Source organism: Nguyenibacter vanlangensis (assembly GCF_038719015.1).
In the GTDB taxonomy this organism is placed as follows: Bacteria; Pseudomonadota; Alphaproteobacteria; order Acetobacterales; family Acetobacteraceae; genus Gluconacetobacter; species Gluconacetobacter vanlangensis.
The window spans coordinates 1,578,435-1,633,240 of record NZ_CP152276.1; the positions used below are offsets into that span (position 1 = coordinate 1,578,435).

Sequence of the window (54,806 nt, forward strand, 5' to 3'; positions counted from 1 at the left end):
AGACCTGCATGTCGGATACCCTGTCGTTCAGTAGCGGTCGGAGAGGCGGCCCGGGCCGGACGCCTCGATCCTGCCGGGAAGCGGGGAGACGCCATAGGGCGCCATGATCCGCGCGAGCGTGCCGTCGTCCTTCATCGCGTTCAGGACCGCGGCGACCCGGTCGGCCAGCGCGGCGTCGCGCAGGGCCAGCGCCACGGGCGTCGGGTAGAGGCCGCGCAGGTCCTGGCGCACGCCGCCCTGCGCCGCGCCGCGCCTCGCCACGGCGTCGATCGAGAAGACGGCGAACACCTGGTGCGCGCGCAATGCCGCGAAGGCGATGCCGACATTCTGGAACGTCTTGATGTCCAGGCCGGGCTTTCCGGCCGCCCGCAGGGTCCGGTCGATGTCGCGGGCATGGCGTTCCTCGATCCCGCCCATCTCGACGCCGACCGACCGGCCGGCCAGGTCGCCGACGCCGCGAACGGCGATGGGCGCGTCGTCCGCCACGCTGACGCTGATGGCCTGGATTTCATAAGGCACCATCTCCATCAGCGTCGCCCGCTGGCGGGTGTAGAACATGCCGGTATCGATGACGTCCCACCGCCGCTCCAGCAGGCCCAGCGTCAACTGGGCGAAGGACGTGGAGAGGAAGGCGGGTTCCAGGCAGAGCCTGCGCGCGATCTCCCGCCCCAGCACGATCCGCATGCCCGACAGCTTTCCGTCCACGCTCATATATTGCAGCGGCGGAAGGGTCGGATTCGTCGCCATCGTCAGGCGGCCCGGCGCGATGAGGCCCGGCGCGATAAGGCCGGGCACCGCGGGACACGATGCCGCGCAGCAGGGGGCCGCGCGGCAGGGGGCGATCGCCGCCAGCAGCGGCACCGCCATCCAGGCGCGGGCACGGGCGGATCGCGCCGCCTTCATGCCCCGGTGAAACGCAAGTCGAGATCGCGCACGATCTCAAGCGCCTGCGCATCCTGTGCGGGCGGCAGCGGCAGGCGCGGCGGACGGGGCATCCCCACATCGAGCCCCATATGCTTCAGCAGCGCCTTCGTGCCCGCGACATAGCCGCCGCCGCCCACGAAGCGGATCAGCGGCACGTGGCGCCGATAGATCTCGCGCGCCGCGCCGATATCGCGAAAACCGTCGCACAGTTCGAAGATCCGGCTCATGGCGCCGGGCGCGACGTTCGAGGCCACGGCGACCCACCCCACGGCGCCCTCCAGGAAGCTTTCGAAACCCATGATGCCGCCGAACACGGCCATCCGGTCGCCGCACAGGCGGATGATGTCCCGCACCCGCGTGACATCCATGGTGGATTCCTTGATCAGGCGGCAATTCTCGATCGCGCTCAGCCGCGCCACCAGCTCGGGCAGCAGGTCCACGTTGGCGGTCGCCGGATTGTTGTAGAGCATGATCGGCAGGCCGATCGCATCCGAAACGCGGCGATAATGGACGAACAATTCGTCATCGGTCGGCGTCGAATAGAAAGGCGGGATGATCATCACGCCGTCCGCGCCCAGCGCCTCGGCCTGGCGGCTGTAGCGGATGACGTCATCCGTATTCTCGGCGCCCGTTCCGATGAAAACCGGAACCCGCCCCCCGGCCTGCCCGATCACCGTTTCGGCCACCAGCGCGCGCTCGTCGTCGGTCAGGGACAGGAACTCGCCCGTCGAGCCCAGGGGGATCAGCCCGCGGATGCCCTGCGCGATCTGCCAGTCGGTGAAGCGCCGCAGCGCCGCCACGTCGACGCGCCCCCGCCCGTCGAAGGGCGTGATCATGACGGTGTACGTTCCTCGGAATTCCACGATATTTTCCTTTGCTAGGCTGGCGGCGCGGCGGCCTAGAGTCGTATCCATTCACACTGGTTCACGGATACGGCTCTAGATCATTGTTTTGGCGAGCATCTTTATCCGATCAGATGATTCCATCTGATCGGATGATGCTCTAGCCATGGGCGTTCATGAAAGCGGCGATCAGGGGCTCGGCCGCGGCCTGCGGCCCGGCGCCGACGGCGCGGACCTGTCCCTCTTCCAGCAGCACGATGCGGTCGGACAGGGCGGCGACGGCGTCCATCCCGTGCGAGACCTGGATGATCGTCATGCCGCCACGCGCCAGGTCCCGCAGCAGGGCCGTCACCTCAGACACCAGGCGGGGATCGAGGGCCGACGTCGGCTCGTCCAGCAGCAGCAGGCGGGGCCGGGTCATAAGCGCGCGCGCGATCGCCACGCGCTGTTTCTGGCCGCCCGAAAGCCGCGACGGCAGGGTATCGGCCTTGTCCGCCAGACCCAGCGTCCGCAGCAGCCGGCGCGCCGCCTCCCCGGCCTCGGCGCGGGAGCGCCCGGCGACGACGGTCGGCGCCAGCGTCAGGTTGCGCAGGACCGACATATGGTCGAACAGGCCGAATTGCTGGAACACGATCGCCGCATGGGCGCGCAAGGCGCAGCCGGCCGAAGCGGCGGTCATATCGATCACCGCGCCATCCAGCGTCAGCGACCCGCCGACGACCGGCTGCAACCCGATCAGCGCCCGCAGCAGCGTGCTTTTCCCCGAACCGGACGGCCCGATCAGGCTGACGATCTCGCCCCGCCCGACCTGCAGCCCGACATCGCGCAGGATGTCGTGCGCGCCATGGCGAACCGTCACGCCCCGCAGGTCAAGATATGGCAAGGCGTTTCTCCAGCATGCGGCTGAGGCGGGTCAGCGGATAGGAAATGGCGAAATACAGGCCCAGCACGGCCAGAAAGACCTGCACCGTCGGCAGCCCGCGGTTCGAGAGAATGACCCCCGCCTGATTCAGTTCCAGGACGCCGACCTGCGACGCCAGGGCCGTATCCTTGATGAACAGCACCAGATAGCCGACGGCCGGCGGCACGATCACCGGCAACGCCCGCGGCACGATCACGTAGCGCCAGCGCGCCAGCAGGGGCAGGTTGAGCGTGACGGCGGCCTCGATCTGGTCGGCCGGAACGGAATTGAGACCGCCATGGACGATCTCGGCGATATATCCCGCCGCGATCAGCCCGATGGCCCAGAGCGCCACGGTCGTTCCCGACACGTCCAGCCCGGCCATGCCCGTCAGGAAGAACACGATATACAGCGTCACGATGAACGGGACGCGCCGCACCACCTGCACATAGCCCGCGGCCAGCCAGCGCAGGGGGGCGAGAAGCCGTCCGCGCGCCATCCGCAGGCAGGCCAGCGCGACCCCGCCGGCCAGGCCGGCCACGCCGCCCGCGACGGACAGGACCAGCGTCATCCACAGGGCGCGCGACAGCAGCGCGACGTCATAGTGGGAAAAGGCGATCATGCCGCGCCCTCGAACATCCTGCGCCCCAGCGCGAACGCTCCCGTCAGGGCGACGGACAGCAGGGCGTACAGCGCCCCGGCCACCAGCATCACCTCGAGGATACGGAAGGTGGTCGCGCCGACGTCGTAGGCGCGGCCGGTCAGGTCCTCGACCCCGAAGATGGACGCCATCGAACTGCCCAGGATCATGATCTGGAAATGATTGGCCAATGCCGGCGCCATCGTCTGCAGCGCATGGGGAAAGAGGACGCGCAGATAGGCCTGCCGGCGCGTCAGCCCCAGCGCCGCCGCCGCGTCGTGATAGAGCGGCGGAACCCGCCCCAGCCCCGCAGCCAGGATATCGGCGAGATAGGCCGCCGCATTCAGCGCCATGCCGATGAAGACCGATGCGAACGGCGAGACCATGACCCCCAGCAGCGGCAGGCAGTAGAAGATCGCGAAGATCTGCGAAAGCTGCGGCGTATTGGTCATGATCGTGCTGTAGGCCATGCCGAGCCGCCGTCCCGCCCCCCGCCCTTCCGCGCGCAGGACCGCCAGGCCGGCGGCCAGGACCAGGCCGGCGGCGAAGGACGCGACGGACAGCAGGACGGTCGTCGCGGCGCCCCCCAGCAGGAACGGCAGGCGCTGCAGGACCGGCTGGAAATGCAGCGCCGTCATGGCGCCGTCTCCGTCGTCTCCGCCGTTCCCGTTGGGGCCGCCGGGGGCACGCCGAACCAGCGGCGATAGATGCGCCCGATCGTCCCGTCCCGCCTCATGGCGGCCAGCGTGGCGTCGACCTGGCGCAGCAGGTCCGCGTCGGACTGGGCCACCCCCACGCAATCCGCGCCGGCGGCGGGGGCGAAGCCGCGCAGGATCGTCCAGTCGGCCTGGGGCTCGGCGGCCAGGAAGCGCCCGACATATTCGATGACGTCCACCATCGCGTCGCCCCGCCCCTGCGCCAGGGCACGCACCGCGTCCGGATAGCTGCCCAGCAGCAGGACCGGCGCCCGCGGCGCGTGCGCGCGCAGGAACGCCACCGCCGTGGAGCCCCGGACCTCGACCATCCGGACACGGCCGGACACCAGGTCGTCGAACCCGCGCACCCGCGCCGCCGCCGGCGCGACGATGGCGAACGTTTCGGCATAGAGCGGCGTGGAAAACGCGATGGCGGCCGCGCGCTCGGGCGTGCGGGTCAGGCCGCCCAGCACCACGTCCACCTTGCCGGCCATCAGATAGGGAATCCGCCCGCTCGACGAAACCGGGACGAAACGCGGCGCCACCCCCAGGCGCGCCGCGAGCACGGTCCCGACATCGACGTCGAATCCTTCGAGCGCATTACGGGAATCGTAGTCCGCCAGCGGCGGAAGGGCCGGATTGACGCCGATATTCAGATGGCCGCCGGCGCGGATGTCGGCAAGCGCGCGCGCCCGGGCCGCCGGGCCGGCGAACACGGCCGGGGCCGGCAGGACGGTCGCGGCCAGGACCATGCAAATCGCGCGCCGTTTCAAGTCTCGGGCTTTCCTCATCTTGGATATTGCGATCCCCGCGGCACTGCTCTAATGAACATATACGCTCTGTATACGATCAAAAACCCTTTCAAGGAAGAGTTTCTTGCCCGAACCGATCCCGTGCGAAAACGAAGGCCGTTCCGTCCGCTTCGTCTTCGAAGGCCGCGCGGTGCAGGGGGCCGAGGGCGAGCCTCTTGCCGCCGTGCTGCGGCGTGCGGGAATCGTGGCCCTGGGCACCTCCCCGCGCGACGGCGCGCCGCGCGGCGCCTTCTGCTTCATGGGCAGTTGCCAGGAATGCCGCGTGCTGATCGACGGCATCCTGTCCTATGCCTGCAGCACCCCGGTGCGGCCGGACATGACGGTCACGCCCTATGTCGCGTCCTGAGCGCGGCGGCGTGGTCGTGGTCGGCGGCGGCGTGGCCGGCGCGACCGCGGCCCTGGCCATCAGCCGCCACGGCCTGCCCGTCACCCTGGTCGACGAGCAGCCGCAGGCCGGGGGGCAGATCTATCGCGCGCCGACGCCGTACGCGCGGCGGCATGTGCCGCCCAATCACGAATTTTCCGGCGGCGACCGCCTGCGCGCCCTGCTGGCGGCCTCCAGCGTCCGGACACGCTTTTCCACCCGCGTCTGGGGCGCCTGGGGCGCGTCGCCCGGAATGGAACTGGACCTGCTCGGCCCGGACGGGATCGACCGGATCGGCGCCCGGGCCCTGGTCGTGGCGAATGGCGCGACGGAACGCTTCCTGCCCTTCCCGGGCTGGACCGATCCGCGCGTCATCGGGCTGGCGGGCGCCAGCATCCTGATGCGCAACGGCGGGACGCTGCCCGGCCGGCGCGTCGTCGTCGCGGGCGCCGGGCCGCTGCTCTTTTCCGTCGCCCATCAGGTGATGGAACTGGGCGGCCGGGTCGTGGCCGTCATCGATTCGGGGCGGCGCGGCGACTGGCTGCGGCTGGCCGCCACCCTGGCATGGGACCCGGCACGCCTGCGCCTGGCCGCGCAGTGGATGACCCGCCTGCGCCTGGCCGGAATCCCGATCCATCATCAGGCCCGCATCGCCGCCGTCCATCCGGAGGAAGACGGACTGTCCATCACGATTTCGGGCACGATTGCGGGCACGGTCGCGGGGACCGGACGGCAGGGAACGCCGGTCCGCCACTACGGCGCGGATTCCGTGGCCTGCGGTCACGGCCTGAAGCCCGCAACCCTGCTGACCCGCACCCTGGGCGCGCGTCACCGCTTCGATGCGGCCGGCGGCTATTGGGAGCCGGAAACGGACCCGTCGGGCCGCACCAGCCGGACGGGCCTCTATGCGACCGGAGACGCCGCGGGCATTCGCGGGGCGGCAGTCGCCCGGCTGCGGGGCCTGATCACCGGCCACGCCGTCGCGCTGGACCAGGGGGCCATCGCCGAGCGGGATTTCGCGTCCCTGACGCGCCGGCCGCGCATGCTGCTGCGCCGGCAGGAGCATGTGTCGCGCAGGATGCTGCCGCTTCTCAACGCCTCCGCATCGCTGTCCCGCGCCATCGCGGACGACGCCATCGTCTGCCGCTGCGAGCGGGTGGAGGCGGCGGCGCTGCGTGCGGCCGTGGCCGCGGGCGCGCGCGACCTCAACCAGCTCAAGGCCTGGACCCGCTGCGGCATGGGCCCGTGCCAGGGCCGCATGTGCGAGGACGGCGCGCGTGGCCTGCTGGCCGCGTCGTGCGGCCTGCCGCCCGAAGAGGCCGGCAGCTTTACGCCCCGGATGCCCTTCTTTCCCCTGCCCCTCGCGGCGCTGACCGGCACGTTCGCCTATTCGGACATACCGCTGCCGAAGGCTGCCCCGCTGTGACCGCGCTTCAGGACTGGCCCGACGGCTCCGTGGACGTCGCGGTCATCGGCGGCGGCGTCATGGGCGCGACCACCGCGCTGTTCCTGGCGCGCGGGGGCATGCGCGTCGCCCTTCTGGACCGGCAGGACCTGTTCCGGGCCGCGTCCGGCGTCAATGCCGGCACGCTGACCCTGCATATGACGCGCGCGCAACTGATCCCCCATGCCATGCGCGGCCGCGAAATGTGGCTGGCCAGCCGGGACTGGCTGGGGGCGGATGTCGGCGCGCTGGCCGCCCCGGGCCTGTCCCTGGCCTTCACGGAAGCCGAGGAGGATTTGCTGCGCGCCCGCGCGCGGATCCGGCGGCAGGCGGGCGCGCCGATCGACATCGTCCCGCCGTCTCGCGCCGCGGCGATCGAACCCGGCCTCAACCCCTCGGTCCGGGCCGCGGCCTATTGCGCGCTGGACGGGCACATCCCCGCCTACCGCGTCGGGCGGGCCTATGCGCAGGCGCTGGCCCAGGCGGGCGTGATGCTGTTCGCGCACCGCGCGGTCGAGGCGATCGTCCCGGACGGCGCGGCCGGCGGATATGCCGTCCACTGCGCGGGACATGCGCGCCCGCTGGCTGCCAGGCGCATCGTGCTGGCGGGCGGCGTGTGGCTGGAGAAGATGCTGGGCTGGTTCGGCCACGCCATCCCCATCCGGTGCCTGGTCAACCAGCTCGCCGTGACCGAAACGATGCCGCGCGTCATGGGCAGCGTCGTCAGCATCGCCAACGGCCTGCTGTCGCTCAAGCAATTCGCGAACGGCAGCGTCCTGATCGGCGGCGGATGGCAGGGCGAGGGCAATATCCATGAAGGCGGCACCCGCGTCATTCCCGAGAACCTGCGCGGCAATCTGCGCCTGGCGCAGCATGTCGTTCCGCGCCTGGCCCAGGCGCAGATCCTGCGGGTGTGGCTCGGCCTCGAATCCGAAACGCCCGATGCCATGCCGCTGATCGGCGCCCTGACCGCCCGCGACGACGCGTTCGTGATCGGATGCGTCCATTCCGGCTTCACCAGCGGCCCGTATATGGGCCGCCTGCTGGCCGAACGCATCCTTGGCGGCGCGCCCGACCTGGGCGCATTCGATCCCCGCCGGTTTTCCCCCTCGCCCAGCCTTCCGGAACACACGCCATGATCCCTGCTTCCGCGACCCCCTTCCGGGGCGTCTACGCCGCGACGCTGCTCCCCCTGCGCGAGGACGGGACCATCGACGCGCCCGGCCTGGCCCGGCACCTGAAGGACTGCACGTCCACGCCGGACATCGTGGGAATCCTCTGCAACGGCCATGCCGGAGAGAACCACCTGCTGGACCGCGAAGAGAAACGTCTCGTCGTCGAGACCGCCCGGCGCGCGATCGGCGCGGAGAAGATCATCGTCTCGGGGGTGCTGTCCGAGGACGTCGCCGAAGCCTGCCGGCATGCCCGGGACGCGGTCGCGGCGGGGGCGGACGCCCTTCTGGTCTTTCCTCCCTTCTCCTGGGCCGTCTCGCAGGATGCCGAGGCGATCGTCGCCCATCACCGCGCCATCTGCGATGCCGTGGACGCGCCGGTCATGCTCTACCAGTCCTCGGTCGGCAGCGGCGGCATGGCCTATTCCCTGCCCATCCTGGAACAATTGCTGCGGCTGCCCCGGATCGTGGCGGTCAAGGAAGGAAGCTGGGAGACCAACGCCTATGACCGCCACCGCACGCTGGCGGCGCGCGTGGCGCCCCATGTCGAGGTCATGGCCTCGGGCGACGAGCATCTGCTGCCCTGCTTCGCCATCGGGACGACCGGCAGCCTCGTCAGCCTCGCGGCCATCCTGCCCGGCAGCATCGGCAGATTGTGGGCCGCCGTCCAGGCCGGGGACCTCGGCACCGCCCGCCGGATTCATGCCGCCATCCAGCCCCTGGCGAACCTGATTTACGGCCGCCCGCCCGCCGGCCGGGCCACGCTGCGCCTGAAGGCCTGCCTGGTCATGCGCAAGAAATGGTCCTCCTGCCGCACGAAGAAGGCCGCGGACGTCCTGTCCGAACAGGAATGGCGGGAATTGTCGCAGGCACTAGAATGCGCGCTGGCAATGGAACTGGAATGTGACTGACAGCATGGTAGCCGAACGCGAACTCAATCTGGCCGAACTGGCCTACGGGCAGATACGGCGCATGATCCTGGAACGGGAACTGCCCGGCGGCATGTCGGTCGTCGAGGGGCGGCTGGCCGACCATCTCGAAATTTCCCGCACCCCGGTCCGCGAAGCCCTGATGCGCCTGGCCGCCGAGGGGCTTCTGACCAAGCAGGGATCACGCTCGTTCGCCGTCCGCCGCGTCTCGGCCGCCGAGTTCTTCCAGAGCATGCATATCCGCGAGGTCCTGGAAAGCGAGGCGATCCACCTGGCCTTCGGGAAGATCGACCGCAGCCGTATCGTCGATCTGCGCGGCAAGGTCATCGCCCTGGGGGAATGCCCCGACCAGACGGCCGCGCATTGGCAACTGGATGACCAGATCCATCTGATGTTCGCCCGCGCCTCGGGCAACATCGTCCTGACCAAGACCATAGACGAGCTGCGGACGCTGACGCGCCTGTGCGAGGTCACCTATCCGCTGGGGCGCGTACCGGCCTCGACCGTCGAGCATCTGGCCATCCTCGACATGCTGCTGGAAGGCGATGCCGAAGCCACCAGGACCGCCATGCTGACCCATCTGCGCAACGTCGCGACGGACTGCATGGACATTCTTCGCGGCGGCTAGAGCATCATCCGACCGGATGGGCGCATCCGGTCGGATAAAGATGCTCGCCCAAAACAATAAGCTAGAGCCATATCCGTGAACCGGTGTGAACGGATATGGCTCTAGTGTCCTGATCCTGATCCAGTGTCCTGCCCCGACTTTCCAATGCCAGGAGCCTTCTCATGACTTTCGACGTGGTCATCCGCAACGGCACCATCGTGACGGCCGGCGATGTCTTCACCGCCGATATCGGCATCACCGGCGAGACGATCAGCACGATCGGGCAAGGCCTGTCCGGGCGCCAGGTCATTGACGCCACCGGTCTGCTGGTCATGCCCGGCGGCATCGACGGCCATTGCCATATCGAGCAGGAAGAGGCCGACGGTACCGTTCACGAGGACGATTTCGCGTCCGCCAGCGCGTCCGCCCTGCTGGGCGGGACGACAAGCGTGGTATGTTTCGCCTCGCATGTGCCCGGACGCGGCATGGTCGAGCAATTCGAGGCCTACCGCCGGCGCGGAGGCCGTTCGCGCGTCGATTTCGCCATCCACCAGATCGTCACCCGCACCGATGCCGGCACGATCGAACAGGATATTCCCGAAATCGCCCGCCAGGGCGCCGCGGGGCTGAAGGTCTTCATGACCTATGACGATTTCCACCTCACGGACGGACAGTTCCTGCGCGTTCTCGACGCGGCGAAGGCCGGCGGCCTGATCGTTTCGGTACATTGCGAGAATTACGACGCGATCCGTCACGTGATCGACGCCCACCTTGCGGCCGGACGGACCGACGCCCATGCCCATGCCACCTCCCGTCCACCCGGACTGGAGCGCGAGGCAACCTATCGCGCCATGGCCCTGGGCGAACTGGTGGACCATCCCATCCAGATCTTTCACGTCTCCTGCCCCGAGGTCGCGGAGGAGATTGCGCGCGCCCGCCACCGCGGCGTCAAGGTTTCCGCCGAAACCTGCCCGCATTACCTTGCATTGACGGAAAACGATCTGAAGCGGGACGGCTTCGAAGGATCGAAATATATCTGCAGCCCGCCGCTCCGGACGCAGGCCGATCAGGACGGCATGTGGAAATATCTGCGCGAGGGCGTGATCGGCATCGTCTCGTCCGACCATTGCGGCTACACGTTCGAAGGATCGAACGGCAAGGCGCGCCATGGCCGCGACGCGGATTTTTCCCTGATCCCGAATGGAATGCCGGGGCTTGGAACACGTATGCCGGTTCTGTTCCATACCGGTGTCAATAGCGGCCGAATCAGCTTGACCGATTTCGTACGCCTGACCGCGACGGCGCCTGCCCGGCGCTACGGCCTCTATCCCCGCAAGGGCACGATCGCCCCGGGCAGCGACGCGGACCTGGTGCTGTGGGACCCGGCACGACAGGTCAGGATCACCAACGATTTGTTCCAGGGCAATATCGACTATACGCCCTATGAAGGCCTTCACGTCACGGGCTGGCCCGTCATGGTCATGGCGCGCGGCGCAGTCGCGGTCCAGCACGGCCAGTTGCTCCGCGCGCCAACGGCAGGCCGTTTTCTTCGCCCCGAACACCCCACAGCGCATCCTGCCAACGATTGACGCAATAAAACGAGATCCCTCTTTCTTGTTGATACCATCTGATCATAATCGAGGATTGTTTCGACGAGAAAAAGAAACATTATTGTTTTTGATATCGATGCCACGTTGACGGACAGCGTAAGCGCACATCAGCTTGCATTCGAATCCGCTTTGCGGAACTTCCAGTTTCCTGATCTTCGAACCGAATGGAGCAGCTATAGGCATCATTCCGATAGTGCGTGAGCCTGTGGCCGCCGCCGAGAACGCAAGCGCCGGCCGCGCGAGATGGTCGCATGCATCCAGCGCGGCGACGTCCGTCATAAGATGCGTCAGGATATCAAAGGCTTCCTGATGCGCCTCCCATTGCTGGAGAGCGAGCCCGTCCGACCCGAGCCGTTCGAAGATGGCCTGGATTCGGTCCGCATGATCGGGGTGGTTGGACAGGCTGGTGATCCAGGCCCGGATGCACCAGAGCACGGTCCGTTCCAGCTCGGGCAGATCGGCCTTATGGGCAGTTGTGCCGGATCCCGTCATGACGGCACGCCGCACCGGGCATCCCCCGCCCATCTGACACCCCTATTGTCCGAAACCGGCCAGGCGACCGTCAGACCGGCCGGATCGGCGCCGCGCAGACGCATGAGGCGCAAGGCCGGGGCCGGCAGCGGCGGCGCCGACAGCCAGTGTCCGCACCCCGCAAGACTGCTCGCCAGCGTCGTGACGGCTTGCGCCAGGACCGTGCGCACGCGCGGATGAGGGGCAAGCTTGCACAGGAAATTATCCACCAGCCCGTCCTCTTCATCCTGCGCCGCGCCCGTCGCCTGCAGCAGGCGACGCTCATGGCGCGTGGTTTCGACTGCGCCAGGTTGCGCCACGACCAGCCCCGCGCCCTGCCATTCCAGCATTGCCGCATGAGCGCTGCGGAAGCGCGCGCCGATCACTGCCAGCTCGCTCTCCCAGACGGTGATTTTCCGCTCCGACAGGAGGCAGGTCCGCGACCCATGGAAAGCATGCCGGACCGCACCGACGGTTTTGGCGGCAGCCTCGTTGGCGAACGGATCATATGCGAGCGTGATGGTCATCGGCCTGCTCCTTTGCGGGTGCCTTGCTTCTCGACCTCAATATTAAGAATGACTCTCAATTGCAATAAGGAACATGATCATGCCATCGTGATGGTGCGGTGCGGGAGGCCGATGATCGCCGGTTCCTGCAGCGCCCTGTCCCATACCGAGGTGGTTGATGACCTAATCTGTTTCGTGTTCCCGGCCGCGTATGGCGAACTGCAAACCCGCGCTGCTCACGACGACGACGACCACCTTTGGTGGATCGTGCATTGGTCGTATGCGGTAGATATCGCCATCACCGAAACAGGGCCCCGCCGGAAACGGACGGGACTTTTTTTGTGATTCCCCGTTTGTCTCCGGCCTTAAGAATTATTGGCGGGCGATTACATCTCTGGCATCTGCAAGAAGATGCGCCCGGAATGGTCTTTTGGCACGAACGCGGTTATGTAATCTACCGCGTTCTGGAGGACTATATTCGTCGGGAAATGCGTCGTTTAGGATATAAAGAAGTCTAAATCTGCCTTTCGAAAGCTGCCATACTCACACGCAACCACGCGGCAAAATGGATGCGAATGAATATTTCAGATGGCACTTTATTTGTCCGCATTTAACCGCATGCGCGCGTGCTGGAGCAGCCCAAGATCTTTTCATCATCATGCGATGATGATTTTGCGGTGCTGTGAAATGCTCCGACCGCCTTCACCACACCATAAAGGAGCAGTGCGATGCCCAGAACTTCAAACGGCTCCGGCCATCTTAAATGGACCAGCAAGCCGAAGCAGGTAGCGAACACCATCTCGGTTGTCAGTAGTTGGCCCGCAAGCGCCATGGGTAGCCGCTGTGAAGCAACAGTCCAAGCCCAAGCGCCTCCGATTGATGCAATAATTGCCAACATGAACGCAGGTAGATATAGATGAGCAATTGCCACTGAGCCGAAGCCAAGATTTTGAGCATTGAAGAGGCCGAGACCATGGCCGATTGGCAGGAAGAGCAGGGTTTCAATGCTCCCACCAATCATCATCATTGCCGTCCAAACCCACGCATTCATACTTGGTCGCTTGCTCAATGCTCGTTGATTGGCGATGCCAAACCATGTCCATAGTGCGACCGCTCCTATAGCGGAGCACGTTCCTATGACGTGCGACGCATTCCACTCACCGTTGAATTGGATCAGACTACTTGCGTTGACGAGCAACAGACCTATTACAGCCAGCGTGAAGGGAAGCCGCAACGCGGTCCATGAAATGCTTGAACTATAGGCATTCCCGGCGATAGCGAGGACTATCGGGACCAGCCCCAGGAACGCTGGTGGAATGATCGGTCCAGCATACACTGCCGCAACCATCACCGTAATGAAATAGCCGACATATCCGATAAAACCTAAACCGGCCGTTGCGATCCAGTCTCCTTTTGTCAGCCCGCGACACAGGTCACGATGCAGAAAAAGAACTATGGCGCCTATCATTCCAGAGAATACGAATCGCGTAGCTGCCAAATCTCCAAGCGAGTAATCTCCGATAAAAAATGGTGCGACGAAGTTGAGCGACCAAGTGAAAGCTGCCGCTACAGCGGCTATCACTCCAACCTTTAAGTACTTATTCATTTTTTTCCTTCGGCCGAGTTCACCATGCTATGGAGGAGCTGAACACCAGGCGGCAATTCATAGTGCGGCATATCCGTATGAAGGGAAGATAGAACGAGGTATAGGCGTTGCTATTGGGATCTGCCTTCGATTGGACGTCGAAGATGTAGCCGAAGTTACTCGCCCGCACGACGCCGATTCGTTTGTAGTAGAACGCTTCGTCCGAGCCGATCAGTTCATCCCAGGACGCGTCCGGCATAGTGAGATATGCAGGCTGGATTGTCGCGACATTTTCGGCCGAGCTTGGGGGCGCTGGCGTGTACGTATAGCAATGCGCGCGCAGCCACCCCGGATGAAAACGGCTCTGATGGTGCGCGGCCGAATCGGACTTGTCGGCCTCGTCCCACGTAACCAGCAGCGCACCGCTTCCATCGATTGCGATTTCCAACGGCCGGATAGATTCCGGTATCGAGAGCGGTCGGACAATACGTTCCCGGGCTCTGACATGCCGGGAGGAAGGATGGGGGCAATTTTCTCGCAACCATCCGTAGTGGAAGCGGCTGACGTGGCCATCCTCCCAGGTGATGACGACTTCGCTATCGTCAGCCGTCGCCTCAACGATCTGATGCCGATTGCCATAGGGGCGAAGGTCGCTCATGTCGGCCGGCTCGATGGTCGCCGGACAGGAGAGCCTCTCATTGATAGCTTGAATGCCGGTGCAATTCGATTTCGTCACGCTTTGATTGAGCATGATCATCTCCTCGTATGGTTGCATCGGGAAGCTGCTTCGCGATCTTCACTTAGGTTGAAATCAAATGGTATTCGTGATCTTTTTCCAGCTATTGTGAATTCCAGGAACAAGTGGAGATGCACATGGACCACCACTCCGACATGGCAATCTATGTGAAGGTGGTCGCGACCGGCGGCTTCTCCGCTGCCGCACGAGATCTCAAGATGACTCACTCCGCGATCAGCAAGAGAGTAAAGCGCCTGGAAGAGCGTTTAAAAACACAGCTCATAATAAGAACGACACGCGGCATGACTCTTACTGAGGCTGGGGAGCAATATTTTCATGAGGCAAAGCGAATAATTGAAAATATAGAAAGCCTTGAGGATGCTGTTGTTAATTCGTCCGGTACGCCGCGGGGGCAACTCCGCGTCTCGGTTTCGAACGCATTTGGAAGACAGCAAATCGTTCCGGCGGTCGTTGACTTTATGAAACTCTTTCCTGACGTAGCTGTCGATTTGACGCTCACGGACAGAGTTGTCGACCTAAAGGAGGAACGTGTCGACGTCGCTGTCAGAAGCGGCGTTTTGAACGATTCCGGCCTGATCGCCAGAAAATTGGCGTCAAATGACCGCATCATCTGTGCGTCTCCTGCATATCTCATGCAGTATGCTCGTCCGGCGCAGCCACAGGATCTGGCGAACCATGTGTGCCTGAAGTTGAATTTTCCTAGTAAGTTCGACGAATGGGAGTTTCGCGGAACGAAGAATAGAAAAATGAAACCGGGTGGTTCGTTCGTATGTAACAGCGTCGAAGCTTTGCATATGGCATGTCTCGCCGGGATTGGGATTGCCAGACTGCCCGAATTCCTGCTTGGAGCGGATCTCTCCAGTGGGCGGTTGATCTCGTTGCTGGACGATGTGAGGCTTCCAACAGGATCGAACATCTATGCCGTTAGACCAGCCGGAACTATCGTACCGGCAAAGTCCAGAGCATTTATTGATTTCTTGGTTGCACGCTTCATGCCGAGGCCCCCGTGGTATGTTGGCGAGGGGTGAAGCGCTGCGACCACAGATAACTTTAACATCTTTGACAGGATCAGAAATGTCAGCCCAGCGGCCCGGCACCCGGTTGCGTGCCGGAAGAATGCGGCCTTTACCTTGTAGCATTGCCGACCATAGCGCCTGGAGCTGCCGATCGGTCTATTTTGCTGTTCGGCTATCAAAGTCCGGGTCACGCCGGCGGACAGCATTATACATCCTGCCTGTTAATTTCTACTGAGAATTAACCTGGGCTTTTCATCGAGAACTGACCCGGCCTTTGGTTACCCCTGGAGGGTATTATGCACATTGGATCATCTGTGTGGCGTGTTTGGACATGTATCCGACGAGTGCGATGACGTGGAAGCCAGCGAGCGTGGTTGCGTATCTTTCGTCGTCCTTGACCAGTCTGCGGCACGCGTTGGTGGCGTCGGGAATGCTGATCCGCAGTTGCGCGGCGAACAGATAGATCTTTTCCAATGGATTGATGCCGCGCAGATCAGCGGGAAGGCTATCAGGATCGAACTGGCGCATGGCTCTCTCCTGTGATGGCGCGCAGCCGGGGTCGCGCGCCATCCCTGTTGCTTATGATGTGATTCAGGCGCCGCCGGGCAGCGGTGCGAGCGGATTGACCAGACCGGCCTTGCGCAATTCGCGCCAGAAATCCTTGGGCACCTGTTCCGCCAGCGCTGCGGTGTCCTCGGCGATGCGGCCCGGGCGGCTGGCGCCGGGGATCACCGCCGCCACTGCCGGATTGGCCAGCGCGAATTGCAGTCCGGCGGCCTTCATGCTGATGCCATGGACATCGGCCAGCGCCTTGATCGCCGCCACCTTGGCCAGGATTTCGGGCGTGGCGGGCGCATATTCGAAGTTGGGGCCGCCCGCCACGATCCCCAGACCGCGCTCTGCCACCATCGGCATCAGCCGTTGCAGCGCGCGATCATGGTCGAGCAGCGTGTAGCGCCCTGCCAGCAGGAAACCGTCGGGGCGTGGCTCGTCGAGCTCCAGCAGCAGCTCGATGGGCTCCACGCGGTTGACGCCCAGGCCCCAGCCCTTGATGACGCCCTCGTCGCGCAGCCGGTCGAGCACCTTGAAGGCGCCTTTGCGCGCGCTTTCGAACATGCCGAGCCAGGCATCGCCATAGAAATCCTGCGCGACGTCATGGACCCAGACGATGTCGATATGATCGGTGCGCAGGCGCTTCAGACTGTCCTCGATCGAGCGCAGCGTGGCGTCTTCTGAATAGTCGTTGACGATGCGGTTAGGGCGACCGTAGCGGAAGACATCGCCCTTCTCGCCCAGATCGCGCGCACTGACATCCTCGATCTCGTCGAGGATCAGACGGCCCACCTTGGTGCTGATGACATAATCGCCGCGCGGCTTGTCGGCCAGCGCCTCGCCCATGCGGATTTCGGCCAGGCCGGCGCCATAGAAGGGGGCGTTGTCGAAATAGCGGATGCCGTTGTTCCACGCCGCTTCCACCGTGGCTTGCGCCTCGGCCTCAGGAATGTCGCGGAACATGTTGCCGAGGGGCGCGGCGCCGAAACCGAGCTTGCTCGGCAGAATATCCTTGAGAGCCATGGGTGTTGTCCTTTCTTCAGGCCACGAGCAGCGGAGTGAGGGCTACAGCCACGCGATCGGCCAGATCGCCGACGCGTGAGAGATAATGCTGGAAATGCGGCGTTGCGCGATGGGCGTCATTGGCCTTCGCATCGACATAAAGTTCGTCCAGCACGAAGCGGGCCGGGTCATTCTGGTCGATCCACAGGTCGTAGCGCAGATTGCCGCTTTCGGCCCGACTGGGGGTGATGAGCCCTTCGAGCAGGGCGCGCAGCTCAGCCGCCTTGCCCTCGCGGGCGCTAAGAATCGCCATGACTTTGACGTGACTGGACATGATGCCTGCTCCTTTGTTCTGCGGATTATCGCCGGGGCGCTGTCGTAGCGCCCCGCCGGTCATTCTGGTGGTCATGCGGTGGCCAGATGCCGGTTGAGCGCTGCCACGAAGCGAGCGGCGATCTGATGGTCAGAAGCCGGGTTCTGTCCGGTGATCAGCTCGCGGTCCTCGACCACATGGGGTGCGAAATCGGTGCTGTTGGTGATCACCTCGCCGCCTGCTGCCTCAAGCGCCGAGGGCATGTCGAAATGCATCTTGGCATGCAGGATATGGTCCTCGACCACCTTCTCCTCGCTCGCCGAAAAGACGGTCATGCGGTAACCGGCATAGGGCCAGCCCTTGGCGAGGTCCCGTGCCTTCGCCTTGTCCCCGACGATCAGTGAGGCACGGAAGGCCGGGGCCTGGTCCATGGCGGCGGTGATGGCGATCGGGCCGTGGCAGAGCAGGGCTGTGGGCTTGGCTTGCCCATGGGCATGGCGCAGAATCGTGCCCAAGTCGGCGTCCTGCATCAGATCGACCACCGGGGCTTGACCGCCCGGCACGAAGATCCCGGCGTAACTCTCCAGCCCTTCCTCGATCACCGAGCGAAGGCTGCGCACCGCATTCATCGCGGGATGTTCGGCCCAGAAGGCTTTGGCCGCGGCATAAGCAACTTCGTCACCCCCGAAATGCTGGGAGGAATCGGAGGCCGGATCGATGTGCGGCTTGGTGCCCTGCGGTGTGGCCAGTACGATCTCATAGCCCGCAGCCAGAATGGCCATGGCGGGCACCACGGTTTCGTTGAGATACTGGCCGGTGTTGCCCCAGCCGCCCTGGACTTCGATCCGCGTGGCGTTGGACCCGACGACGAGAACTTTACCCTTGGTCATGTCAGCCTCCGATGCTGCGTGTCATTGTTGACGCAGCCAGAATGCTCGCTTCCAACACATTCCAGAACTTTATTTCTGTTATTTCAGATATCATCATGGCATTATAAGTGATGCGCTATGACCTGAACTTGCTGCCGATCTTCGTCGCCCTCTTCGAGGAAAAGAGCGTCACCCGCGCCGCCGAAAGGCTGGGCATGACTCAACCGGCGATCTCCAACGCGCTCGCCCGGCTGCGCGCCATGCTGCAGGACCCGCTGTTTATCCGCGAGCGCTATGGCATCCAGCCCACGCCGATCGCGCTGGAACTGGCCCCGGTGATCGCCGAGGCGCTGGCAAGGCTGGACGATGCCGTGTTGGGCCAGCAGGAGTTCGACCCCGCCACCGCTGAGCGGCATTTCACCATCGCCCCCAACGGCTATGCCGAATTCGTGCTGGTGCCCGCGATCGTGGCGCGTTTGCAGAGCATCGCCCCGGGCATCCGTTTGCGGCTGACACCCTATGGCAGCGATCTGGCCGAGACCGGCGTCACCTCGGGCACCACGGCGATGGTGCTGGGGCGCATCACCGATCCGCCCGACAATCTGGTGGTGCAGCATCTGATGGATGAGGGGCTGGCCTGCGTTGTGCGTACCGGCCACCCAGGCATTGGCGAGACCATGTCGCGGGCCCAGTTCGAGGCGCTGCGTCATGTCAATGTTGTGCCGCCGGGACGCCTGCGCGCAGGGCTGTTTCAGGCCCTGGCGCAGCAGCGACTGAAGCGCGACGTGGCATTGTCTGTCACCAATTTCTTTGCCGTGGCCGAAATGGTGGCCGTCACCGATTACTGCGCCACACTGCCCGCGTTGATCTGCCGCAGGCTGGCACATGATCCAAGGCTGCGGGTGTTGCCCGCGCCGGTCGATCTGGGCAGCTTTCCGGTCGAGATGGCTTGGCATGTGCGTTATCGCCATGATCCGGCCCATCGTTGGCTGCGCGCCACCGTCGCGGGGATCATCGCTGAGATCCAGGCCGGGGCGCGCAAGACCGACGTTTGAAGCCATGGTGGGAAAGCCGGCCGGGCGCCGGGCCCGGCCTGTGCCCTTTACTTCTTCGCCGTGGCGGCGGCTTCGATAAAGGCGGCTACTTCCTATCGCCGCGTAATTTGCCCAAACCGGTCCCCGCCAATCCCGGGGCGGTTCAGTCTGGGGTGCCGGAGGCGTCCGGCACGGCAGTTACCCGGGCCGGGCGGGCGGCGGCGCGGCGGCGCATGTCCCACATGACGCCGCCGGAGAGCGAGAAGAAGAACAGGGCGGCGCCGGCGAGGCCGACGGCGGTGCGCCACAGGCCGGCGATGACGGCGGGGCCGGCCAGTTTGGCCTCGTGTAGCCTGTGCAGCCACATGAAGGTCAGTTCGCCCGTGCGCTGCCGGCCAGGATCGCGGATGAAGCGCACCGTGTCGGCATCGGCATCATAGCGCACGGTGGCCGGGCGGTTGGGGCCGTAGAGGGGCAGGATGATAGTGAAGGATTGCTCGGCCGGGCGGGCGCCCAGGCGGGCCGAGGTCAGTATTGCGTCGGGCATCTGGGCCCGCACGGCGGCCATGGCGGTGTCCAGCCCCTGCTCGCCGGGGGCGGCGGGCGTGTGGTCGGCATGGTGCGTGCGCGTGTGGGCCGGACGGTCGCCGCCCTGGACGCCGAAGAGGGGGCGGGCGAAGGGGAAGGCCAGGATCGTGCCGCTGAGGGCCAGGAACAGCGTCATCCCCAACGTCCAGAAGCCCAGGCTGAGATGAGTTTCGCGCCACAGGCGATACCCCCTGGCCCGGGGGGAGACGGTGATCGTGCGGCGCCATTTGCCCGATGCCCACAAGGCCGGATGCGGCCACCACAGGACCAGCCCGGTAATGGCCATCACGCTCAGCAGCACGCCCATCACGCCGGTCGCCTGCTGGCCGTAGGGCAGCAGCAGCAGGTCGGCGTGCAGATCGTGCAGCACGCGCAGGATATGCGGCACGATGCGGGTGCGCAGGATTGCGGCGTGGGTTGGGTCGACCATCACCTCGAATTCAGGGTGGCGCTCGCCGGCCCGACCGAAGGCGACGACCGCGCTGTCACCCGGCCAGCGTGGCGGGTCGAAACGCAGGGGCAGCGTGCCGGCGGGGGACGCGGTGCGAGCGGCGGCGATCATGGCCTCGGCGCCGACACCCGCCGGCGCGGTCGTCGCCCCGGGGGCCGGAACGGCGGGACGGCCTGCCAGCAACAGCGGCAGGACCACCAGCAGGAACCCGGTCAGACCCTGCAACGCGAACGGCAGGATCAGGGCCAGCCCGATCCAGCGATGAATTTTCCGAAGCATGCACCACCATGATAATGCGAATCATTCGCATATAATCGGACAGACAAGATTCACGCAAGATGTGCGGCCCGCCGGCGTCCATTCGGATATGACGTCGGCAAGCCCATGGCGGTGGATGCGGGTAAAGCCCATGGCGGACCTGATGGCCGCATGGCCTTCAGGTCCGGGCGCCAGGGCCGGGTGATCCGGCGTGGTTCACTGGTGGGTGTGTCTGACCGGACGTCATAAGGGCCGATGGCGGCCGGCGGGTCCCTGCCCTGGTCTGCACCGTTTCGACGGCTTAGCCGCTGGCATAACCGGTATCGGCCAGGATGGTTCATGGCAGGCAAGCGGCGTGACGAGGGCATCGATTCCGTGCTGACCGTTCCGGTCGGGGCCGAGGTGACACGGGCCTTTCAACACGGGCTTGCATACACACCGTCACCGCCGTTCGATATCGGCCCGAGACGGCTCCGGCGGCGATCCTGGTGTGCTGTCGTGCGGGACTTGCGCTACGTCCCGCCAGGCGCGAAACGCAGGCACGCGGCGCCACAGCCTGCCTGTTCGTCAGGTTCTGAACCCGAAGGTCCGCCAATGTCCCGCCCGCCGTTTCCGCCCCTCGAGACTGAAACCGCTGCGCTGAAGGCGCGTCTGGCCGAAGATGCGGTACGCTGCACCTATAATGGTACGACAAGACGGGCCAGTAGTTCCGTTCCCACGGCCTGAAAACTGGGAGCGGCGACGTGCTTGCCGAACCACTCTGCGGGAGTCCAAAGGACTGGTATTTATGAATTATATTGCAGCTTGGAATGAATGGGGAATCGGCGCTCGCAAAATTTCTCAACTATAGTTTAAATATTGATCTCACATATATAGTTTATGTTGAAATAAATAATCCCTTGATGCAACAAAAATTTTGTTTCATTCTACACCCCTTGGTAGTGGGGGGTGTCCTGTGGCAGATTTTTACCGTATGCCGGCGTTTGCTACGTTGGCTGTGAGTGACATCGAGAAGTCGGTTAAGTGGTATCAGACAGCTCTCGGCTTTAGTCTTGTATTCACGATGCCTAGTGCTGATGGAGGAAAACACCTTTGTCATCTTAGGTTATCAAAATATGCCGATATTATGCTAGTTAGTCGTCCGACTTCGGTTTCTGGAAGCGTTCCCAACGGGGTAATATTTCTTACTTTCGCGCTGTTCAATGAAAGTGTTGATGAGGTCGCTGAACGACTGTTGCGCCTAGGTGACACTCGGTTCGAAGGTCCCTTCGATCGACCTTGGAATGCAAGAGAGATTATCATTACAGATCCTGATGGATTCAAGATTGTGATGACGGCTCCGATCGACAGCACTAGCACTATAGATGATGTCGTAGCCTCGGTTCAGGCGCTCACCACCCATCAGTTTTTATGGAGTCTGGATTGACGTGCTGAATCTGGCTGTGATTCAAGGATTCTGCCCTTGTGAGGAGCGGATTTGGCATGACCCCGGCTATTGTGGAAATGGCGGCTGGCATTGCGGCGGATTTGCAGCGTCGGTTGCCTGGACAGCGCAAGACCCAGCGTGACAAACTCGCGCTGCTTGTCGCCACCATGCTGGACGTTCGCAGCGCCAATCTGATGGTGTTGGCGGCTTCGTTGCCGCGCGCGGCAGAACGAGCGGACATGCGTTACCAGTGGATCGCTCGGTTCATCGACAACCCCCTCGTGGTCTGTGATGAAGTCATGGAACCGTTTGCGCGCGAGGTGCTCACCAAGGCCGCCGAAGACGGGCGTGTGGTGCTGATCATGGACCAGACCAAGGCCAATGACCGCCATCAGATCCTGATGCTCTCGCTGCGTTTTGGCGAGCGCGCGTTGCCGCTGGCCTGGCGGGTCGAGGCGACGGAAGGGGCGATCGGGTTCGCTGTTCAGAAGGACCTGCTCCAAGCGGTTGCCGGCTGGCTGCCTTCCCAGGCCGAGATTTGCCTGATGGCGGATCGGTTCTACGGCACGCCGGATCTGATCGCGTTCGCCATCGCCCGAGGCTGGGGTTATCGGCTGCGCGTGAGGTCCAATCTGCGGGTCGCCGCGGGCGGCCACAAAACCTCCCTGGCCGAACATGTCACTGACAAGCGTCCCTATCTGACCGACGTCGCGCTCACCCATCGGCGTATTGTCACCAATATCGGCATCATCAACGCGCCCGGCCATGCCGAGCCGTGGATCATTGCGATGTCCGACACCCCCAGCTACCTGACAACACTGGATTACAGCGCACGATGGGGCATCGAGCCCATGTTCTCCGACTTCAAATCGCGCGGCTTCGGTCTCGAACACAGTCAGTTGCGTTCCCCCGAACGTCTCGGCCGGTTGGTGCTGGTGATGAGTATCGCTTTGTATTTCGCCGTCTCCACCGGCCTGTGCGACGCACAAACCAATCCATCAGCGGACGAAAAAAAGCCCCAGACGTCAACCCGCGAACATGAGCCGCAGCAGGCTCTCCTGGTTCACGCGCGGCGTCCGGCGCATTGTCAGGCTCCTCCAGTTCCGCAAACCAATGCCGCCATTATGGGCATCCGGATGAAACTGATGGGTGGTGAGGTTCAGGCGTCTAATTCAACTGGTTCAACAAGCACGTAGCTAATTCGGAAGGGTGCACGGCAAATCTTACGAACGACGTATATGAGCAAAGGTGGAGAGTTCGGAAAATCCAGTACTTGTGAATGCATTTCTGTAATTTCACGCTTCACTACCTGACTGGGGAGGGTGGAATGAGACAGCCTGGGTTCTTTGAGGTTGATGAATGACTTGCCCGTTTGTGCGGGCCGGGTGAGCAGGCACGAAGCGTTCTCCCGAACAGTGGATTTTGAGGTGTTCCGGCCTGATCACCCTGTCCGATTTTCCGGGGCCACCTCTGTGGGGAGCGGGTCGGTGCCCTCGCTCAGGATAGCGAGATACCTCCGATAACTGAATACGCGGCCCCGTTTGCGGCCGGTGACTTCTTCGACGATGTCGAACCGCTCCAGATCAGCGAGCGCCGCATTGACCGTAGGGGCCGACAGGCCCGTCTGGTGAACGAGCTGGGTGGCCGTTAGATACGTAAGCGTGAGCTGATCCCCACATAGCATTTGTTCGGTTGCTGGGCGGATGATGCTGTCGATTTCCGCAGGGTGGGCGACGGTCATGACACACGATGATTTTGGCAACGACGGTTTCGAGCCAGATATTTCAACTACCACTGGTATTATTGATAGTCATATGACGGGTCGTAATGACGGTCATATGACCAGTTCTTACGGGGCTGGACCGCGCGAGGAAATTGAAATCCGGCGCCGCGTCATCCGTCGTCGTCGCTGGAGCGATCAGGAAAAGGTTCGCATCCTCGAAGAGGCCTTTGCGCCGGGAGCAAGCCGCAGGGCTGTCGCGGAACAGTATGGGATCGCGCAAGCCCAGCTTTATATATGGCGCAAGCAGTTGATGATGTTTCCTGCCGCCGAGGGATTTATGCCGGTTCATGTCGGGGGCTTGGCGATGACGGCACGGCAGCCGGGCGCGTCGTCGCCTGTGGCGGCTGTCGAGATTGTTCTGCCGAACGGCATCAGCATCCGGACGGGCACGACGTTTGATCCCGACGCGGTGTGTCGGCTGGTTCTTGGCCTGGGACGGCCATGATCTGGCCATCGGGAGAGGTCAGGATCTGGCTGGCCTGCGGGGTGACAGACATGAGACGCGGGATCAACTCCCTGGCGTTGCAGGTGCAGACTACATTGGGCCGGGATCCTCACGATGGATCGATCTACATTTTCCGTGGGCGCAAAGGCGACACGATAAAAGTTTTGTTTTGGGATCGGCAGGGCATGTGCCTTGCGATGAAACGCCTTGAATCCGGGAAGTTCGTGTGGCCCCAGGCCAAAGATGGCTCGGTGTCCCTGACGACGGGTCAGATGGCGATGCTCGTTGAAGCCATCGACTGGCGCGCCACGGCCTGGACGGCAAGGCCGCAAGTGGTGGGGTGATGATGCGGTTTTTCTTGTACTGATCCCTTGCCTCCCTTACGATCGGGTCATGTCCGACCCCACGACAGATCCTGCTGAGGAATTGGCTGCGTTACGTGCCGAACTTGCGGCGACCCGTGAGGCTCTGGCCCGCGCGGAGGACAAATGCACGGCCCTGCAGTTACAGATCGAGCGCACACGGGAGCAGCTGGCCCTGATGCGGCGGCAGAAATACGGGCAGAAATCCGAGCGTCACCAGAAGGAGATGGACCAGCTCGAACTGGTGCTCGACGAATTCGAGGAGACGCTGGCCGAGGCCAGTGCCGAACGGGCGGCCCGGGAACGCGAAAAGGGCGAGACATCCACGCCACGCCGCAAGGCCATCCGCCGCCCGCTGCCCGAGCACCTGCCGCGCGAAGTGATCGAACTGGCGCCGGCGGTCGTGTGCGACTGTAGACGATGCGACCCCGAGCGCCTGGTGCGCATCGGCGAGGACGTGACGGAAGTGCTGGAGAAGATCACGGCGCCGCTGAAGGTTTTGCGCTATGTCCGCCCCCGCGTGGCCTGCCGCTCGTGCGAAAAGATTTTCCAGGCGCCTGTGCCGGATTTACCGATCGAGAAAGGGCGCGCCTCCGCCAGCCTGATTGCAAGCGTGATTGTCGCGAAATACTGGGACGGCCTGCCGTTGCATCGTCAGTCGGCGATCCTCGCACGCGACGGCGTGGAGATCGATCGCAGCACGCTCGCCGACTGGATCGGACACGGCGCGTGGTGGCTGGAACCGCTGCGGGATCGCATCCAGGCCTACGTCATGAACCGCGATGTCCTGTGGACGGACGACACCCCCATCAAGGTGCTGGCGCCGGGGCGCGGAAAGACGAAAGAAGCGCGGATCTGGTGCTATGGCCACGATCCCGCCACCTGGGGAAGCAACGAGCCGCCGGCGATGTTGTATTGTTACAGCGCCGACCGCAAAGGTGAGCGGCCTCGAACCCATCTTGAGCATTATGCCGGCTGGCTGCACTCGGACGCCTATGTGGGATACGAAAAACTGTTTGGCAACAAGGGCGGCAAGCCGTCACCGATCCGGCCGGTGGCCTGCATGGCCCATGCGCGCCGCTACTTTTTCGATGTCTACGCCACACAGCCGGCCCCTTGGCCGAAGAGGCTGTGGCCCGGATCGGTCTGCTCTATGACATCGAACGTGAGATCGGAGGACTGCCGCCGGAACAGCGCCTGGCCGTCCGGCAGGCCCGGGCAGTTCCCATCCTGAAGGATTTCCATACCTGGGCAACGGCCCAGAAAGCACGGGTCTCCGGCAAATATGCTCTGGGCAAGGCGTTCCGTTACGCTCTGACGCGCTGGGATCGCCTGTGCGCCTATACGCTCGACGGCCGCCTCTCCATCGACAATAATTTCTCCGAACGTTGTCTCAGAAATATTGCGGTGACACGGAAGAATTTTCTGTTTCTGGGATCGGACCGGGGTGGAGAGCGAGCCGCGATCTTCTATACTCTCCTGACCACGGCAGCCCTCAACGGGCTGAATCCGGAACGCTGGATGGCTGATGTAATCGACCGCCTCGCGCGTGGGCATCCGATCAACCGGATCGACGAACTTTTACCCTGGAACTGGTCGCCACAGGCAAAGCAGAAACCCGCCTGAAAAGGCTTGATCCTGGCTGCCGGGAATGCTGCGCTACTACGCAGCATGCCGCCACAGACAAGACTCCCTCCCTATCTGCGTCAACTCGAACGCGTCCTCGCACGGCTCGAGACAGCCATGCTGTTGAGCGAACTGGACGGGTTCCTCGCCGGCGTCATCGTCTGTCCTGAGATGATCCTGCCCTCCGAATGGCTGCCCGTGGCGCTCGATCCCGACGAGGAGGGGGATCCTGTTCTCGAACACGAGAACGATGCTCGGTTGATCCTGCGCCATTACAACGCCGTGCTAAGGGATCTCGATCGCGGGCGTTATGCGCCTCTGTTCGATATCGACACAAGGCATGACGAAATACTCTGGGAACTGTGGATCGAGGGGTTCGAGCGCGCCATGACGCTGCGGCCTGAAGCGTGGGACAGCTTTTTGCTCGATCCCGACGAGGCGGTGCTCCGGGCCCTTGTCGGTCTACGCAAGCTCGTCGCCATGACCGATGCCCCAGCCGACAGCAGCGATGAACTCGGCGCCCTGCTGACGGAGACCGCGCCGGATCTCATCCCCGACTGGGTGCAGACACTCCATGCCGAGCGCCTGTCAAATTCCATGGACCACTTCTCGAACGCACCAGCCCTGTCGACAAAGGTCGGCAGAAACGAGCCCTGCCCCTGTGGCTCCGGCAAAAAATACAAGAAATGCTGCGGCATGAACTGAGCCAATCCAGCCCATAGAATGATGGAATGCAAGCGTGGGGATCAGCTCACGCTTACTTAGATACGGGTTCTGCTGAAACAGATCGTGGATGCGCAGCGCCGAGCCGGCCCGGTCGCTCTCCACCGTGATGCGCTCGCGGTCTTGCTTGAACAGTTCGACGATCCGGGTGGCCGCGTCGAACGCCCGATTGGCAGTGTCCGCGACGCCCGTCAGGAAGAAGTCGAGCCAAGCTTCCCACGCGCCACGTTCGCGCACTTCCTGTAGCAGGCGATAATAGTCGGTGCGATGGGTTTTGAGATAGAGGCTCAGATAGAGCAGCGGCTTGCGCAGTACGCCGTTGACGCAAAGATACAGCGTGACCAGCAGGCGGCCGTGTGCCGCCGATTCAGCCGGCCAGTGTCGCCAGAACTGGGCCATGCCGAAGATGATCATGGTCGACCAGATCCTCATAACCCAGCGCAATCCCCGCAACGCGCGGTAGCACCAGTGAATGAACATCATGCTCGACAAGGTGGGAGGCGCGGGCATCCGTGAAACACCGGGCGAAACGCTCCGTCAAGCCGAGCGCCCGGTCCGCCGCCCCGAGCAACTGCGCGCCCGCGTCCGAGATGATCGTCCCACCCCCAAAATCCGCAACAACCTTGCGTCCGGAGACCTCTCCATATTTCATACGGCCTGCGCTACACTCGGTTTGCATCGGGTCTCCGATCTCGTTCGAATATTTTCCTTTTCTAACAATAACTTTCTCCGATTTCAGAGCCCGGCGCCTATCCGTGTGAGATATCCGGGTTAGAACGCTTCGTCCTGCACCACGCGCGCAGCGTGCGCCAGAAAACCGGACCATTGGAGCGCGCCAGCGGACTCAGTGATCAGGTCCTGGCGAATTTCCACCAGACAGGCCGGAATGCCGCGCGCATCACCATGCACCGGCACGGCATAGTCTTCGTCCACCTTGATCTGATAGGGATTGTTTTCCGCTACCTCGCTCCCGGAACTGGCGGAAAGCGCACGAATGAACGCCCGCCCATACGCGCCCGCCTGGCCGAAGAGAATACCCGCCGGCCATGGCCTACGCTCACCCTTGAAGACAGGCGTGAAGCTGTGAATCCCCACAAGCAACGTCCGTTGCCCAGTCGCCGCGCGACGATTGAGACATTCGCCGACCAGATCATGGAATGGATGGAACCAGCGCCTTTGCCGCTCCTGCCGCGCGTGGGGCGAGAGCGCCATATTGCCCGGAATCTCCGTCACCTCGCTGGATACGGGGATGGAACTGTCGCTATGCAGGGGCCGATTGAGGTCGATCACCAACCGGGACACCTTGCCCAGCACGAGGGGGGCGTCCAGATGCTCGGCAAGGGACAACGCGACCTCCCGCGCACCGATATCCCAGGCAATATGGCGTAGCCGCTCATCAGGCGGCAGACCCAGCTCACCATATTCCGCCGGAATGAATGACGAGGCATGTTCGCACAGAAGCAGATAGGGTGAGCGTCCCGCGGGATTGACGATCTGTACGGCCTCGGCCGCCGACTGGTCATGCGTTTCCGCCGGGTATTTCTTGCCCATTTTTGTCCTTACGATCTTTTTCAGGTGACCGGATGCACGATGCCACTCGGCGGCATCAGAATATCCCGTACCTGTCGCGCGTCTTCTCGATGTCTTCCAGCCGTTCACGCACTCCGAACTCCGGGTCGGCCATCATGGCGGCCAGCAGCGTTTCGATCTGCACCAGCCCAGGGATCAGTGTGTCGAACGGCGAAACCGTCTCGATCGGCGCACTCAGCGTCACGTCAGCGAAATGCGCGATCGGCGATTGCCACATGTCGGTAAAGAGAACGATCCGCACCTTGCGGTCTCGCGCAGCCTTGGCGAACTCCACCACATCGGTCTGGTAGCGCCGATAATCGAAGACGGCGAGCGTGTCGTTCTCCGTAAAATCAGCCAGCAGGTCGACCAGATCGGCCGGCCCGCCATCTATATGAAAGACACCCGACCGGGCCTGGATCAGGTGGCCACGCAACAGCGCGGCCAGATGTTTGCTCGACCGGCCCCCCAGACAATGGATATAGCGCCGCCGCCGCCCCAGCAGGTCCATCGCCGCGCGAAAGGTCGGCGGCAGATAGCTGTCGCGCATGGCGGTCAGGTTGGCGACAATCCCGTCGATGAACAGATTATGCACATTATCGGAGCGAAACGCCTCCGCATCCTTGCTCCGCAGCATGTGCAACGGGGACAGGCGGCTGGTATCCAACTCGCCCAGCATCGCCTGCTTCATCTCCTGGTAGCTGTCGAAGCCAAGCTTGGCCACCGCGCGCATCACCGTCGGATCGCTGACATGCGCCTGCCGCGCCAGGGCCGACATCGGTCCCATCACCGCCAGCGGATAATTATCGATCAGAATCTGAACGACTTTCAGTTCGGAGCGTGTAAGGTCGGCGCTCCGGGCGATCAACTGGTCCCGAATTGACATGTTCTCGTCCGCTCATTTATCCTGAAGACCACATAGTTCCATGATACTGTAAGCCAGAACTTTAGTCGTCTCAGTAATACTTTCGACAATGACGTGTTCGTCTATGCCATGTGCATTGTCGCCCGAACACCCGTAAATCGCGCAGGGAACACCATGGGCCGCGTAATGGGCCGCATCCGACACCGCGATAAAGCCGGTCACGTCCGTTTCCAGCCCCAGTGCACTTCTTCCCCCGGCCAGCGCACGTACCAGCAGGTGGTCGACTGGCGTATTCATCGGTTCGAAATGCAGGCCACCGAGTTCCCAGATCACCTGCGGGGGATGCGCGCGCAACCAGTCATGGCTCTGGGCGAAACGATGGATGAACGCCTCAAACGCGGCCCGTATATCGGCCGTCCGCTCGTGGGGCAGGAATTTCAGGTCGATATCGATGGCGCAGCAATCGGGCGTGATCGCCGGGTTCTCCATCATCGTCGGCACGCCGTTCGGACCGGGAAAGGCCCCCCCGCGAATGACACCGGCATGCAGCGTATTCATGCCCGGCGGCATCAGCGGATGGCTCTTCGTCATCGCCCAGTCACGTTCCAGTTCTCCCAGTGCCATCAGGAAGCGCGCCGCCAGGTCAACCGCATTGACGCCCGGCGTGCGCAACGCCCGGTCCGCCTGCGGATAGAGCGAGGTATAACGCCAGGCAGAGTGGGCAGCCCGGCCGGGAATGACAACCCGCACCCATTCCAGTCCGCCTTCGGCCGGCATGATGCGGCCGAAGCTCGTCTCGGTGATGATACCGGCACGGCATTTCGGGAAGCGCGCGGCCGCGTCGATGGCACCGAAGCCACCGGCTTCCTCGTCCACCACGCAATGGATATCAACCCGCCCGCGCGGCCGCACGCCCGCCTTGAGCACGGCACGCAATGCGGCGATCATGGCAACGACCCCGCTTTTCATGTCCGTGGCGCCGCGTCCCCATAAGCGTCCGTCGTGAAGATCACCCGAAAACGGGTCCATGGACCAGCGGGCAGCCTCGCCGGCCGGGACCACATCGATATGCCCGTTCAGCATCAGCGAGGTCTCATCCTCGCCCGGCAGGCTGGCGATCAGGTTCGGACGGTCCGGGAAGACATCGTAGCGTTGCGTCCCCAGTCCAATGTCGTCCAGCAGCGCGGCCAGATAGGCCTGCACCTCCGCTTCGCGGTTCAGACCCTCTTGATGCTGGAATTTCGGATTGACCGAAGGAATGCGGACGATCGCCTGCGTATGACGGATCGCCCAATCCCGCTCTGCGTCGATCACAGCGCAGACTGTCTCGAAAACCTCCCGCATCGGACCTCTCCCATCGAAGGCAGCGACCCGAACCGGAATCGGTCCAGTATCCTGCCGCGCCACATAATGTAAGATATCACACATTTTCCAATTTGATGTCTATAACGAAAATATATTGACATCGTACCAATCCCTGCGCCATCGTCCACGGCATGAACAGCCGGCAGCAATCTGTGGCCGATTCCCGTCTTATATGGAAAAGATCCTGATGATTCATCGTGATTCACGGATGCGTTCGGGACGCACGGCACTGCTCCTGGTCGATATGCAGACCGTTTGGATGCACCCCTGCGACAAGAACGATGCCGCGTATTTCACCACTCGCAACGCGACACTGGCGGTCCCGAACCAGCAGCGCCTGCTGCAAGGCGCGCGCAACGCCGGGCTGGACGTCCTGCATACGATCATCCGCAGCCTGCGTTCCGACGGTCGCGACCGGTCTCTCGACCACAAGCTGACGCCGATCCACATCGCACCGGACGATCCCGCCGGCGACATCATCCCGGAACTAACCCCCCGCCAGGACGAAATCGTTCTTCCAAAGACATCATCAGGCGTCTTCAATTCCACGAATATCGACTACATCCTGCGCAATCTCGGCACCGATCATCTCGTCATCGCGGGGCAACTGACCGACCAGTGCGTTGACATGGCGGTCCGCGACGCGGCCGATCGCGGCTATCGGGTCCTTCTCGCCGAAGATGCCTGCGCCACATACAGCCAGGATCGTCACGATGCCGCGTTGCGCGCATTTGGCGGGTACTGCGTCGTGACCAGTACATCGGACATCCTCGCCCGGATCGAGGAGATCGAAACCGATGTCTGAAACCCCGCAAGCCCCCTGGCAATCCGTGGATCCCACCGGACTGTTCGCCCTTCTGACCAACGATCTGGTCGGCATCACACGCGGGCGCTTCTTCCCCCTTCCCCTTCGCGAGCGCGCCGTTCTGAAAGGGTGCGGCTGGGTACCGGCCAATCTGGGGCTGACACCGTTCGACGAGATCGCCGCGGACAATCCCTGGGGATGCGTCGGAGACCTCCGGCTGCGCCCCGATCCCGACACGGCCTACCGGACGACCCGCCTGGGAGAGGGTGCGTTCGCGGGTATGCTGTGCGACATCACGACACTCGATCACCAGCCCTGGTACGGCTGCGGCCGGTCGTTCCTCCGGGCGGCCCTGAAGGATCTGGAAACCGAATTCGGCCTCTCCCTGTTCTGCGCCTTCGAATCGGAATTCCAGGTCACCGGCGCGACATGGGCCCACGCGCCGGCCTTCTCTCTCCAGGCCATGCGCCGCGCCGACGATTTCATGAGGCTTCTCGTGGATGCCCTGGCCGATGTGGGCGTCGATCCCGAAATCATCCTGCCTGAATACGGACAGGATCAGTACGAGGTCCCTTGCGCCCCCAGGGATGCCTTGCAGGCGGCCGACAAGGCCGTCCTGTTCCGGGAAGTCACGCGGGAGGCCGCACGCCTGTCGGGGCTGAGGGCCACCTTCACCCCCAAGATGACACCGCAGGGCGTCGGCAACGGCATGCACATCCATTTCTCCCTAAAAGACAGGAACGGCCGGTTCGTGACGTTCGATCCGCAGCACCCGGCCGGCGTTTCGGAACGCTGCGGCGCATTCGTCGCCGGGATCATGAGGCACATGCCCGCACTCATGGCCTTCTGCGCCCCCACGGCCATTTCCTACATGCGGCTGCAGGCCCATCACTGGAGCTCCGCCTATGCCAGCTTCGGCCTGCACAACCGCGAAGCGGCTCTGAGGATCTGCCCCGTCGCCGCCACCGACCCCGCCACGACGGCTAGGCTCTTCAATATCGAGTTCCGCCCGCCGGACGGCACAGCCAGCCCGTACTGGGCACTCGGCGCCCTGGTCCGCGCGGGGATCGAGGGGCTGCGCCACGGCCTGCCGACACCCGACCTGTGCCCTGGCGACCCGGACAGCATGGACGAAGCCACACGCCGACAAATGGGCATCCGGCGCCTGCCGGGCTCTCTGCGGGAGGCACTGGACGCCTTCATGGCCGATTCCATCGTACGAGGCTGGCTGGACAGCGCACTCGTCGAGGGCATCCGGTCCGCGAAACAATGCGAGATCGATAAAATACAGGACTGGACCGACGACGAGTCGTGCCGGCGCTACGCGACGATTTTCTGAAACAACCCTCCGGTACCCGCAACGAAAACTTCGACAAGAATAAGGAAGTATGCAATGGCCCATATTGTTTTGAAACAGAAATGGAAACGGAGTTCCTGTTTCCTTGGGCTGGCGATCGTCACCCTGGGCCTTTCCGCCGAGACTGCCTGGGCAGAGGATCTCTCGTCGGCGCCCAACGCCGTACCACGCCAGAAGGCGCCCGCCACGCCGGTGCGCGCCAATGGTGCCGGCGCCATGACGGCGAAGCCGAAGGCAGCCGCTCCGGGCGCCACGCCGGCGGAGGATATCAACGTCATGGGGCAGAGTCGGCAACGGCAACTGGTCCATGTCCCGCAATCCGTGTCGAGCTATTCGGGGGCGGAACTGAAACAGCTCAACGTCACGCAAATGACCGACCTGCTCGGCATGACGCCGGGCCTGTACATGACGACCAGCAGCCTCTCCCCCACACCGGAATCCCAGCAGCTGGTCATCCGCGGTGTTGGCACCAATGCCCAGCTCGAAGCCGCGACCGGCACCTATGTCGATGGCGTCTACCTGCCGGCGCTGAATTTCGATGTCGGCTTCATGGACCCGCTGCGCGTCGAGGTCTTCAAGGGACCACAGAACACGATGTTCGCCCGCAATGCCGAGGCAGGCGTCGTCAGCATCACGACCGCCGCCCCTTCGGATCAGGCCGTGCATCGGATCGAGGTCGGCTATGACAGCTTCAATACCGGCAAGGTCCAGGCCTATGTCAGCGGGCGGATCGCCCGCAACCTGTACGGCTCACTGATCGCCGATTACAGTTACTCGGATGGCTACATAAAGAATAACGGCACATCCAAGCAGCCGCTGGTCGATCCCTATTTCCCGGGCCAGGACCTCGTCAGCGAGTACGGCTCGCATGTCAGCCTCAATCGCTATACCGGCGTGGAACAGAAGGGCGGCTTCCGGGGGGTACTGCGCTACGCGCCACTCGAAAACCTGGATCTGCGACTGATCGGCGATTATCATCGCGACAATGGCAATCAGGCCGGCTCGGGCCCGCTCGATAGCTGCAAATGCTACACCCTCAACGGCGACCTGGCCTATCAGGCCGATAGCGAGAATTACGGCGCCGCCTTCGTCGCGTCCTATACCTTTCCCTTCATGAAGATCTCGTCGATCACCTCCTGGCGGGAAGCCTACTCGAACGTTCCGGTCGATTTCGTCGGCAATTCCGCCTTGCAGAACAATCTCCAGGCACTCTATTCCGAGCAGCAATCCAAGATGCAGGAACTCCGGCTGAGTTCGGTCGATTCCGGAAAATTCACCTGGAATGTCGGTTTTTCGGCTTACAAGGACCGTGAATACACTAACCGTTTCTACGTCCTCTCCGATCTGGACTCTCCCGATCACCAGGAGAACTCGCTGTATAGTGGCATATGGAATTCCCAGATCGTCTCCCTCCGCCGAACGGGTTACGCTGGCTATGGCGAGGTCGGCTACGCCATCACCCCACGCCTGCACGTCGACGCCGGCCTGCGCTATGTGTGGGAAGATATTGCGGCCAACGGACTGGAGCGGTACGTGATCCCCGCTAACAACGTCCTCAGCGCGCCGATTTCCAGCCTGGGCTCTTGGTCATCCTTCGACGCGGGCGTCAACAGCCAGCGCGCCTGGCACAAGGCCCTGCCGTCGGCAACGGTGCGCTATGACCTGGCGTCGAGCAGTTCCATCTATTTCCGCTACGCGCAGGGCTACAAATCCGGCAGCTACCAGAAGGCCCCGGTCGTGCCCTCCGACGTCAGCCCGGTCCTTCCCGAAAAGACGCAGACCTTCGAAATGGGCATCAAGTCTCAACTCACGAAGGCCATTCACATCGACCTCGCCGGGTTCGATACCGAGATCCACGACCAGCAGGTCCAGTCCACCGTTGTCCGCAACGGCATCACCTCAAACGCCATCACCAACGCGGGTGCAAGCCGGATCACCGGCTTCGAGGCCAATCTGAACTGGCACGTCACGCCCCGGTTCGAAATCAATGCCAACGCCGCCTACACACCGTCGAAATTCCTGAATTACGTGATCCACCCGGGCGTCGGTCTCGCCCCTGTCGTCCGGACCGGAAGCGCGCTGCCCAGCACGCCGGACTGGACCGCCGATATCCGAGGCGCCTACACCCTGCCGCTGGGCCGGGAGCGGTCGCTGATTTTCCAGGCCAATTTCCGATGGGTCAACAGCACCTACGTCGGCACCCACGCCACATCGGCCGATCCCATCCTGAATATCCCGTCCTGGAATCAGCTCGATCTCAAGGTCATGTATCGCGGAAAGCGCTGGTCCGCGTCTCTCTACGGCAACAACGTCCTCAATCGCTACATCATCCTTTCGAAATTCAATACCTTCTTCGCCCAGCCCGCCGGCAGCTACGTGCATGACGTGGTCGCCGCCCCCGCCAATGTCGGCTTCGACGTCACGGCCGATTTCTGATGACATCGGCGAAGGAAAAAAAACCGGCCACCGGCCTTCTCATGATCGCGGCATGCGCGGGCGTGGCAAATGCCAGTCTGCTGTGCGCCCCGGTGCTCGCAACCCAGCTCATGGCAGAGCTGGGCTACGACGCCCGGCGGGCAGGGCTTTTCTTCTCGCTGGAATTCGCGGGCTACTGCCTCGCGGGGCTGTTCGGGCGCAAGGCGCTGCCCCAGTTCGGCTGGCCCCTTCTCCTGCGCGCGGCCATTTTCACCGCCATTGCCGGCAACCTGTTCGCCCTGGCGAGCCTGCATCACCCCGATATCCTGCTGGCGGCGAGATTGCTGACCGCCACGGGCAACGCACTGATGGGCATCATGGCGATGAGCTACGCCAACATTCATCCGCGCGGGAGGCAGGCTTACGGCGTCTACATCATGGGCCAGTGCGTCGCCGGCACGTTCGGCCTAGTCTTTCTTCCTACCCTCTTCACGCATACAGGCATCGCAGCCTATTTCCTGCTGCTGCCATGCCTTCTCACGCTCCTCCTGTTCGGGGTCTCCCGCCTACCGCCCGGCCGAACGCTCCGCGAAGCCGCTGGCTCCAGCCACCCATCTCCGACATCGGGCCGGCACGTCATCATCCGCCGTCTTGCCGTGCTGCTGTTCTATGTCGGGCTCAGCGGAATCTGGACCTTCTCCGGACAACTCGCACTGGCGGCGGGGTTCAACGCACAGCACAGCGGATATATGCTGGGCCTGGCAGCCGCGTTCGGTATCCTGGGGTCGTCGGCAGCCATCTGGCTCGGCAAGGACGCCTATTCCGATCGCAGCCTGACGCTCACCGGTTATGGTTTGCTGACGGCGAGCCTGCTGTTGCTGCTATGGCCCTGGGTCCCCTCGTTCGTCGTGGGCACCTTGCTGTTCAAGTTTTCATGGACATTCGTCGTGCCGGTCCTGTTCGCCGTCGTCGGGCGACAGGACCGCTCGGGCGAAGTCGTCGCCGAAATCAACTTCATTGCCGGCCTGGGGCTCGCCGTCGCTCCCTGGGCGGGGGGCCAGCTCCTCTATTATGGCGGCCTGAGAAGCCTGACCGTAATTTCCATAGTCTTCGTCCTGATCTCCGCCTGGTGCGCGGCACGGCTTGCTTCGCAGGAGCAACGCTGAACCGATAAAGAACAGGATGGCACCGACTCGTCTGTAGTTTTCTGAGCATGATCCGGCCGGTTATCATCGCTGCCGGACCGAGGACTATGGCTTGACCGAACCGCACGCGGAGTGACACGGCGACAACCGTCACTCGTGACGATTCACTCACGTCCACGGTGCTGGCGATCACAATGGGTGATCGCGATCCGTGGAATACGCAGAGAATACGACGTCCCGCCAACGTGGGCAGTTGCACCAGGTTCTTCGACCGGGCGGGCCGGGACTGGGGCTCGAGCAACACGCCGAAGCGTGCCAGCATGAAGGCATCGACCCGATCGGTCTTTACGAGTTTCCCGGTGGCCTCGGCGGAGCGACGGGCCTGTCGCAGGTTGACCTTGGCGAAGGGAAGGCCAGTCTTCTCAAGGCGCCGCTCCAGATCCCGATGATAGGTGCCGATCGCCTCGAACTCGATCCGTGTCACGACCCGCTTGCCGAGCCAGCGTAACAGGGCGGTGTGGCCGCTGCGGGCGTTGAGGAAACGCCGCGTCTCACGTCTTCAGCCCGATACGAGCAGCCTGTCGTCAACGATCGTTATCTGGCACGCATACAGTTGAGCTATAAAGCCTGACGGCGACCGAGGTATCGAGGCTTCGGCAGTGACGAATGTCCCGAAGAACAAACTGGTGCCGGCCACTGAGACGACATTGAATGGAGAAGCCGGGGTCATTCGTCCCGGTTTTTTTATTCGATGGATATGACCGGCAATCGGTACCGGTAGCATGCCGTTCAGATCGTACTCAGCATAAGGCTGGTTTCAGAATTCAGGATACCGTCCGTCATGCGGACTTCGCGCAGAACGCGGTCAAAATTCCCCAGCGTATCGGTGCGGATTTCGGCAATGAGATCCCATGATCCATTTGTCGTATGCAGGGCGCAGAGTTCAGGAATGGCCCGCAAGGATCGTATGACCGAAGTCGTGGATTTTCCGGCCACTTCGATCAGCATGATCGCTCGGATTTCGTCATGATGTTCGCGCGCGCGAACGGTAAATCCCAGAATGGTGCCATTTTCGACCAGGCGATCCAGACGCGACTGGACAGTTGCACGCGATACACCCGTTATGCTGGCCAGTTTCGCAACCGGAGCGCGTCCATCCTCACGCAGGAGTGAAATGAGCTTCCGATCGAGAGCATCATAAATGTACATACGTCAATATTATCGGAATCGCTTATCCATATGAAAGAATATTCGACCTGAGACTGACAGATTGACAATTCAAACTGACCGATCGTGCAGGCACCATCCTGATCTCTGATCGGGAGGAAGAAAATATCATGGTTCAGTATGTCGGCGTTGAGAATCTTACCGCACTAATCCGCTCCGTCGGTATCGAGACGTTCCTGAGCGAACTTGCCGGATATATTGAGGACGATTTTCGCCGTTGGCCGGCGTTTGACAAGGTGCCGCGCGTGGCCAGTCATAGCAGCGAAGGCGTTATCGAACTGATGCCCACAGCCGATGACATGTTGTATGGGTTTAAATATGTCAATGGCCATCCGAGTAACATCCATAAGGGGCTTCAGACCGTTACGGCGTTCGGTGTCCTGTCCGACGTCCGTTCCGGCTATCCTCTTCTACTCTCTGAAATGACCCTGCTGACCGCCCTGCGAACGGCGGCAACCTCCGCTGTCGCGGCACGTTATCTGGCGCGTCCCGACAGCAGGGTTATGGCGATCATTGGACTTGGCGCGCAATCGGAATTTCAGGCGACAGCGTTCAAGGCCCTTCTCGGCATCACGCATTTGCGCGTTTATGACTTGGCCCCGGCAGCCACCCTAAAATTTTGCCGGAACATGCGAGACAGCGGTCTGGACGTCATAGTGGCCGAGAGCAGCCAGTATGCGGTGCTGGGGGCCGACATCATCACGACCATTACTGCCGACAAACTCAAGGCCACGATCCTGTCCGACAACATGATCGGCGCTGGTGTTCATATCAATGCCGTCGGTGGAGACTGCCCTGGCAAGACCGAGTTGCAGGCCGAAATCCTGCTCCGTGGCCGCGTTTTTGTCGAACTTCCCGAGCAGACGCGCATTGAGGGCGAAATCCAGCAGATGGCGGAAGACTTCCCGGTGACGGAACTCTGGCAGGTCGTCGCCGGCGAAGATCCGGGCCGCCGCTCGGCGTGTGAGGTCACCATTTTTGATTCCGTCGGATTCGCCACAGAGGATTTCTCCGCACTTCGATATTTGCGGGATAAGGTGCAGGATACGAACTTTCATACGGAGATCGACCTGCTGGCCGAATTGCCGGACCCAAGGAATCTTTTCGGTCTTCTGAAAGCATAATTTCTCACGGACCGGCAGATGAGAATATTCCAGAATCCGGTCGATTGAGTGCCCTCGATCTGGGACGAAAGGACCGCTTCCTTGCGCACATACATATTGCGCACATACATATAGAGAAACAGTTCTTGGCGCGGCAGCAGCATTATGATGCCGTCCAGACGCCCCAAGGCGTGTTCCGCCAGACTCAGCCGTTCCAGAAGGCCCAGCACGTCGATCGACGGCTCGGGGGGCAGCGGCGGTGGCACAAAGGCGCGCACTATCTCGCCCGCAACAGGCGTTCCGACGAAGCAGCCCAGCCGGGGATTGCGCATAAGTTCGACCATGAGCCGAATGTGGCGCCCCTCCGTTATTTAAACAATAGCCCTTTGGCTTAAATAGGAAACAAGCCAAGGTAAATGCGCTTAAATTAAGGGGCGATCGCACCAAGGGCCGGTACACGCAGTGCGTTGCCTCGATTATTGACCTGCCGATCGATGCTGGCATTCGGCTGTTCCATTGGCCGCAGGTCATCCATGGTTCGGCCATTCCAGGCCGGTCCACCGTAGCGGTTCCTCGTTTTCCAAGGCCAAAACCGTGGCCTCCGGTAGGAAACAGGTGACGCACGACCTCCACAATGCCCCGACATCCGATCCAACGGCCCTCTCTAGCCCGCCCGCGATCTATGATCCCATTCGATCACGTTATGGCGTGCTGACGCCATATATGGAGGGGTCATGATTGACTATAATCAATAATCCTCGTTAGCGTCCGATTGTCGGTGCCCTCCCGATCGGGCGGCGCCGTCTCAACGCTGTGGGAACCATGCGCAGACATGGGCCACGAGGAGACAACATCGTGAAGAAGCATTCGGCGGTGATCGCGGCGCTGGCGGCGGCGGGGATATCCTGCGCGGCCCCGGCACATGGCCGTGCGGAAACATTCCAGATCGGCTTCGTGCCCAAGGTGATCGGCATTCCCTATTTCAGCGCCATGCAGCAGGGATTCCTCAAGGGGGGCCGCGCGTTCGACGCCAGGATCGTCTATCAGGGGCCGACGACATCGTCGGTCGCGGCGCAGGCGCAGATCGTCCAGAGCCTGATCAACCGCAAGCTGGACGCCGTGGCCGTCGCCGCCAACAGCCCGACCGCCCTTCAGGCCCAGGCCAACCACGCCCGGGAACGCGGCGTCACCTTCGCCTCGACCGACAGCCAGGTGGACGGCGACGCCGTGTCGCTGCGGGTCATGCAGGCCACGGACGAAGCCATCGCCCACACCCTGGTCGACCAGCTCGCCGCGCAGATCGAGGGTGGAGGACAGATTGCGTTCGTGTCCGGAGGGCCGATCGCGACCAACCTGAATCTATGGATTTCCCTGATGAAATCCTACCTGGCTGCCAAATATCCCAAGCTCGAGCTGGTCAGCGTCCAGTATGCCGGCGAGGATATCAGCAAGGCGACCGAGATCACGTCACAGATCCTGTCGGCCTATCCGGGGCTGAAAGGGATCATCGGCGTCAACACCACCGCGACGCCGGGCGCGGCGCAGGCGGTGCTGCAGGCCGGCCTCTCCGGAAAAGTCGCCGTGACCGGCATCGACGACCCGAACACGATCCGGACCTACGTGCTGAACGGCACCGTCAAGAGTGCGGTCCTGTGGAATCCGGTCGATCTCGGATACCTGACGGTCTGGGGCCTGACGCAGCTTCTGCAGCACAAGGCGCTGCATCCGCAGAACGCCGTGCCCGGGCTGGGCACCATCGCGTATGACGCGACGACGAAGACGCTGCTGCTGGGCCAGCCGATGATCTTCACCAAAGAGAACATTTCCCTGGATTTCTGAGGTGCGTCATGAACCGTCTCGAACTGAGAGGGATCGTGAAATCCTTTGGCGGCGTCAGGGCCCTGAAGGGCGTGGACGCCGTGATCGCGGCCGGGCGGACCCTGGTGCTGCTGGGCGAGAACGGGGCCGGCAAATCGACGCTGATCAAGACGTTGACCGGCGCGGTCCGCCCCGAGGAAGGCGAGATCCTGATCGACGGCACCCCGGTCGTGCTGCGGGACCCGATGCATGCGCGAGCGCTCGGCATCACCGCCGTCTACCAGGAGCCGATGATCTTCCCGCATCTGAGCGTGCTGGAAAACGTCTTCGCCGGCTGCGAAATCACCGATCGCTTCGGCCGGGTGCGGACCGAGGCCATGCTCGGGGCGGTCCGGCCGTGGCTGTCCTCGCTCGATCTCGCGGAATCGCTGCTGCATCGGCCCATGGCGGATCTCGGGCTCGGGCACCAGCAACTGGTTCTGATCGCGCAGGCGCTGGTGCAGGACGCCCGCGTCATCGTCTTCGACGAACCGACGGCGATCCTGTCGCGCGCCGAAACCGACAGGCTGGTCGGCATCATCAATCGCCTCCGCGATGACGGGCGCGCCATCGTATACATCACGCATCGGCTGGAGGAGGTGCCGCGCCTGGGCGACCATGTCACCGTGCTGACGGATGGGCGCGTGACCGGGGACTATGCCGCCTCCGACGTGACCGAAGACCTGCTGCTGCGCCTGATGATGGGCCGGCGCCACGATACCCGGCAGGACGACGGCACCCGGCAGGACGGCGGCGAAGCGGCACGGCCGCCCGCAGCGGCGGCATCGTCCACGCCGCCGGTCCTGTCCATCCGGGGCCTCAGCCATCCCCGTCATTTCCACGACGTCGACTGGGACGTGGCGGCCGGACGCATCACCGGCATCTACGGGCTGGTCGGCGCCGGACGGTCGGAGGTCGCGATGACGGTATTCGGCGCGCTGCGGGCCGCCGGCGGCCGGATTGTGCTGGACGGGCGCGAGATCAGCCCCCGCTCCCCGGCGGAGGCGATGGCGCTGGGCATCGGATACCTGCCGGAAGACCGCAAGAAGCAGGGCATCTTCGCCCCGATGGGCCTGGAGAGCAACCTGACCTGCACCGGCCTCGCCCGCTTGTCGCATGGCGGCTGGCTGCTGGATTTCCCCGCCCTGCTGGCCGAGACACGAGCCGTCATGCGCCGTTTCGCGATCAAGGCCGGCACGCCGGAGACCGCGATCGGGACGCTGTCGGGCGGCAACCAGCAGAAGGGACTGTTCGCGCGCTGGGCCGGGCAGGCGCTGCGCGTGCTGATCCTGGACGAGCCCACGCGCGGCATCGACCTGGCGACCAAGGCGGAAATCCACGGCTTCATCCGCCAGCTCGCCGAGGCGGGAACGGCGATCGTGGTGATTACCTCAGACCTCGCGGAACTGATGGCGGTCAGCCAGGACGTGATCGTGATGCGCCAGGGGCGCGTGGTCGATCGCGTCCAGGGGGCCGCGCTGACCGCCGAGCGGGTTCTGGCCTCGGCGATCGGCGCCGCGACGACCGGTCACGAACATACGGGCCGGGAGCGTGCGGCATGAAAACTCCCGCCCTGAATATCGGACGGGCCGCGCCCGCCCTGCACCGCCCCGCGCGCGTCCCGATCGCCTGGCGCGCGCTGCTGGCGCGGCGCGAAACCGCGTTGCTGGGCGTCATCGTGCTGGTGGTGGCGGCCGTCAGCCTCGGCGCGCATGCCGGGTTCTGGACCCGCGTCAACCTGGACGGGCTGATGGTCACCAGCGCCATCACCGCCGTGCCGGCCGCGGGCATGACGCTGGTGATCCTGACCGGCGGAATCGACGCCTCCGTCGGCTCCATGCTCGGGCTGGTCTCGGCGATCGGCGGATTGCTGTTCGTCGCGGGGTGGCCCGTCGCGGTGGTCGTGCCGGTCTTCGTGCTGGCAGGCGCGGTGCTGGGCTGGATCAACGGCCTGATCATCCTGTGCGGCCGCGTGCCGCCGATCGTCTGCACGCTGGGCACGCTCAGCATCTTTCGCATGGGCGTGTTCCTGATCATGGGCAGCGCGTGGATCACGGCGCTGCCGCCGGGGCTGACGCGATTTTTCGTGGCCGACCATCTCGGTCCGCTGCCGGGCGCCGCCGTCATCGCGCTGGCCGTCATGGCGGTGCTGGCGGCCTTCCTGCGGGTGCATCGCACAGGCCGCCGGCTGTTCGCGATCGGCAATAACGAGGAAGCCGCCCGCCTGGTCGGCATTCCCGTGCGGCGGCTGCGCTGGGCGACCTACGCGCTGCTGGGCGCCTGCGTGGGGCTGGGCGCGCTGATGCGGCTCGGGCAGTCCCCCATCGTCCAGACCACGACCGGCGGCGGCTTCGAACTGGGCGTCATCGCGGCGGTGGTGCTGGGCGGCACCGAACTGTCCGGCGGACGCGGCGGCATGGTCGGGACGTTCCTGGGCACGCTGGTCGTGGGCCTGATCGGCGACGCCATCGTGCTGATGCACATCCAGCCATTCTGGAGCGGCGTCGTGCTCGGCGTCGTCATTCTCGCGTCCGTGGGCGTCAACGAGGGCCGCCGCGCCCGGCAGGTGGTGTCATGAGCGGCTTCCGTTCCGGCCGGGTCCTCATCCTGGGTCTCTTCGCGCTCCTGGTGCTGGGCGGTTTCGCCGCCGGCAACCCGACCATCCTGTCGGCCGACAATCTGTCGAGCATGGCGGTGTTCGCGGTCGAGCTCGGCATCATCGCCTTCGGGCAGGGGCTGGTGATTGCGGGGGGCGACGGCGCCATCGACCTCAGCGTCGGCGCCATGTCCGCACTGGCGCAGATCCTGGCCGCCCTGTTCATCATGCGCGGCCTGCCCTGGCCGGCGGGCGTCTGTGCCGGGGTCCTGGCGGGCGCCGCGATGGGGGGATGCAATGCCGCCGCGATCACGCGGTTCCGGATCCCGCCCATCATCGCGACGCTGGGCACGATGTTCGCGTTCACGGGCCTGGCGCTGATCGCATCGGGGGGCAACACCATCGACCTGACCGCCGCCCCCGCCCGCTTCCTGGCCATGGGACAGGGCAGCGTGCTGGGCGTGCCGTTCCAGATCCTGTGCCTCTACCTGCCGCTGCTCGGCCTCCTGGTGCTGATCCAGCATCGCAGCCGGTTCGGCCGCGCACTGTACCTGAACGGCACGAACGCCACCGCGGCGTGGCTGGCCGGCATACACGTCAACAGGCTGCGGGCGACGACCTATGTGCTGTCGGGCGCGCTGTCCGGACTGGCCGGGGTGATCGCGGCGGCGCGGCTGGGCACGGCGACGCCCGACGGCGTGCCGGAAGCGAACCTGATCAGCATCGCGATCGTGGTGCTGGGGGGTGCCAGCATCTTCGGCGGCGACGGCTCGCCCGTCGGGACCGCGATCGCCACCCTCGCCATCGCAGTGGTCAATTACGGCCTGAACTACAACGATTTCAACCCGACCCTGCAGGCCGGCATGATGGGCCTGATCCTCGTGCTGGTCGTGTTGGTCGAAAACCTCGTGCGCGGGCGCCTGCCACGCCTGATCGCCGCCGCGCGCAGCAGAAGGAAGATAGCATGAAGACCATTGCAAACAGGATCGGCATCCACGGCTCGGTCTGGTCCGGCCGCTGGGACACCGACGACGGCGTGCGCGCCATGCATGAAACGGCGGCGGCCGGATACGATTTCCTGGAACTGCCTCTGTCCAGCCCGGACGGGATCGCCGTTGCCGCCCTGCGCCGCGCGGCGCAGGCGGCGGGGATCGGCCTGACGGCATCGCTGGGGCTGTCGGCCGACACCGACATCTCGTCCGACGACCCGCAGGTAGTAAAGCGGGGTGCGGCGCTGCTGGATCACGCCGTGTCGGTCCTGCGCGACCTGGGCGGCACCGACCTGGCGGGGGTCATCTTCTCGGCCATGCGCAAATATGACCGGCCCGCCACCGAACGCGGCATCGCGCATTCGGCCGAGGTGCTGCGCGCCCTGGCCGAACGCGCGGCCCAGGCCGGCATCCGGCTGCATCTGGAGGTCGTCAACCGCTATGAAAGCAACCTCATCAATACCGGCGCGCAGGCGGTCGCCTTCATCGACAAGGTCGGACGGCCGGAGATCGGCGTGCATCTCGACACCTATCACATGAATATCGAGGAAGGCATCCCCTCGAACGCGATCGAGAAATGCGCTGACAGGATCGGCTATTTCCACGTGGGCGAAAGCCATCGCGGCTATCTGGGGACCGGGACCGTCGCATGGGGCCCGGTCTTCCGTTCCCTGCGGCGCATTGCCTATACCGGGCCGATCGCCTTCGAATCGTTCTCCGCGGCCGTCGTGGACCCGCATCTGTCCCACACGCTGGGCGTCTGGCGAAACCTGTGGGAAGACGGCGCGGACCTGGCCCGCCATGCGCGCGCCTTCATCGCCGCGCAGATGGTGGCGGCGGAACATGCCGAGGGCGCGGCCTGACATGCGGGATGCCGCCCACGCTACCAGGCCAGGGCCGGCAGGATATAGTCCGGCCGCGCCGCATGGCGGGCGAACGCCGCTTCAAGCTGCTGCGGGGTGGCGTCGGCCAGGATGCCCGTCCTGACCAGCGCGCTGCGGGCACCGAACCCCAGCGCGCCCGCAATGTCATGTTCCACGCTGTCGCCGACGCACAGCACGCGCTCGGGCGGCACACCGCAGAGCCGGGCGGCATGGGCGTAGATGGCCCGGTGGGGCTTGCCGATCCAGGTCACCATGCCGCCTTCCTCCTCGTACAGTTCCGCGATGCGGCCCGCGCCGAACGCCGTCCCGCCGGGCACCAGCATCCGCCGGTCCGGATTGGTGCAGACCGCGCGGACGCCGCGTCGGGCCAGGGGGGCCAGCATCGCGCGGTACTGCTCCTCGGTCCGCATGCCGCCCTGGCTTCCCGCGATCACGACCAGGTCCGCCCGCGCGGGCGTCGCATCCACCACCAGGCCCAGCGCGTCGCAGAAATGCGTGTCCTGTCCGCCGCTGTCGATCAGCAGGCAGCGCATCCCCGCCTGCACCGGGATATCGCCCGAGCGCGCCAGCGCCAGCGCCGTGTCGCCGGAGGTCACGATCGTCTCGTACAGGCCGGGGTCAAACCCCAGCCGCGCCAGCCGTTCCGCATTATAGGAACCGGGCCGCCCCGAATTGCTCAGCAGCAACACACGCTGGCCCGCCTCGCGCAGGCAGGCCAGCGTGCGGCGTACACCCGGATAGGGCGCCGCGCCATCATGCAGGACGCCATATTGGTCGACGAACAGCGCGTCATATTCGCCGACCAGGGCCGCGATCCCGGTCAGCGCGCGCACGCTCATGCCGCCTGATCCGGCAGGCGGGCGGCCGCGCCGCCGTACAGGCCGAGAAACGCCGCGCCCACGCACGCGTCCTCGGACCGGCTGGGCAGGAACGGCACGCCGATCCGCGCCTGGCGCAAGGCGGTCCAGCCCGCGTTCGCCGCACCGCCGCCGACCGTGCGGACCGAACGGAGCGCCGTCGCCCCCAATTGCTCCAGCCGCGCGTATCCCGTCGCCTCGATCATCGCCATGCCCTCCAGCACGCCCTGGAAGAAGACCCCGTCATCGGCCGGGCGCGGCTCCAGCCGCGGCTGGAACGCCGGGTCGCTGACCGGAAAGCGTTCTCCCGCGCGCAGCAGCGGATAATAGTCCAGTCCGGTCGGCATGTCGGGGCGAAGCCCCGCCGTCAGGGCAGCCAGCCGGTCGACGCCGAACAGGCCCAGCAGGACCGCCCCCCCGCTGTTGGACGCCCCGCCCACCAGATAGCGGCCGCCGATCCGGTGGCTGTAAATCCCATAGGGCGGAGCGTCGATTCTCACATCCGACAGCAGCTTGACGACCAGGGTGGAACCCAGCGCCGTCACCGCGTCCCCTGCCCGGTCCGCCCCCGTCGCCAGGAACGATGCGCACCCGTCGGTGGTGCCCGCATGAACGACCGCGCCGGGCGGCAGGCCGGCCGCCAGCCCTTCGGCCCCCACCGGCCCCAGCGCCGCGCCGGGCAGATGAATGGCCGGCAGCAGCGCCGGCGCCAATCCGGCCTCGGCCACCCAGTCCGGCCAGGCCAGCGTATCCGGGTCCCCGCCGGTCTTGAGCGCGTTGTTGGCGTCGGTCGCATCGAAACGCCCGCGCAGGCGGCCGGCGATCCAGTCGGCCTGATGCAGGATGGCGCGCACGCCGGGACGGCGCGCCAATTCCACGGCGCGCGCCAGCGGCGAGCCCACGCCGCGCGCCGCGCTGCCGGGCGGCGCGATCGCCGCGATCCGCGCCGGCACGGCGTCATCGGCGGCCCGCGCGTGATACATCGACGCGGGCCCGATCGCGGCCCCGGCGGCATCGATGGCGACCAGCGTGCCGGACGTGCCGTCCAGGGTGACGGACCGTACGTCGCCCAACGACAGCCGGGCCTGGAGCGCGTCCAGCGTATGCGCCAGCGCCCGCCACCAGACGGACGGCGCGTCCGCCGCGCCCAGCCCCGCGAAACGCGTGCCCGTCACGGCCAGCACGTTCCCCGCTCCGTCCAGCACCGCCGCGCGTACGCCCGACGTGCCCAGGTCGATCCCCAATGCGACCGCTGCTGCGTCAGGCATTCCGGATGCTCCCGTTCAGGACCTGCCGATAGGTCTCCGCCTCCCAATGCGTCAGGGCATGGATCTCCGCGCCGCCCAGGCGGCGGATCGGGTCGCCGGGGGACAGGCGCGACGCCACGTCGGCCAGGCACCGCGCCATCGCATCCATGCCCGCCGTCCAGCCGTCGCGCCGCAGCAGCACCCCCCGGCCAGGCATCACCTGCATCGGCGCGGCGCCAGACAAGGAGGCGGACCCGGCGGCGGCCGGGGGCCGGCCGGCATCCAGCAGGTCGATCCGATCCCCCAGGAAGATCACATGGTCCGGATAGAGCGGCGCTCCGTGCGCCACCGCCAGCGTGGCGGGGTCGAGGGCGATGGCATGGACGGCCGGATCGTCCGGCAGGCGATAGGCCGAGCCCTCCGCCAGGGCGGCCAGGGCCGGAAGGTCGGCCGCCGGGGCCACGCGCGGCTCCACGGCCAGGGCGGCGATCACCCGCTCCAGCAGCGCCCCCGCCGCCGCGACCGTGTCGGCGGACACGATCAGCCCGTGATTGGCCAGCACATGGACATTCGCCCGTTCGCCGAACGGGCGCGCCGCGACGATCGCGCGGGCCAGGGGCACGCCCGGCCGGGCATAGGGCACCAATGTCCACTGCACGCCGGGCAGGCGGTCCAGCCGCGCCGCCAGCCGGTCATGCGCATCGGTACGCACGGCATGAGCGATTGTTTCCACGCAATGCAGATGAATGACGACGCGCCACGGAATCACGGCATGGACCGCCGTTTCGATGGACGGCCGCAACGCGGCCGGCGCACCCGTCGGCGGCACGTCCCCCGCCCCGCCGATGAAGAAGCTGACCGCCGTTTCGGCCTCCTTCCGGCCTTGCCGGTAGGCCTCCAGCAGAGGCGCCAGCGCGATCGGCACCAGGATCGGCCGGTCCAGCGCATGGGCGAGCCATGTGCCGGACGCCTTGATCCACAGCGTTCCGTCCTCCTTGATCGAGATATTCCCCCCCGCCCCCTGGGTGCGCCTGGGATCCGCGCCAAGGCGCGCGGACAGCCCACGCAGCGCGTCGATCTCCTCAGCCGGTCGAACATGCGACAACATGCAGGCATTCCTTGACGCAATTCAATCACAAAAGATGGAATGACATCATCATTTGGCGCAGGTCAATCAAATTCAGCTTGACCCGACCGGAAAACCGGAGAATCGTGCCTCCAGACACAACAAATCACCACATTTCCACAGGACGCGCCCCCGTGACCGAGACCGAACGCCAGCGCCAGATCATCACCATGCTCGAGACGCGGCCCTTCGCGACCGTGCGGGAACTGATCGACATGCTGAGCGTGTCGCCGGCCACCATTCGCCGCGACATCGAAAAGCTTCACGAGGCCGGCGAGGCGCGCAAGGTCTTCGGCGGCGTGGCGTCCCTGACCGCCGCGGCGCGGACGCACGCCCTGCCTTTCGCGCAGAGCAGCGACCTCGCGGTCGACGCCAAGCGCGCGATCGCCGCGATGGCCGAGGGACTCTGCCGCGACGGGGACATGGTCATGGTCGCGGGCGGATCGACCTGCCACCAATTGGGCCTTCGCCTCGCGGCGCGGTCGATCGGGCTCTACACCAACTCGATGCCGCTGGCGGCGGCCCTGGGCACCCAGGGCATCTGCCAGCTTTCGGTGGCGGGCGGCGCGCTGCATCGCGAGCCGGGCATCCTGTACGATCCCAAGGCGCCGCCGCCGGATTTCTTCGCCTCGCGCCTGTTTCTGGGCGCGCAGGGCGTCGGGCCGGAGGGCGTGATGGAATCGCACCCGCTGCTGCCGAAGGCGACGGCCCCGATGCTGGAACGCGCCGACGATGTGATCGTGCTGGCCGACAGCCGCAAGCTGGCGGTCCGGGCACGCTTTCTCTCATGTCCGATCGACCGGATTTCCACCCTCATCACCGATGACGGCGTGCAGGATGACGATGTGCGTATCCTTGAAGATGCGGGCGTGGCGGTACTGGTCGCCCCGCGCGCGGGTGACAAGACGTGACGCCGCCGGACGCCCCGCCGGTCACGCACCCGACTCTGGCGGTGTTCGATTTCGGCAAGACGAACGCCAAGCTCCTGGTGTTCGGTGCCGACGGGTCGATCCTGGCCGAACGGCGCACCCACGCGGCCTGGCCGGTGGTGGACGGGCTGCACGTTCTGGATGACGCGGCGTTGCTGGACTGGATGCTGGCGGTGCTGCGCGAGGCCGTCGCGTCGTTCGATGTGAACGGTATCATGATCACGACGCACGGGTGTACCTTCGCCCTGCTGGGCGAGGACGACCTCGCGGCGCCGATCCTCGATTACGAGGAAAGCGTACCTCCGGACATCGAGGCGGCGTTCGCGCGCATTTGCCCGGCCTTTTCCGAAACCGCGACGCCGGCGATGGAGCGCGGCTTCGCGTTCGGCAAGCACATCGTCTGGCAGGAAATGCGCGACCCGACACTGGCCACGCGCACACGGCACGTCATGACCTATCCGCAGTTCTGGGTGTGGCGGCTGTGCGGCACGCGGGTGTCCGAAATCTCGTCGCTGGGCTGCCACACCCATCTGTGGTCGCCGTACCGGGACGATTTCTCGTCGCTGGTAGAGCGGCGCGGGTGGCGGGAAAAGATGCCGCCCTTCCGCGAGGCCGGGGCCATCGTCGGCACGATGACGCTCGACGTTCCCGGGCGCGGAGCGGTGACGCTGGACGTGCATAACGGAGTGCATGACAGCAACGCGTCGCTCAGCCATTACCGACGCGTGGTGCCGGGCCGCATGACGATGGTGTCCACCGGGACGTGGGTCATCGTCATGAATCCCGATTGCCCGCTGGACGCCCTGGTTCCCGAACGTGACATGCTCGCGAATGTCTCGGTGCGGCATGAACCGGTTCCGACCGCGCGGTTCATGGGCGGCCGCGAATTCGACCTGATCCGGGGCGACGGACCGGCCGAAGTCACGGAGGAACGCATTGCCGCGCTGGTGGCACGTGGTCTGTTCGCGCTGCCGTCCTTCGCCGATGGCGGTCCCTTTCCGGGCCAGGCGGGGACCTTCGTCGACGATGCGGGACGGACCATCATGGCCGCGCCGGACGACCGCACCGCGCTGGCGGCCCTGTATGTCGCCGCGATGACGGACCTGACGCTGGACCTGCTGCGCAGTACGGACGCGATCGTGTTCGATGGCGGGCTGGCGAAGGTCGGCGTCATCCCGCGTCTGGTCGCAGCACTCCGTCCTGCACAGACCGTGCTGGTCGGGCGCAATCCGGAGGGAACGGCGTGCGGTGCGGCAGGCCTGGCCTATGCCGCGCGGGGGCTGGACCCCTTTCGTCACGAACGGGCGGCCCGCGTGGCCCCCTTCGACCCGCCGGGATTGCGGGGCTACGCGGCCCGCTGGCGGCAACTGGCCGACCAGCGCACCAGAAGCCGGATCGAACCGGCCACACCGGCGCACGATGCGCCCAACAAGGACAGCCACCATGCTCACGGCACACGTCCAGCCGACTTGTCCTGGATCGGCACGCCGGTTCAACCGGAAGATCCTGCTGCTTACGGGGCTGCTTGCCTTTGGTAACGCGGCCGCCGCACATGCGGACGACGCGGTCCACAAGATCGGGGTGACCGTAGGGTCGCTGGGCAATCCGTTCTTCATCGCGACCATCAAGGGCATTACCCAGCAGGCGAGGGCCCTGGCGCCCACCGTGCCGGTACAGACTGCCTCGGCCGATTACGATATCGGCAAACAGTCGTCGCAGGTCGATTCCTTCATCGCGGCTGGCAACGACCTGGTCATGTTCAACGCCGTGGACTACCGGGCCGCCGCCCCGCTTGTCCGCCGCATGCATGCCAGCGGAGCCACGGTCGTCGCCTTCGACGTCGGTGCGCCCGGCGCGGACGCGACCGTTACCACCAACAACGTCAAGGCCGGCGAGATCGCATGCCAGTATATCGTCGATCGCCTGCATGGACGCGGCGACGTCGTGATCGTCAATGGCCCACCGGTCACGGCGTTGACCGACCGGGTTCAGGGCTGTCAGTCGGTGTTCGCCAAGGCGCCGGGGATCAATCTCCTGTCCTCTAACCTCGACGCCAAGGGCTCGCGCGACGGCGGGCTGGCGGTGGGCCAGAGCGTGCTGGTACGCTTTCCCAAGGTGGACGCCATGTTTGCGGTCAACGACCCGACCGCGATGGGCGTCGAACTGGCGGCCCGCCAGGCGGGACGGCATGAGTTCTTCCTGACCTCGGTCGACGGTTCGCCCGACGTGGAACAGGAAATGCGGCGGGGCAACACCCTGATCGCGGCGACCGCGTCACAGGACCCCTTCGCCATCGCGACCACGGCGACCCGCGTCGGTTTCGATATTCGGGCCGGACGGATCAAGCCGGGCGTCGTCCGGCTGCTGGACCCCAGCCTGATCACCCAAGACACGATCGGCAGCTACAGGGGCTGGAACGCGCAGCATAATACCTGACCGATCTTGTCTTTTCCTCCACACATCAACAAGAACAAGGAAAATCACCATGACTGCTCCAGGCTGCACCCTGACCGCGACCCTGCGTGCCAAGCCCGAAACGCGCGGCGAACTCCTGGCCTTGCTCAGCACGTTCATCGACAAGTCCCGCAGCGAGCCGGGCTGCCTGGAATACCAGCTCCAGGTGAGCAAGGATGACCCGCTGGTCTTCATGTTCTATGAAAATTGGGTCGAGCGCGCGGACCTCGACCGGCATATGGCGCTGCCGTACCAGCAGGAATGGTTCAAGCGCCAGCCAGAGCTGCTGGCCCAGCCTGCCGAGATGAAATTCTTCGATATGGTCGGCCCGTATGACCGCTGATCGTTTCAGGTAGGCACGGGCTCTGGGCCCCGCAACCTCGTTGCGGGGCCCAGAGCCCGGCCTTTCCTCAACACACGCAGCACGACCAAGGAATGGAAACGATGGATTATCGACCATTGGGACGATCGGGATTGAAAATATCGGTCCTGACATTGGGTACGATGACGTTCGGCGGGACCGGCGCCTTTTCCAAGGTCGGCTCGACCAATCTCGCAGCCGCGCGACGCCAGGTCGATCTGAGCCTCGATGCGGGCGTGAACCTCTTCGACACGGCCGACATCTATTCGAACGGATTGTCCGAGGAGATCCTCGGTCGTGCGCTGGGCGAACGTCGCTCGTGGGTGCTGGTCGCGACCAAGGCCCGTTTTCCCATCGGCGACGGCCCCAATGACGGGGGATCGTCGCGTCACCATCTGATCGCGGCGTGCGAGGCCAGCCTGCGCCGTCTCGGCACGGATTATATCGACCTCTATCAACTGCATGAATGGGACGGCCTGACCCCGCTCGAGGAAACGCTGGCGGCGCTGGACAGCTTGGTGCGATCGGGCAAGGTCCGCTATGTTGGGATTTCGAATTTCTCCGGCTGGCAGGCGATGAAATGTAAGCGTGAGCTGATCCCCACATAGCATTTGTTCGGTTGCTGGGCGGATGATGCTGTCGATTTCCGCAGGGTGGGCGACGGTCATGACACACGATGATTTTGGCAACGACGGTTTCGAGCCAGATATTTCAACTACCACTGGTATTATTGATAGTCATATGACGGGTCGTAATGACGGTCATATGACCAGTTCTTACGGGGCTGGACCGCGCGAGGAAATTGAAATCCGGCGCCGCGTCATCCGTCGTCGTCGCTGGAGCGATCAGGAAAAGGTTCGCATCCTCGAAGAGGCCTTTGCGCCGGGAGCAAGCCGCAGGGCTGTCGCGGAACAGTATGGGATCGCGCAAGCCCAGCTTTATATATGGCGCAAGCAGTTGATGATGTTTCCTGCCGCCGAGGGATTTATGCCGGTTCATGTCGGGGGCTTGGCGATGACGGCACGGCAGCCGGGCGCGTCGTCGCCTGTGGCGGCTGTCGAGATTGTTCTGCCGAACGGCATCAGCATCCGGACGGGCACGACGTTTGATCCCGACGCGGTGTGTCGGCTGGTTCTTGGCCTGGGACGGCCATGATCTGGCCATCGGGAGAGGTCAGGATCTGGCTGGCCTGCGGGGTGACAGACATGAGACGCGGGATCAACTCCCTGGCGTTGCAGGTGCAGACTACATTGGGCCGGGATCCTCACGATGGATCGATCTACATTTTCCGTGGGCGCAAAGGCGACACGATAAAAGTTTTGTTTTGGGATCGGCAGGGCATGTGCCTTGCGATGAAACGCCTTGAATCCGGGAAGTTCGTGTGGCCCCAGGCCAAAGATGGCTCGGTGTCCCTGACGACGGGTCAGATGGCGATGCTCGTTGAAGCCATCGACTGGCGCGCCACGGCCTGGACGGCAAGGCCGCAAGTGGTGGGGTGATGATGCGGTTTTTCTTATGCTGATCCCTTGCCTCCCTTACGATCGGGTCATGTCCGACCCCACGACAGATCCTGCTGAGGAATTGGCTGCGTTACGTGCCGAACTTGCGGCGACCCGTGAGGCTCTGGCCCGCGCGGAGGACAAATGCACGGCCCTGCAGTTACAGATCGAGCGCACACGGGAGCAGCTGGCCCTGATGCGGCGGCAGAAATACGGGCAGAAATCCGAGCGTCACCAGAAGGAGATGGACCAGCTCGAACTGGTGCTCGACGAATTCGAGGAGACGCTGGCCGAGGCCAGTGCCGAACGGGCGGCCCGGGAACGCGAAAAGGGCGAGACATCCACGCCACGCCGCAAGGCCATCCGCCGCCCGCTGCCCGAGCACCTGCCGCGCGAAGTGATCGAACTGGCGCCGGCGGTCGTGTGCGACTGTAGACGATGCGACCCCGAGCGCCTGGTGCGCATCGGCGAGGACGTGACGGAAGTGCTGGAGAAGATCACGGCGCCGCTGAAGGTTTTGCGCTATGTCCGCCCCCGCGTGGCCTGCCGCTCGTGCGAAAAGATTTTCCAGGCGCCTGTGCCGGATTTACCGATCGAGAAAGGGCGCGCCTCCGCCAGCCTGATTGCAAGCGTGATTGTCGCGAAATACTGGGACGGCCTGCCGTTGCATCGTCAGTCGGCGATCCTCGCACGCGACGGCGTGGAGATCGATCGCAGCACGCTCGCCGACTGGATCGGACACGGCGCGTGGTGGCTGGAACCGCTGCGGGATCGCATCCAGGCCTACGTCATGAACCGCGATGTCCTGTGGACGGACGACACCCCCATCAAGGTGCTGGCGCCGGGGCGCGGAAAGACGAAAGAAGCGCGGATCTGGTGCTATGGCCACGATCCCGCCACCTGGGGAAGCAACGAGCCGCCGGCGATGTTGTATTGTTACAGCGCCGACCGCAAAGGTGAGCGGCCTCGAACCCATCTTGAGCATTATGCCGGCTGGCTGCACTCGGACGCCTATGTGGGATACGAAAAACTGTTTGGCAACAAGGGCGGCAAGCCGTCACCGATCCGGCCGGTGGCCTGCATGGCCCATGCGCGCCGCTACTTTTTCGATGTCTACGCCACACAGCCGGCCCCCTTGGCCGAAGAGGCTGTGGCCCGGATCGGTCTGCTCTATGACATCGAACGTGAGATCGGAGGACTGCCGCCGGAACAGCGCCTGGCCGTCCGGCAGGCCCGGGCAGTTCCCATCCTGAAGGATTTCCATACCTGGGCAACGGCCCAGAAAGCACGGGTCTCCGGCAAATATGCTCTGGGCAAGGCGTTCCGTTACGCTCTGACGCGCTGGGATCGCCTGTGCGCCTATACGCTCGACGGCCGCCTCTCCATCGACAATAATTTCTCCGAACGTTG

General features: G+C 64.3%; 59 protein-coding genes and 4 pseudogenes (2 of these 63 cut by a window edge). 34 read left to right on the plus strand and 29 right to left on the minus strand.

Going from position 1 to position 54,806, the window contains the following annotated elements:
- From AAC691_RS07150 to AAC691_RS07180, 7 genes are all read right to left on the minus strand, one after another.
- Window positions 1–10: the beginning of an amino acid ABC transporter permease gene (locus AAC691_RS07150; RefSeq protein ID WP_342629500.1), read on the minus strand. Its footprint begins 722 nt before the window's first position; only the first 10 of its 732 coding nucleotides appear in the window; it begins with the start codon at window positions 8–10; the stop codon falls past the left edge of the window.
- Window positions 11–27: 17 nt separating this feature from the next.
- Window positions 28–903: a transporter substrate-binding domain-containing protein gene (locus AAC691_RS07155; RefSeq protein ID WP_342629501.1), complete on the minus strand. Its 876-nt coding sequence runs from the start codon at window positions 901–903 to the stop codon at window positions 28–30.
- Window positions 900–1,787 carry a dihydrodipicolinate synthase family protein gene (locus AAC691_RS07160; RefSeq protein ID WP_342629502.1) on the minus strand — a complete coding sequence of 296 codons (888 nt, stop codon included), beginning with the start codon at window positions 1,785–1,787 and terminating at the stop codon, window positions 900–902. Before AAC691_RS07160 ends, AAC691_RS07155 begins: the two co-directional genes overlap by 4 nt.
- Before the next feature lie 139 nt (window positions 1,788–1,926).
- Window positions 1,927–2,649 (minus strand): ATP-binding cassette domain-containing protein, encoded by a 723-nt coding sequence (locus tag AAC691_RS07165; protein WP_342629503.1) that lies wholly within the window; start codon window positions 2,647–2,649, stop codon window positions 1,927–1,929.
- Window positions 2,636–3,289 (minus strand): amino acid ABC transporter permease, encoded by a 654-nt coding sequence (locus AAC691_RS07170; RefSeq protein WP_342629504.1) that lies wholly within the window; start codon window positions 3,287–3,289, stop codon window positions 2,636–2,638. Before AAC691_RS07170 ends, AAC691_RS07165 begins: the two co-directional genes overlap by 14 nt.
- Entirely contained in the window at window positions 3,286–3,945 is a 660-nt protein-coding gene (locus AAC691_RS07175) for an amino acid ABC transporter permease (protein WP_342629505.1), read from the minus strand. Before AAC691_RS07175 ends, AAC691_RS07170 begins: the two co-directional genes overlap by 4 nt.
- The gene (locus AAC691_RS07180; RefSeq protein ID WP_342629506.1) at window positions 3,942–4,775 is read right to left on the minus strand and encodes a transporter substrate-binding domain-containing protein; all 834 of its coding nucleotides are present in this window, start codon (window positions 4,773–4,775) and stop codon (window positions 3,942–3,944) included. Before AAC691_RS07180 ends, AAC691_RS07175 begins: the two co-directional genes overlap by 4 nt.
- 103 nt (window positions 4,776–4,878) lie before the next feature.
- On the opposite strand from AAC691_RS07180, the gene AAC691_RS07185 reads away from it, so the two are divergent.
- From AAC691_RS07185 to hydA, 6 genes are all read left to right on the plus strand, one after another.
- A complete protein-coding gene (locus AAC691_RS07185) occupies window positions 4,879–5,160 on the plus strand; it encodes a (2Fe-2S)-binding protein (RefSeq protein WP_342629507.1) in 282 nt (93 codons plus the stop codon).
- Window positions 5,147–6,604 carry an FAD/NAD(P)-binding oxidoreductase gene (locus AAC691_RS07190; protein ID WP_342629508.1) on the plus strand — a complete coding sequence of 486 codons (1,458 nt, stop codon included), beginning with the start codon at window positions 5,147–5,149 and terminating at the stop codon, window positions 6,602–6,604. The genes AAC691_RS07185 and AAC691_RS07190 overlap by 14 nt, the downstream gene beginning before the upstream one ends.
- The gene (locus tag AAC691_RS07195) at window positions 6,601–7,761 is read left to right on the plus strand and encodes an FAD-dependent oxidoreductase (protein WP_342629509.1); all 1,161 of its coding nucleotides are present in this window, start codon (window positions 6,601–6,603) and stop codon (window positions 7,759–7,761) included. Before AAC691_RS07190 ends, AAC691_RS07195 begins: the two co-directional genes overlap by 4 nt.
- Window positions 7,758–8,705, plus strand: coding sequence for a dihydrodipicolinate synthase family protein (locus AAC691_RS07200; RefSeq protein ID WP_342629510.1), 948 nt, complete (start codon window positions 7,758–7,760; stop codon window positions 8,703–8,705). Before AAC691_RS07195 ends, AAC691_RS07200 begins: the two co-directional genes overlap by 4 nt.
- A complete protein-coding gene (locus tag AAC691_RS07205; RefSeq protein WP_317135270.1) occupies window positions 8,698–9,351 on the plus strand; it encodes a GntR family transcriptional regulator in 654 nt (217 codons plus the stop codon). Before AAC691_RS07200 ends, AAC691_RS07205 begins: the two co-directional genes overlap by 8 nt.
- 161 nt (window positions 9,352–9,512) lie before the next feature.
- Window positions 9,513–10,919: a dihydropyrimidinase gene (gene hydA / locus AAC691_RS07210; protein WP_342629511.1), complete on the plus strand. Its 1,407-nt coding sequence runs from the start codon at window positions 9,513–9,515 to the stop codon at window positions 10,917–10,919.
- Window positions 10,920–10,961: 42 nt separating this feature from the next.
- Here hydA and AAC691_RS07215 read toward each other — a convergent pair whose 3' ends face one another.
- Window positions 10,962–11,432 (minus strand): hypothetical protein, encoded by a 471-nt coding sequence (locus AAC691_RS07215; RefSeq protein ID WP_342629512.1) that lies wholly within the window; start codon window positions 11,430–11,432, stop codon window positions 10,962–10,964.
- Entirely contained in the window at window positions 11,429–11,977 is a 549-nt protein-coding gene (locus AAC691_RS07220; RefSeq protein ID WP_342629513.1) for a hypothetical protein, read from the minus strand. The genes AAC691_RS07215 and AAC691_RS07220 overlap by 4 nt, the downstream gene beginning before the upstream one ends.
- A 111-nt stretch (window positions 11,978–12,088) precedes the next feature.
- On the opposite strand from AAC691_RS07220, the gene AAC691_RS07225 reads away from it, so the two are divergent.
- Window positions 12,089–12,301 carry a hypothetical protein gene (locus AAC691_RS07225; protein ID WP_342629514.1) on the plus strand — a complete coding sequence of 71 codons (213 nt, stop codon included), beginning with the start codon at window positions 12,089–12,091 and terminating at the stop codon, window positions 12,299–12,301.
- 265 nt (window positions 12,302–12,566) lie between these two features.
- Here AAC691_RS07225 and AAC691_RS07230 read toward each other — a convergent pair whose 3' ends face one another.
- Window positions 12,567–13,562, minus strand: coding sequence for a DMT family transporter (locus tag AAC691_RS07230; protein ID WP_342629515.1), 996 nt, complete (start codon window positions 13,560–13,562; stop codon window positions 12,567–12,569).
- Window positions 13,563–13,581: 19 nt separating this feature from the next.
- The gene (locus tag AAC691_RS07235; RefSeq protein WP_342629516.1) at window positions 13,582–14,292 is read right to left on the minus strand and encodes a gamma-butyrobetaine hydroxylase-like domain-containing protein; all 711 of its coding nucleotides are present in this window, start codon (window positions 14,290–14,292) and stop codon (window positions 13,582–13,584) included.
- A 122-nt stretch (window positions 14,293–14,414) separates the two neighbouring features.
- On the opposite strand from AAC691_RS07235, the gene AAC691_RS07240 reads away from it, so the two are divergent.
- Window positions 14,415–15,326 carry a LysR family transcriptional regulator gene (locus tag AAC691_RS07240; RefSeq protein ID WP_342629517.1) on the plus strand — a complete coding sequence of 304 codons (912 nt, stop codon included), beginning with the start codon at window positions 14,415–14,417 and terminating at the stop codon, window positions 15,324–15,326.
- Window positions 15,327–15,608: 282 nt separating this feature from the next.
- Here the strand turns inward: AAC691_RS07240 and AAC691_RS07245 are convergent, their stop codons facing one another.
- From AAC691_RS07245 to AAC691_RS07260, 4 genes are all read right to left on the minus strand, one after another.
- Window positions 15,609–15,842, minus strand: coding sequence for a hypothetical protein (locus AAC691_RS07245; protein WP_342629518.1), 234 nt, complete (start codon window positions 15,840–15,842; stop codon window positions 15,609–15,611).
- A gap of 63 nt (window positions 15,843–15,905) precedes the next feature.
- Window positions 15,906–16,889, minus strand: coding sequence for an aldo/keto reductase (locus AAC691_RS07250; RefSeq protein ID WP_342629519.1), 984 nt, complete (start codon window positions 16,887–16,889; stop codon window positions 15,906–15,908).
- A gap of 16 nt (window positions 16,890–16,905) precedes the next feature.
- Window positions 16,906–17,202 (minus strand): putative quinol monooxygenase, encoded by a 297-nt coding sequence (locus AAC691_RS07255; RefSeq protein WP_176640573.1) that lies wholly within the window; start codon window positions 17,200–17,202, stop codon window positions 16,906–16,908.
- A 71-nt stretch (window positions 17,203–17,273) separates the two neighbouring features.
- Complete coding sequence (locus AAC691_RS07260) at window positions 17,274–18,071, minus strand: type 1 glutamine amidotransferase domain-containing protein (protein ID WP_323991875.1); 798 nt, start codon at window positions 18,069–18,071, stop codon at window positions 17,274–17,276.
- 110 nt (window positions 18,072–18,181) lie between these two features.
- On the opposite strand from AAC691_RS07260, the gene AAC691_RS07265 reads away from it, so the two are divergent.
- Window positions 18,182–19,105, plus strand: coding sequence for a LysR family transcriptional regulator (locus AAC691_RS07265; RefSeq protein ID WP_342630166.1), 924 nt, complete (start codon window positions 18,182–18,184; stop codon window positions 19,103–19,105).
- Between the two features lie 142 nt (window positions 19,106–19,247).
- Here the strand turns inward: AAC691_RS07265 and AAC691_RS07270 are convergent, their stop codons facing one another.
- Both AAC691_RS07270 and AAC691_RS07275 read right to left on the minus strand, forming a co-directional pair.
- Complete coding sequence (locus tag AAC691_RS07270) at window positions 19,248–20,402, minus strand: PepSY-associated TM helix domain-containing protein (protein ID WP_342629520.1); 1,155 nt, start codon at window positions 20,400–20,402, stop codon at window positions 19,248–19,250.
- Between the two features lie 21 nt (window positions 20,403–20,423).
- Window positions 20,424–20,718: pseudogene (locus AAC691_RS07275) on the minus strand (hypothetical protein); the annotation flags it as partial.
- A 618-nt stretch (window positions 20,719–21,336) separates the two neighbouring features.
- On the opposite strand from AAC691_RS07275, the gene AAC691_RS07280 reads away from it, so the two are divergent.
- Window positions 21,337–21,807: a VOC family protein gene (locus tag AAC691_RS07280; RefSeq protein WP_342629521.1), complete on the plus strand. Its 471-nt coding sequence runs from the start codon at window positions 21,337–21,339 to the stop codon at window positions 21,805–21,807.
- Between the two features lie 56 nt (window positions 21,808–21,863).
- A pseudogene (locus tag AAC691_RS07285) lies at window positions 21,864–22,841 on the plus strand (transposase); the annotation flags it as partial.
- 407 nt (window positions 22,842–23,248) lie between these two features.
- Here the strand turns inward: AAC691_RS07285 and AAC691_RS07290 are convergent.
- On the minus strand, window positions 23,249–23,548 hold the full coding sequence (locus AAC691_RS07290; protein ID WP_342629522.1) for a hypothetical protein: 300 nt from the start codon (window positions 23,546–23,548) through the stop codon (window positions 23,249–23,251).
- Here AAC691_RS07290 and tnpA (AAC691_RS07295) point away from each other — a divergent pair.
- From tnpA (AAC691_RS07295) to AAC691_RS07315, 5 genes are read left to right on the plus strand one after another with little or no spacing between them, the layout of a single operon-like run.
- Complete coding sequence (gene tnpA / locus AAC691_RS07295; RefSeq protein WP_342629523.1) at window positions 23,547–24,035, plus strand: IS66-like element accessory protein TnpA; 489 nt, start codon at window positions 23,547–23,549, stop codon at window positions 24,033–24,035. The two genes, AAC691_RS07290 and tnpA (AAC691_RS07295), sit on opposite strands and share 2 nt — an antisense overlap.
- Window positions 24,032–24,379, plus strand: coding sequence for an IS66 family insertion sequence element accessory protein TnpB (gene tnpB / locus AAC691_RS07300; protein ID WP_070402454.1), 348 nt, complete (start codon window positions 24,032–24,034; stop codon window positions 24,377–24,379). Before tnpA (AAC691_RS07295) ends, tnpB (AAC691_RS07300) begins: the two co-directional genes overlap by 4 nt.
- Window positions 24,380–24,428: 49 nt before the next feature.
- Complete coding sequence (gene tnpC / locus AAC691_RS07305) at window positions 24,429–25,631, plus strand: IS66 family transposase (RefSeq protein WP_342629524.1); 1,203 nt, start codon at window positions 24,429–24,431, stop codon at window positions 25,629–25,631.
- Entirely contained in the window at window positions 25,529–26,023 is a 495-nt protein-coding gene (locus AAC691_RS07310; protein ID WP_342629525.1) for a transposase, read from the plus strand. Before tnpC (AAC691_RS07305) ends, AAC691_RS07310 begins: the two co-directional genes overlap by 103 nt.
- 6 nt (window positions 26,024–26,029) lie before the next feature.
- Window positions 26,030–26,728, plus strand: a complete 699-nt coding sequence (locus tag AAC691_RS07315) for a UPF0149 family protein (protein ID WP_342627626.1) — start codon at window positions 26,030–26,032, stop codon at window positions 26,726–26,728.
- On the opposite strand, the gene AAC691_RS07320 is transcribed toward AAC691_RS07315, so the two are convergent.
- The 5 genes from AAC691_RS07320 to AAC691_RS07340 all read right to left on the minus strand — a co-directional run bounded on the left by AAC691_RS07320 (window position 26,612) and on the right by AAC691_RS07340 (window position 30,524).
- The gene (locus tag AAC691_RS07320) at window positions 26,612–27,160 is read right to left on the minus strand and encodes a hypothetical protein (RefSeq protein ID WP_342629526.1); all 549 of its coding nucleotides are present in this window, start codon (window positions 27,158–27,160) and stop codon (window positions 26,612–26,614) included. The genes AAC691_RS07315 and AAC691_RS07320 overlap by 117 nt on opposite strands.
- On the minus strand, window positions 27,114–27,398 hold the full coding sequence (locus tag AAC691_RS07325; protein WP_342629527.1) for a transposase: 285 nt from the start codon (window positions 27,396–27,398) through the stop codon (window positions 27,114–27,116). Before AAC691_RS07325 ends, AAC691_RS07320 begins: the two co-directional genes overlap by 47 nt.
- 119 nt (window positions 27,399–27,517) lie before the next feature.
- Window positions 27,518–28,405 carry an N-formylglutamate amidohydrolase gene (locus AAC691_RS07330; RefSeq protein WP_342629528.1) on the minus strand — a complete coding sequence of 296 codons (888 nt, stop codon included), beginning with the start codon at window positions 28,403–28,405 and terminating at the stop codon, window positions 27,518–27,520.
- On the minus strand, window positions 28,353–29,201 hold the full coding sequence (locus AAC691_RS07335; RefSeq protein ID WP_342629529.1) for a MurR/RpiR family transcriptional regulator: 849 nt from the start codon (window positions 29,199–29,201) through the stop codon (window positions 28,353–28,355). Before AAC691_RS07335 ends, AAC691_RS07330 begins: the two co-directional genes overlap by 53 nt.
- 12 nt (window positions 29,202–29,213) lie before the next feature.
- Complete coding sequence (locus AAC691_RS07340) at window positions 29,214–30,524, minus strand: ArgE/DapE family deacylase (RefSeq protein ID WP_342629530.1); 1,311 nt, start codon at window positions 30,522–30,524, stop codon at window positions 29,214–29,216.
- A 193-nt stretch (window positions 30,525–30,717) separates the two neighbouring features.
- On the opposite strand from AAC691_RS07340, the gene AAC691_RS07345 reads away from it, so the two are divergent.
- From AAC691_RS07345 to AAC691_RS07360, 4 genes are read left to right on the plus strand one after another with little or no spacing between them, the layout of a single operon-like run.
- Window positions 30,718–31,350, plus strand: a complete 633-nt coding sequence (locus AAC691_RS07345) for an isochorismatase family cysteine hydrolase (protein ID WP_342629531.1) — start codon at window positions 30,718–30,720, stop codon at window positions 31,348–31,350.
- Entirely contained in the window at window positions 31,343–32,689 is a 1,347-nt protein-coding gene (locus AAC691_RS07350) for a glutamine synthetase family protein (RefSeq protein ID WP_342629532.1), read from the plus strand. The genes AAC691_RS07345 and AAC691_RS07350 overlap by 8 nt, the downstream gene beginning before the upstream one ends.
- A gap of 54 nt (window positions 32,690–32,743) precedes the next feature.
- Window positions 32,744–35,143, plus strand: a complete 2,400-nt coding sequence (locus AAC691_RS07355; protein WP_342629533.1) for a TonB-dependent receptor domain-containing protein — start codon at window positions 32,744–32,746, stop codon at window positions 35,141–35,143.
- Entirely contained in the window at window positions 35,143–36,288 is a 1,146-nt protein-coding gene (locus AAC691_RS07360) for an MFS transporter (protein WP_342629534.1), read from the plus strand. The genes AAC691_RS07355 and AAC691_RS07360 overlap by 1 nt, the downstream gene beginning before the upstream one ends.
- 268 nt (window positions 36,289–36,556) lie before the next feature.
- Here the strand turns inward: AAC691_RS07360 and AAC691_RS07365 are convergent.
- Together AAC691_RS07365 and AAC691_RS07370 are read right to left on the minus strand one after the other, a co-directional pair.
- A pseudogene (locus AAC691_RS07365) lies at window positions 36,557–36,778 on the minus strand (transposase); the annotation flags it as partial.
- Between the two features lie 278 nt (window positions 36,779–37,056).
- The gene (locus tag AAC691_RS07370; protein WP_342629535.1) at window positions 37,057–37,476 is read right to left on the minus strand and encodes an Lrp/AsnC family transcriptional regulator; all 420 of its coding nucleotides are present in this window, start codon (window positions 37,474–37,476) and stop codon (window positions 37,057–37,059) included.
- Between the two features lie 128 nt (window positions 37,477–37,604).
- Here AAC691_RS07370 and AAC691_RS07375 point away from each other — a divergent pair, with 128 nt between their 5' ends.
- The gene (locus AAC691_RS07375; RefSeq protein WP_342629536.1) at window positions 37,605–38,618 is read left to right on the plus strand and encodes an ornithine cyclodeaminase; all 1,014 of its coding nucleotides are present in this window, start codon (window positions 37,605–37,607) and stop codon (window positions 38,616–38,618) included.
- On the opposite strand, the gene AAC691_RS07380 is transcribed toward AAC691_RS07375, so the two are convergent.
- Entirely contained in the window at window positions 38,549–38,941 is a 393-nt protein-coding gene (locus AAC691_RS07380) for a Fic/DOC family N-terminal domain-containing protein (RefSeq protein ID WP_342629537.1), read from the minus strand. The two genes, AAC691_RS07375 and AAC691_RS07380, sit on opposite strands and share 70 nt — an antisense overlap.
- Before the next feature lie 511 nt (window positions 38,942–39,452).
- Here AAC691_RS07380 and AAC691_RS07385 point away from each other — a divergent pair.
- From AAC691_RS07385 to AAC691_RS07405, 5 genes are read left to right on the plus strand one after another with little or no spacing between them, the layout of a single operon-like run.
- Window positions 39,453–40,436, plus strand: a complete 984-nt coding sequence (locus AAC691_RS07385; protein WP_342629538.1) for an autoinducer 2 ABC transporter substrate-binding protein — start codon at window positions 39,453–39,455, stop codon at window positions 40,434–40,436.
- Window positions 40,437–40,444: 8 nt separating this feature from the next.
- Window positions 40,445–42,016, plus strand: coding sequence for a sugar ABC transporter ATP-binding protein (locus AAC691_RS07390; RefSeq protein ID WP_342629539.1), 1,572 nt, complete (start codon window positions 40,445–40,447; stop codon window positions 42,014–42,016).
- On the plus strand, window positions 42,013–43,032 hold the full coding sequence (locus tag AAC691_RS07395; RefSeq protein ID WP_342629540.1) for an ABC transporter permease: 1,020 nt from the start codon (window positions 42,013–42,015) through the stop codon (window positions 43,030–43,032). The genes AAC691_RS07390 and AAC691_RS07395 overlap by 4 nt, the downstream gene beginning before the upstream one ends.
- Window positions 43,029–44,018: an ABC transporter permease gene (locus tag AAC691_RS07400; RefSeq protein WP_342629541.1), complete on the plus strand. Its 990-nt coding sequence runs from the start codon at window positions 43,029–43,031 to the stop codon at window positions 44,016–44,018. The genes AAC691_RS07395 and AAC691_RS07400 overlap by 4 nt, the downstream gene beginning before the upstream one ends.
- Window positions 44,015–44,902, plus strand: a complete 888-nt coding sequence (locus AAC691_RS07405) for a sugar phosphate isomerase/epimerase family protein (protein WP_342629542.1) — start codon at window positions 44,015–44,017, stop codon at window positions 44,900–44,902. The genes AAC691_RS07400 and AAC691_RS07405 overlap by 4 nt, the downstream gene beginning before the upstream one ends.
- A gap of 20 nt (window positions 44,903–44,922) precedes the next feature.
- On the opposite strand, the gene AAC691_RS07410 is transcribed toward AAC691_RS07405, so the two are convergent.
- From AAC691_RS07410 to AAC691_RS07420, 3 genes are read right to left on the minus strand one after another with little or no spacing between them, the layout of a single operon-like run.
- Window positions 44,923–45,762, minus strand: coding sequence for a TIGR01459 family HAD-type hydrolase (locus AAC691_RS07410; RefSeq protein WP_342629543.1), 840 nt, complete (start codon window positions 45,760–45,762; stop codon window positions 44,923–44,925).
- Entirely contained in the window at window positions 45,759–47,048 is a 1,290-nt protein-coding gene (locus AAC691_RS07415) for an FGGY-family carbohydrate kinase (protein ID WP_342629544.1), read from the minus strand. Before AAC691_RS07415 ends, AAC691_RS07410 begins: the two co-directional genes overlap by 4 nt.
- A complete protein-coding gene (locus AAC691_RS07420; RefSeq protein ID WP_342629545.1) occupies window positions 47,041–48,135 on the minus strand; it encodes a class II aldolase/adducin family protein in 1,095 nt (364 codons plus the stop codon). The genes AAC691_RS07415 and AAC691_RS07420 overlap by 8 nt, the downstream gene beginning before the upstream one ends.
- A 152-nt stretch (window positions 48,136–48,287) precedes the next feature.
- On the opposite strand from AAC691_RS07420, the gene AAC691_RS07425 reads away from it, so the two are divergent.
- The 8 genes and pseudogenes from AAC691_RS07425 to tnpC (AAC691_RS07460) all read left to right on the plus strand — a co-directional run.
- Window positions 48,288–49,064 (plus strand): DeoR/GlpR family DNA-binding transcription regulator, encoded by a 777-nt coding sequence (locus AAC691_RS07425; protein WP_342629546.1) that lies wholly within the window; start codon window positions 48,288–48,290, stop codon window positions 49,062–49,064.
- Entirely contained in the window at window positions 49,061–50,620 is a 1,560-nt protein-coding gene (locus AAC691_RS07430) for a carbohydrate kinase (protein ID WP_342629547.1), read from the plus strand. The genes AAC691_RS07425 and AAC691_RS07430 overlap by 4 nt, the downstream gene beginning before the upstream one ends.
- Complete coding sequence (locus AAC691_RS07435) at window positions 50,526–51,518, plus strand: ABC transporter substrate-binding protein (RefSeq protein ID WP_342629548.1); 993 nt, start codon at window positions 50,526–50,528, stop codon at window positions 51,516–51,518. The genes AAC691_RS07430 and AAC691_RS07435 overlap by 95 nt, the downstream gene beginning before the upstream one ends.
- 49 nt (window positions 51,519–51,567) lie before the next feature.
- A complete protein-coding gene (locus AAC691_RS07440; RefSeq protein WP_342629549.1) occupies window positions 51,568–51,879 on the plus strand; it encodes a putative quinol monooxygenase in 312 nt (103 codons plus the stop codon).
- Between the two features lie 101 nt (window positions 51,880–51,980).
- Window positions 51,981–52,478 (plus strand): annotated as a pseudogene (locus AAC691_RS07445) (aldo/keto reductase); the annotation flags it as partial.
- 49 nt (window positions 52,479–52,527) lie between these two features.
- Window positions 52,528–53,052, plus strand: a complete 525-nt coding sequence (gene tnpA / locus AAC691_RS07450; RefSeq protein ID WP_342627162.1) for an IS66-like element accessory protein TnpA — start codon at window positions 52,528–52,530, stop codon at window positions 53,050–53,052.
- Window positions 53,049–53,396: an IS66 family insertion sequence element accessory protein TnpB gene (gene tnpB / locus AAC691_RS07455; RefSeq protein ID WP_070402454.1), complete on the plus strand. Its 348-nt coding sequence runs from the start codon at window positions 53,049–53,051 to the stop codon at window positions 53,394–53,396. Before tnpA (AAC691_RS07450) ends, tnpB (AAC691_RS07455) begins: the two co-directional genes overlap by 4 nt.
- 49 nt (window positions 53,397–53,445) lie before the next feature.
- Window positions 53,446–54,806: the 5' portion of an IS66 family transposase gene (tnpC, locus tag AAC691_RS07460; protein ID WP_342627163.1), read on the plus strand. 235 nt of this gene lie beyond the right edge of the window; only the first 1,361 of its 1,596 coding nucleotides appear in the window; it begins with the start codon at window positions 53,446–53,448; its stop codon lies beyond the right edge, outside the window.

Excerpts from the sequence above, each read along its gene's own strand:
- AAC691_RS07155 (WP_342629501.1), bottom strand. The coding sequence starts at position 903 with ATGAAGGCGGCGCGATCCGCCCGTGCCCGCGCCTGGATGGCGGTGCCG.
- AAC691_RS07170 (WP_342629504.1), bottom strand. The coding sequence starts at position 3,289 with ATGATCGCCTTTTCCCACTATGACGTCGCGCTGCTGTCGCGCGCCCTG.
- AAC691_RS07175 (WP_342629505.1), bottom strand. The coding sequence starts at position 3,945 with ATGACGGCGCTGCATTTCCAGCCGGTCCTGCAGCGCCTGCCGTTCCTG.
- AAC691_RS07190 (WP_342629508.1), top strand. The coding sequence starts at position 5,147 with ATGTCGCGTCCTGAGCGCGGCGGCGTGGTCGTGGTCGGCGGCGGCGTG.
- AAC691_RS07200 (WP_342629510.1), top strand. The coding sequence starts at position 7,758 with ATGATCCCTGCTTCCGCGACCCCCTTCCGGGGCGTCTACGCCGCGACG.
- hydA (WP_342629511.1), top strand. The coding sequence starts at position 9,513 with ATGACTTTCGACGTGGTCATCCGCAACGGCACCATCGTGACGGCCGGC.
- AAC691_RS07215 (WP_342629512.1), bottom strand. The coding sequence starts at position 11,432 with ATGACGGGATCCGGCACAACTGCCCATAAGGCCGATCTGCCCGAGCTG.
- AAC691_RS07220 (WP_342629513.1), bottom strand. The coding sequence starts at position 11,977 with ATGACCATCACGCTCGCATATGATCCGTTCGCCAACGAGGCTGCCGCC.
- AAC691_RS07225 (WP_342629514.1), top strand. The coding sequence starts at position 12,089 with ATGATCGCCGGTTCCTGCAGCGCCCTGTCCCATACCGAGGTGGTTGAT.
- AAC691_RS07230 (WP_342629515.1), bottom strand. The coding sequence starts at position 13,562 with ATGAATAAGTACTTAAAGGTTGGAGTGATAGCCGCTGTAGCGGCAGCT.
- AAC691_RS07235 (WP_342629516.1), bottom strand. The coding sequence starts at position 14,292 with ATGCTCAATCAAAGCGTGACGAAATCGAATTGCACCGGCATTCAAGCT.
- AAC691_RS07240 (WP_342629517.1), top strand. The coding sequence starts at position 14,415 with ATGGACCACCACTCCGACATGGCAATCTATGTGAAGGTGGTCGCGACC.
- AAC691_RS07245 (WP_342629518.1), bottom strand. The coding sequence starts at position 15,842 with ATGCGCCAGTTCGATCCTGATAGCCTTCCCGCTGATCTGCGCGGCATC.
- AAC691_RS07250 (WP_342629519.1), bottom strand. The coding sequence starts at position 16,889 with ATGGCTCTCAAGGATATTCTGCCGAGCAAGCTCGGTTTCGGCGCCGCG.
- AAC691_RS07255 (WP_176640573.1), bottom strand. The coding sequence starts at position 17,202 with ATGTCCAGTCACGTCAAAGTCATGGCGATTCTTAGCGCCCGCGAGGGC.
- AAC691_RS07260 (WP_323991875.1), bottom strand. The coding sequence starts at position 18,071 with ATGACCAAGGGTAAAGTTCTCGTCGTCGGGTCCAACGCCACGCGGATC.
- AAC691_RS07265 (WP_342630166.1), top strand. The coding sequence starts at position 18,182 with ATGCGCTATGACCTGAACTTGCTGCCGATCTTCGTCGCCCTCTTCGAG.
- AAC691_RS07270 (WP_342629520.1), bottom strand. The coding sequence starts at position 20,402 with ATGCTTCGGAAAATTCATCGCTGGATCGGGCTGGCCCTGATCCTGCCG.
- tnpA (WP_342629523.1), top strand. The coding sequence starts at position 23,547 with ATGACACACGATGATTTTGGCAACGACGGTTTCGAGCCAGATATTTCA.
- AAC691_RS07290 (WP_342629522.1), bottom strand. The coding sequence starts at position 23,548 with ATGACCGTCGCCCACCCTGCGGAAATCGACAGCATCATCCGCCCAGCA.
- tnpB (WP_070402454.1), top strand. The coding sequence starts at position 24,032 with ATGATCTGGCCATCGGGAGAGGTCAGGATCTGGCTGGCCTGCGGGGTG.
- tnpC (WP_342629524.1), top strand. The coding sequence starts at position 24,429 with ATGTCCGACCCCACGACAGATCCTGCTGAGGAATTGGCTGCGTTACGT.
- AAC691_RS07320 (WP_342629526.1), bottom strand. The coding sequence starts at position 27,160 with ATGATCATCTTCGGCATGGCCCAGTTCTGGCGACACTGGCCGGCTGAA.
- AAC691_RS07325 (WP_342629527.1), bottom strand. The coding sequence starts at position 27,398 with ATGAAATATGGAGAGGTCTCCGGACGCAAGGTTGTTGCGGATTTTGGG.
- AAC691_RS07335 (WP_342629529.1), bottom strand. The coding sequence starts at position 29,201 with ATGTCAATTCGGGACCAGTTGATCGCCCGGAGCGCCGACCTTACACGC.
- AAC691_RS07340 (WP_342629530.1), bottom strand. The coding sequence starts at position 30,524 with ATGCGGGAGGTTTTCGAGACAGTCTGCGCTGTGATCGACGCAGAGCGG.
- AAC691_RS07345 (WP_342629531.1), top strand. The coding sequence starts at position 30,718 with ATGGAAAAGATCCTGATGATTCATCGTGATTCACGGATGCGTTCGGGA.
- AAC691_RS07350 (WP_342629532.1), top strand. The coding sequence starts at position 31,343 with ATGTCTGAAACCCCGCAAGCCCCCTGGCAATCCGTGGATCCCACCGGA.
- AAC691_RS07355 (WP_342629533.1), top strand. The coding sequence starts at position 32,744 with ATGGCCCATATTGTTTTGAAACAGAAATGGAAACGGAGTTCCTGTTTC.
- AAC691_RS07360 (WP_342629534.1), top strand. The coding sequence starts at position 35,143 with ATGACATCGGCGAAGGAAAAAAAACCGGCCACCGGCCTTCTCATGATC.
- AAC691_RS07370 (WP_342629535.1), bottom strand. The coding sequence starts at position 37,476 with ATGTACATTTATGATGCTCTCGATCGGAAGCTCATTTCACTCCTGCGT.
- AAC691_RS07375 (WP_342629536.1), top strand. The coding sequence starts at position 37,605 with ATGGTTCAGTATGTCGGCGTTGAGAATCTTACCGCACTAATCCGCTCC.
- AAC691_RS07380 (WP_342629537.1), bottom strand. The coding sequence starts at position 38,941 with ATGGTCGAACTTATGCGCAATCCCCGGCTGGGCTGCTTCGTCGGAACG.
- AAC691_RS07390 (WP_342629539.1), top strand. The coding sequence starts at position 40,445 with ATGAACCGTCTCGAACTGAGAGGGATCGTGAAATCCTTTGGCGGCGTC.
- AAC691_RS07395 (WP_342629540.1), top strand. The coding sequence starts at position 42,013 with ATGAAAACTCCCGCCCTGAATATCGGACGGGCCGCGCCCGCCCTGCAC.
- AAC691_RS07400 (WP_342629541.1), top strand. The coding sequence starts at position 43,029 with ATGAGCGGCTTCCGTTCCGGCCGGGTCCTCATCCTGGGTCTCTTCGCG.
- AAC691_RS07405 (WP_342629542.1), top strand. The coding sequence starts at position 44,015 with ATGAAGACCATTGCAAACAGGATCGGCATCCACGGCTCGGTCTGGTCC.
- AAC691_RS07410 (WP_342629543.1), bottom strand. The coding sequence starts at position 45,762 with ATGAGCGTGCGCGCGCTGACCGGGATCGCGGCCCTGGTCGGCGAATAT.
- AAC691_RS07415 (WP_342629544.1), bottom strand. The coding sequence starts at position 47,048 with ATGCCTGACGCAGCAGCGGTCGCATTGGGGATCGACCTGGGCACGTCG.
- AAC691_RS07420 (WP_342629545.1), bottom strand. The coding sequence starts at position 48,135 with ATGTTGTCGCATGTTCGACCGGCTGAGGAGATCGACGCGCTGCGTGGG.
- AAC691_RS07435 (WP_342629548.1), top strand. The coding sequence starts at position 50,526 with ATGCTCACGGCACACGTCCAGCCGACTTGTCCTGGATCGGCACGCCGG.
- AAC691_RS07440 (WP_342629549.1), top strand. The coding sequence starts at position 51,568 with ATGACTGCTCCAGGCTGCACCCTGACCGCGACCCTGCGTGCCAAGCCC.
- tnpA (WP_342627162.1), top strand. The coding sequence starts at position 52,528 with ATGATGCTGTCGATTTCCGCAGGGTGGGCGACGGTCATGACACACGAT.
- tnpB (WP_070402454.1), top strand. The coding sequence starts at position 53,049 with ATGATCTGGCCATCGGGAGAGGTCAGGATCTGGCTGGCCTGCGGGGTG.